Below are 55,072 nucleotides of genomic sequence, written 5' to 3'. Positions count from 1 at the left end.
TTCCTGGCTCCGATCCCCGAGAACGAACGCGGCGACCTGATGGCCGCCTATCACCGCCGCCTCGTGGCCCCCGACCGCCGCGTGCAGCTGGAAGCCGCCGCCGCCTGGAGCCAGTGGGAAGGCGACACCATCTCTCTTCGTGGTCCCGAAGCGCGCCCTCCGAAATTCAACGAAGAAGACTTCGCGATCGCCTTCGCGCGGATCGAGTGCCACTTCTTCACGAACAAGGGCTTCTTCGACCAAGACGGCTGGATCCTGAAGAACATCGACAAGATCCGCCATATCCCCGGCTGGATCGTCCAGGGCCGCTTCGACGTGGTCACCCCGCTGGACAGCGCCTGGAAACTGCACAAGGCCTGGCCCGAAGCCCGCTTCGACATCGTCTGGGACGCCGGCCACGCCTCGACCGAGCCCGGCGTGATCGACGGCCTGGTGCGGGCGACGGAAGCGGCGCTGGTCTCCTAGACCAGCGAGCCCCTAGACCAGCGAACCCTTGCCGCTGGTCACTTCGGTGTAGCGGTGCACGCGCACCGACTGCACCAGGCCAAAGCCGACCATGACCGTCAGCATGACGGTGCCGCCGTACGACAGCATCGGCATCGGCACGCCCACGACGGGGGCCAGACCCATGACCATGGCCCCGTTGATCAGCACGTAGAGCGAGAAGGTCGCCGTCACGCCGGCCGCCGACAGGCGTCCGAAGTGGCTGTGGCTGATCGAGGCGATGCGCAGGGCCATGAAGATCACCGCGCCGTACAGGAACAGCACGCCGAAACAGCCGACAAAGCCGAACTCCTCGGCCAGGGTGGCGAAGATGAAGTCGGTCTGCTTCTCGGGCAGGAAGTTCAGCTGGCTCTGCGAGCCGAGGCCGAAGCCCTTGCCCAGCAAGCCGCCCGAGCCCAGGGCGATCTTGGACTGCAGGATGTGATAGCCGTCGCCCGAAGGGTCCTTCTCGGGGTTCATGAAGGTCAGGATGCGGTTGCGCTGATAGTCGTGCAGCCCGAACATGATGAAAGGCGGGATGGCCACCGCGGCCAGGGCGCCCAGCGCGGCCATGATCCGCCAGGACAGGCCCGCCAGCACCATGATCGCGCCGCCGGTCGAGCCCAGCAGGATGGCGGTGCCCAGGTCGGGCTGCTTGGCCACCAGCAGAAACGGCACGCCGATCATCGCCGCCGGGATCAGCAGCCACCAGGACATCCGCGCTCGGTCGGCCGACAGGCCGTGGTAGAAACGCGCCAAGGCCAGCACCAGGCCGATCTTCATCACCTCGGATGGCTGGAAGCGCAGCGGCCCCACCTGCAGCCACCGTTGGGCGCCCAGCGAGATGTCGCCGACCAGATCCACGGCGACCAGCAGCAACACCCCGACCACATAGATCGGATAGGCCGCGTTGAACCACCAGCGCAGGTCGCACATGGCCAGCACGATCATGATGATGAAATAGACGCCGAACCGCAGCAGGTGCCGGTCGGCCCAGGGCTCCCACGAGGCCCCGGCGATCGAGAACAGCATCAGCCCGCCCGTCCCCGCGATCAGGGCCAGGACGAGGCAGAAGGTCCAGTCGACCTCCATGAACTTGATGATCGGGCGATCGCGTTCGCCCGGCCGGGTCAGGCCGCCGCTCAGGGTCATTGGGGGCCTCCCTGTGGAGTGGTGGGCGGAGGAGCGTCGGAAGAGGTCGGAGAGGGCGCGGGCGGCGGCGTCTCGACCGGATCCTCCGGCGCGACGCCCTCCATGACGTCCTCCGGGGCCAGCTCGGGCAGCGGCGTCGGATTTTCGATGCGGGCGCGGATCTCTGGATCCTTCAGCAGGGCCACGCGCATCACCTCGCGGGCGCGCGGGGCGCCGGCGACGGCGCCGCCCAGGCCGCCGTGCTCGATAATGACCGCCACGGCGTAGCGCGGAGCGTCATAGGGCGCGAAGGCCACGAACAGGTTGTGGTCCCGCAGCCGCCAGCTCGTGGCGTAGCCCTTGCGGTTCTTGACCCCGTCATAGCTGCGCACCTGGGCGGTGCCGGTCTTGCCGGCCATCTGCACGTCGCCCAGGCCCAGCTGGCTCTGGCGATAGGCGGTGCCGCGCACGTCGTTGGCCACCGCCGCCATGCCGCCGCGCACATATTCCAGGTGCTCCTGCGAGAACGGCAGATCGGGCACGGCCGCGCCGCTGGGCTGCTCGACGCCGCCGACCGACTTGATCAGGCGCGGGTTCAGGGCCTTCTTGCCGTTGGCCAGGCGCGAGGTCATCACCGCCAGCTGCAGGGCGTTGACCGTCAGAGCCCCCTGCCCGATCCCGTAGCTGGGCGTCTCGCCGGGAAACCAGATCTGGTTGGCGGGATTCTTCTTGAAGGCCCGCTTCTTCCAGGCCCGATCCGGGACGTTACCCTTCTTCTGGCCGGGAATGCCGATATCGAAGATCTGACCAAAGCCCATGGCCCGCGCCGCGGTGGCGATGGCGTCGGGACCGATCTTCAGCGAGGTCTGGTAGAAATAGACATCGCAGGAGTTCTTGATCGCGTCGTGCAGGTTCTGAGAGCCGTGACCCTTCGCCTCCCAGCACCGCCAGGTCCGGCCGCCATAGTACCAGCTGCCGCCGCAATGGATGCGGACCTCGGGATCGATGCCGGCGGTCAGCGCCGCCAGACCCACGGTCGGCTTGAAGGTGGACCCCGGCGGGAAGGTGCCGGTCAGCGACTTGTCAAGCAACGGCTTGCGCTCGTACTCGGCGAGGGCCTTGTACTCGGGACCGGACAGGCCGCGCACGAACTGGTTGGCGTCGAAGCTGGGGGCCGAGGCCATGGCCAACAGGTCGCCGTTGCGGATGTCCATCACGACGATCGCGCCGCTCTCGTCGCCCATCACCTCGAGGGCGCGGTTCTGGATGTCGGCGTCCAGGGTCAGGCGAACCTCGGCGCCCGGCGTGGCCGGGATGTCGCCGGCCGGGTCCAGGCGGACGACGCGGCCTCGCGCGTCCACCTCGGTCTTGGTGGCGCCGGCGCGACCACGCAGCGCCTTGTCGAAAGCCTTCTCGACGCCCTGCTTGCCGATCCGGAAGCCCGGATGGTGCAGCAGTTCCTGGTCCTGGGTGGGATCGTCCTTGGCCGCCGTCAGGTCGCGGTCGGAGACCTTGGCCACATAGCCGATCACGTGAGCGAAGGCGCCGCCGAACGGATAGACCCGCACCTCGCCCATGTCGGCGGTGACGTTGGGCAGCTCCGGCGCACGGATGTTGATGCGCGAGAACTCCTCCCACGAGAGGTCCTCCATCACCACGACCGGCGCCCTGCGCGGTGCGCGGGCCAGTTCCCGCAGCACGCGGTTGCGGCGGGCTTCGTCGATCGGGGCCAGCTTGGCCAGGTCGGTCAGGACGGCCTCGGCGTCCAGCCCCTTGTCCTTGTTGATCATCAGCCGGAAGTTTGGCCGGTTGGACGCCAGCGACACGCCGTTGCGGTCCAGGATCAAGCCGCGCGGCGGCGGCACCAGGCGGTAGTTGAACTGGTTGCCAGCCGAGAGCTTCTGGTAGCGCTGGGCCTCGACCAGCTGCAGCTGGGCCAGGCGGCCGCCCAGCGCCAAGAGGCCCAGCCCCGTGAAGCCGCCCAGCAGGAACGCGCGCCGGTGGAAGACCCCCTGACGCTCGTTGACCTCGAAGAAGAAGATGGACGGTTCGCTCATGGCCTCACCGGAACCGCACGTCGGCGTCCTCGAAGCGATCGACCAGGCGGTGGGCGAACGGGAACAGCAGCGCCGTGACCAGGAACTGCCAGAACACGGCCAGCAGGCTGGGCATGGCCAGGCTGTCCAGCATCGTGAACAGGAAGCCGCCGGTCATGGCCACGGCCGTGACGCCGGCGAACCAGGCCCACATCATCGGGCGGCTCTGGCCGGTCATGGCGTTGCGCAGGATCAGGACCATGGCGTAGGCGACCAGCAGCGACAGGCCCCACAGGCCCGTCGGTCCGCCCCAGAAGATGTCCAGGAACAGACCCAGGATCAACAGGGCGAACGGGGCCAGGATCGACGGCCGGATCATCGCCCAGGCGAAGGCCGGGACCATGGCGAACACCGGCTCGGGCAGTTGCAAGCCCCAGATGCGGATCGGCGCCGCGAACAGGATGGTCGCAACGATGCACAGCAGCATCGGCACGCCCAGCCAGCGGCCTGGGTTCAGGGCTCGGCCGCCACTCATGCTCATCACGGCGTTCCCGTCGGCGCGGCCGTGGGCGCGGGTGTCGCGGCGGCTGGCTTGGGTTGGGCGGGCTTGGGCGCGACGGGCTTGGGCGCGGTTGCCGCCGGCGGCTTCGGCTGAGCGGTCGTGGCGGCCGGAGGCGTCGTGGTCTTCGGCGGCGGCGGGGCCGACAGGATCGAGGTCCGCGGGTCCTCGGTCGTCACGGGCGGCAGGGTCCGGGCCTGCAGCTCCTTCTCGTTGGCCAGCTGGGCGAAGTCCTTGAAAAGCAGGATGCGCACGAAGTCGATCGACGACTGGTCGGAGAACAGCACCACGCGCCAGCGGCCGTCCAGGCCTTTCACGGCCGCGCCCACCGGCAGGCCGCGCGGCACCACGCCCCCGTCACCGGAGGTGACAACGCGGTCGCCCTGTTGGATCGGATCGACGCCGCGCAGATATTCCAGCTTCGGATTGGGACCGCCGTCGCCCGTCAGGATGGCGCGGGCGTTGGTGCGGTCGATCATCACCGGCGTGCGCGAGGCGATGTCGGTCAGCAGCAACACCCGGCTGACGCCGCGCGAGACGCCGACGACGCGGCCGACCAGACCGCGTTCGTTCAGAACGGGGTTGCCGACCACGATGTCCTTCTCGGAACCGGCGTCGGCCAGGCGGGTGTTGGCGAACGGGCCGCGGCTGTCGCTGACCACGCGGGCGGCGGCCATCGGGATCGGCGGATCCGTGCGCAGGCCCATCAGCGACTTGAAGCGGTCGTTCTGGTCCTGCAGGGCCAGCGCGCGGTCACGCCATTGACGCATCTCGGCCAGCTCGGTCTTCAGGCGGCGGTTTTCCCCGGCGATGAAGAAATAGCTGCGGACATAGTCCAGGCCCAGGCCCGTCCAGCGGCCCGGCGCGGCGATGGCGCCGCTGACCGGACGCGCCACGGTGTCCACCGTCTGGCGGGTGACGCCATAGGCTTGCTCCTGGAGCGTCTCGCGACGATCGGCCAGCAGGAAGGCGACGGCGATGACGGCCGCCACGATCAGGGCCACCGCCGCCGTCCAGGTAAGCGGCACTTTCAGGTCGCCGAGGGGACCTTCGCGAAAGGGCACGAACTGTATCTCCCGGCGCCCCCCGAGGCGCCACTAGAGCGATGTTAGCTTACGCCAGCGTGGATTCCAGGACGCCCTTCATCCACTTCGGGTGCTCCAGCACCTTGCCGCAGCCCAAGGCCACGCACGACAGCGGATCGTCGGCCACCGTCACCGGCAGGCCGGTGTGGTCACGGATTTCGGCGTCCAGGCCGCGCAGCAGCGCCCCGCCGCCGGTCAGCATGATGCCCTTGTCGGCGATGTCGCTGGCCAGTTCCGGCGGGGTGGCTTCCAGGGCCACCTTCACGGCTTCGACGATCTGTCCGACCGGTTCGGCCAGGGCGTCGGCGGCCTGCTTTTCCGAGATGCGGACTTCGCGCGGCACGCCCTGCATCAGGTCGCGGCCCTTGACGTCGATCGACAGCCCCTCGCCGTCGGCCGGCGCGCGGGCGGTGCCGATTTCCTTCTTGATGCGCTCGGCGGTGGTTTCGCCGATCAGCAGGTTATGGTGGCGACGCATGTAGCTGATGATCGCCTCGTCCATCTTGTCGCCGCCGACGCGAACCGAGCGCGAATAGACGATGCCCGACAGCGACAGCACGGCCACCTCGGTGGTGCCGCCGCCGATGTCGACCACCATCGAGCCGGTCGGCTCATGGATCGGCAGGCCGGCGCCGATCGCGGCGGCCATCGGCTCGTCGATCAGGCCGACGCGACGGGCCGAGGCGTTCAGGCAGCTGTCGTTGATGGCGCGGCGCTCCACGGCGGTGGCGCCCGACGGCACGCACACGATCACCTTCGGGTTCACGAAGCCCTTGCGGTTGTGAACCTTGCGGATGAAGTACTTGATCATCTCCTCGGCGACTTCGAAGTCGGCGATGACGCCGTCGCGCATCGGGCGGATGGCTTCCATGTGGCCCGGGGTGCGGCCCAGCATCTGCTTGGCCTCGATACCCACGGCGTGGACGATCTTGCGCCCTCCCACGTTACGCAGGGCCACCACCGACGGTTCATTCAAAACGATCCCCTTGCCCTTCATGTAGATGAGGGTGTTGGCCGTTCCGAGGTCGATGGCGATGTCGTTCGAGATCACGCCGAAGAGGGAAGAAAACATTGAAGGCCCTGACTGAGGGGTAGGAGGGGCGTTACGGGCGGGCAGAACAAGTGGGTAGGCCGGAGAAGCGAAGCCTTTTCCGTCCCGGAGACGGGGTCGGCGGAGAAGAAATGGCTCCTACTTCAATTCAATGCGAGGACAACATGATTCCCGCATTTGGCGGATTTACATCCGGTCCGCGCGTCAAGCCGCTCGACGGGAGCGCCGCCGCCTGGCCGCGCCGTCGCCCAAGCATCAAATGACGCGCCGACGTCGCCCGTTTGCCCTGCGAAAGCGTTGATTTCAAGGTCTATTCGCGGAGCCTTCCAAGGCTTTTGCGGTCCAGCTGGCCAAGCATCCCAAAGTGGCGAAATCTAGCCGAGCGCGGCCATGACGACGCCGACCGCCGTTATGGCTCCCGCGACCATCTGGAAGACCGTCAGACGCTCCTTGAACAGACGGCGTCCAGCGATGGCCGCGACAGGCATTTCGACCACCCCGACCGCCCTCACGGGTCCCACCGGCGACAAGGCCATGGCCGTGAACCACAGGCCAGAGGCCACCGCCCCGCAGAACCCCGCGCCCAGCGACTGCCGCCAGGCGGCCACCACCGCCTTCAGGGCGCCGGGATCGCGCCAGGCCAGATAGGCGGTCAGGCCGACTGTCTGGATGGCCTGGACGACCAGCACGGTCGTGAAGGCCGCCGCCGGGGGATGGGCCGGATCCAGGGCCAAGGCCGCCTGGCGGAAGCAGTTGGCGCACAGGGCGAAGGCCGCGCCCGAGCCCAGCCCCGCCAATACCGCGCCCTTGCGGATCTCGACCGCGCCCCGCGGCCAGGACAGCGCGGCCAAGCCCGCCGTCGCGATCAGTCCGCCGCCCCACGCCACCGGCCCGACATGATCCCGGAACACCAAGGCGCCGAACACCAGGGCGAACGGCAGGCCGCTCTGCTGCAGCGCCGTGCCCAGGGCGAAGGACGATCGATGCATCGCCGTCAACATCGCGGCCGTCGCGCAAATCTGGAACATCGCGCCGGCGACGCAGGCGATCCAGAACCTGGCGCGCGGGTGGAAGTCTAGCCCCGGCGTCAGAAGCACGGCGGTCAGGGCGAAGACGGCGGCGAACGGCAGGCCGAACAGGAACCGGACCAGGGTCGCGCCCCAGGGCCCCGCCCCGCCCATGACCGAGCGCTGGGCGGCGTTGCGCGCCACCTGGAAGATCGTGGCGACGATGGTGATGGGGATCCAGATCATTGTCGGACCTTTACGCCGCCCTTAGCCGGGCGGGCTGGTTTCGCATGGAGCCCTTATGCGCTCCGGACGCAATACAGGCGGTGTTCGTCGCCGTCGCGGCGCTCGCTGAAGAAGGCTCAACCACCATGTCGCCCCACCCGCTTCGTCAGGCCGCTCAGTTCCTGCTGGGCGTGCCGACCGATGGGATCAATCCCGCCCTGGACCGCATGCTGGACCTGGCCCAGGCCACGCCGCTGTGCTTCGTGGCCGTCGCCGGACCCGGCGCGGGCGAGGCCATGTGCCAGCTGTGGCGGCGCGGCTATCAGCGCGTCGAGGCCGCCCGTCGGGCCACCTGTGGGGCGGCCGACGAGCGCAGCGACGTGCTGCTGGTCCTGGATTGCCAGACGCTGCCCGACGCGCGCGCCATCATCGCCGCGACCTACACCATGCTGCGCCCAGGCGGCACGCTGGTGGTGGACGCCAGCGCGCTGCTGGACGAGACGCCCCGCCGCGCGCTGGCCGACAGCCTGCGTGAACTAGGCCTGGACGTGCAGCCTCAGGCGCACCTCGGCGCGGAGATCCTGGCCACGCGGCCGTTCAGCGATCGTCGCGCGGCCTAGGGCTCGCGACGCGCTTCCGGCCAAGACACTTGGAATGGGAGCTCGTGGGGAGCCCGGCCTGGCGCGAGCCCGGCCGGGTTTTCCAGTTTAGAAGCCGCTGGCGATCGCCGCTTCGGGACGGCTCTTCTCCTTGCGGGCGAAGAGGTTGTTCAGCGCGTTGACGTACGCCTTGGCCGAGGCGGTGAGCGTGTCGGTGTCGGCGGCCGCGCCGGTGGCGATGCGGCCGTCCTCTTCCAGACGCACCGAGACCTGGGCCTGGGCGTCCGTGCCTTCGGTCACCGCGTGCACCTGGAACAGGCGCAGGGCGGCCTCATGCGGCACGATCTTGTGGATGGCGTTGAAGACGGCGTCCACCGGACCGTCGCCCGTGGCCTCGGCCGTCTTGGACTGGCCGTCGACGTCCAGGGTCAGCTCGGCCGACTGGCCTTCGGTGCCGGCCACCACGCGCAGGTGCGAGACGCGGATCTTTTCCGAGCCGCGCGCCAAGGCGTCGTCGACCAGGGCGATGATGTCGTCGTCGTAGACGTGCTTCTTGCGGTCGGCCAGGTCCTTGAAACGACCGAAGGCTTCTTTCAGCGCGTTCTCGCCCAGTTCGTAGCCCAGGTCCTTCAGCTTGGCGCGGAAGGCGTGGCTGCCCGAGTGCTTGCCCATGACCAGGCTCGACGGGGCTTGCCCCACCGACTCCGGCGTCATGATCTCGTAGGTCTCGCGGTTCTTGAGCATGCCGTCCTGGTGGATGCCGCTCTCGTGCGCGAAGGCGTTCTTGCCGACGATGGCCTTGTTGTACTGCACCGGGAAGCCGGTGATGGCCGAGACGTAGCGGCTGGCGCGGGTGATGTGGGTGGTGTCGATGCCGGTCCGGTAGGGCAGACGGTCGCCGCGCACCTTCAGGGCCATGACGATCTCTTCCAGCGCGGCGTTGCCGGCGCGCTCGCCCAGACCGTTCACGGCGCACTCGACCTGACGGGCCCCGCCCTGCACGCCGGCCAGGCTGTTGGCGACGGCCAGGCCCAGGTCGTTGTGGCAGTGGGTCGAGAAGACGACGCGATCGGCGCCCTCGACGTTCTTGGTCATCCAATCAAACAGGTCGGCGTATTCCGAGGGATAGGTGTAGCCCACCGTGTCGGGCAGGTTGATCGTCGTGGCGCCGGCCTTGATGGCGGTCTCGATGGCGCGGCGCAGGAACTGGCGGTCGCTGCGGGTGGCGTCCTCGGCCGACCACTCGACGTCGTCGCGCAGATTGCGGGCGTGGGTCACCGAGCGGGCGATGATGTCGATGACGGCGTCCGGCTCCATCTGCAGCTTGTGCTTCATGTGCAGGTCGGAGGTGGCGATGACCACGTGGATGCGACCGCGCTGCGTGGGCTTCAGGGCCTCGGCGCAGCGGTCGATGTCGACCTGGTGAGCGCGGCACAGGCCAGCGATGGTCGAGTTCTTGACGATCTTGGCCACTTCGCGGACGGCCTCGAAATCGCCGTTCGAGGCGATCGGGAAGCCAGCCTCGATGATGTCGACCCCCATCTCCTCGAGGATCTTGGCCAGTTCCAGCTTCTCTTCCAGCGACATCGACGCGCCGGGCGACTGCTCGCCGTCGCGCATGGTGGTGTCGAAAATGACGACGTTGTCGCGCTTGTCAGAAGCGCTGTTCGATACGGAAGTCATGGAGATACTCGTCGAATGGGGTGTCTGCGTGCGGGCTGCGGGTCAGTGATCCCCTGTGCGCCCGGCCACGACGATGCGCGGCCCCTAGAGCGCCCAGGGGCTGGTAAGCAGAAGCGGAAGCAGCTTGCGCGCGACGGTCATGGCGCACTTTCTACACAGCGGCCCGGAATCGAGCAAGCAATTTGCGCCGGCCGCGCGATCCGCCGCAGCCGGCGCAAGTTTATTCCAGAACAGGATTAATTCGGGCGCGTAACGATCGGGAAATCCGGCGGGAAGGCGTCGAACCAACCCGCCAAGCGGCTCATCGCCGCGCGATCCCCCTCAAGCTTGACCTCCCCGGTCAGGATTTTCGGCGCGAGCGACGTCCCCCGGAACAGCGACTCCAGGAACACCGGCCGCGCCACCGTCAGCGTGGCGTCGACCGTCTCGGTTCCCGTCGCGGGTTGGGCCACGAGGACGCCGTTGCGCACCTCGACCAGGAAGCGCTCGGCCCGATCCGGGAACGCGAAGACCATCCTCAACCTGGCGTCGCCGGCCTTGTCGGCGTTGAGGCGGATCGCCAGGACGTCGAAGATCATCTGGCTGTCCAGGGCGGTGATCATGTCCAGCGGGACCATCGAGGTCGGCAGCTTACGCACCCCGCCGCGCAGCTCGTCGGCGCCGGTCAGGTAGATGTTCCGCCACAGGCTGTTCTCGGTCTGGTAGCCCAGCTGGACGTAGGCCGAGGCCAGCAACGCCTTGGCCTCCATGTCGCCGTCGTCGGCCATGACCGCGTGGTTCAGCAAGGATGCGGCCCAGGCGTAGTCGCCCGTCCCCGCCGCCGCCTTGGCCATCGCCTTGACCTTGGCCGCGCCCCCCATGGCGGCGACATAACGCCTGCCGGCGTCGGACGGCGGCGCGGGCTCCAGGTGGGCCGGATTGGCGTCGTACCAGCCCATGTACCGTTGATAGACCGCCCGGCTGTTGAAGCTCATCGAGCCGTAGTAGCCGCGGTTGAACCAGTCCTTGGCCAGGGCCGGCGGCAGCTGGATCTTCGCGGCGATCTCGTCGCCGGTCAGCCCCAAGTTCATCATCCGCACCGTCTGGTCGTGCAGATATTTGTAAGCGTCGCGGTGATCGGCCAGGAAGTCGCGCACCACCGCCCCGCCGAAGCGCGGCCAGCCGTGGCTGGTGATCATGATGTCCGAGACGTCGCCGAACAGACGAAGGGACTGGGTCAGCCCATCCGCCCAGGCCTTGCTGTCGCGCACCAACGCGCCGCGGGGAGTCAGGACATTGTGCATAGTGACATTGGCGTTCTCGGCCATGTCCAGGATGCGCAGGTCCGGGAAATAGAGGTTCATCTCGGCCGGGGCCTCGGTCGAGGGCGTGTACTGGAAGCGGACCTTCACGCCGTCCAGGGTCAGCTCCTGGCCGGTGTGGTCGACGATGACCGTCGGCGGGATCAGGGTGATCGAGCCTCTGGCGATGGCCTGGCCGATGCCGGACGTGATCTGCCCCTCCACGCCCGGCGGCAGCATGATGCCGAACTGGTACTGGGCCCGGCGGCTCATCGCGTTGCCCGCCAGGATGTTCTCGGCGGCGACCTCTTCCATGAAACCCTTGGGCGCGACGATCGCCACGCGGCCGGCCTTGACGTCGGCCTCGTCGACCACGCCGCGCACCCCGCCGAAGTGGTCGCTGTGGCTGTGGGTATAGACCACCGCCTTGACCGGCAGCTTGCCCAGCTTGTCGTTGACCAGATCCAGCGCCGCCTTGGCGGTCTCCTTCATGGTCAGCGGGTCGATGACGATCCAGCCGGTGTCGCCCCGTACGAAGGTGATGTTGGAGATGTCGAAGCCGCGCACTTGATACACGCGGTCGGACACCTGGAAGAGGCCGTGCTTGGACAAGAGCCGCGCCTGTCGCCACAGGCTGGGGTTCACCGTCGCCGGCGCCTCCGCCTTGAGAAAATCGTAGGCCGCCAGGTTCCAGGCCGGCTGGCCGTCGTCGCGCTTGATCAGCGGATCGACGCGCGAGCCCATGAAACCCTTGTCGGCGAAGTCGAAGTCCTGGCGGTCCTCGACGGGCAGGCTGGCCGCGAAGGCCTTCTGACGCTCGACGGTGATGACGCTGGCCGGATCCCCTGCCCGCGCCACGCCCGCGATCATGGCCAAGACCAAGGCGCTGGCCGCCAACATGCCCTTGCGCATCCCATCCCTCCGTTATTTGAAACTTTATAGTTTCATTCTACATAGCACCGATGAGCGAGGTCGCGAAAGTTTCCGTTCCGAGAGGTCGTCCTGGCCAGCCCAAGCCGCGCGTCGACAAGGCCGCGCGGGGTCTCGCCGTGCTGGAAGCGGCCGTCGAGGTGTTCGCCGAAAAAGGTCTGCAGGTCGCCACCATGCAGGACGTCGCCGACCGCCTGGGCGTGGCCAAGATCCTGATCTACCGGCTGTATCCCTCGCGCCAGAGCCTGATCGACGCCTTGTTCGACGACATGCTGGCCCGGATCGAGGCTGAGGCCGGGCGGCCGTGGGGCGGCTACGGCTCCAGCATTGCGCGGCTGGTGCTGATGTCCCGCGCCAATCCCAAGCTCGCCTTGCTGTTGCTACGCGACGCACGCGCCGCGCCCGAGGCTTCGGCCTGGCGCGTGGCGCTGGAAGCCCTGCTGACCCGCCTGATCGAGCCGTTCGTGGCTCCGCCGCCGACAGCGTCGGAGGCCGCCGTCGCCACGTGCCGGCACGCCGCCCGCACCTTCATGCCGTTCGTGATCGAGGCCTGGGCGGCCGGGGTCGAGGCGACCGACGGCATGGACGACGAAACCCGCGCGCGATGGTTCGGCGAGATCGTCAGGGCGTGGCGCGAGGCCACTTACGCCGCGGCGGGTCTTACCCCTCCGCCTCTTCCGCCGCCTCACGCTTCTTGAGCCAGGCGCGGCTGACCAGGCCCATGGCCAGCCAGATGACGACGGCCAGGGCGATCATGATGATGTGCTGCTTGCCGCCGCCCCGCATCGCCTGGACGATCGAATTGCCGGCGAAGGCGGTCAGGGCGATCTTGGGCACGATGCCGATGGCGGTGCCGGCCGCGAAGTGGCGCAGGCGCATCGGCGTCACGCCGGCGGCCATGTTGACGACGATGAACGGCGCCGAGGGCACCAGGCGCACGATCAGGCTGGCCATGAAGCCGTTCTTGCCGATCATCCGCATGAACTTGTTGACGCCCTCGCCCGCGAAGTCGCGCAGGATCCTCGCGCCATAGGCCCGGCCAAGCCAGAAACCGACCAGCGACGAGACCAGGGTGCCGATCCAGCTGTAGGCGAAGCCGGTCCACGGTCCGAACGCCACCACCGCCGCGGCGATCAGCACGAACTGCGGCACGCCCAGGAAGGCCATGACCGCGAAGGCCGCCACGGCCGCCGGCAGGGCCCAGGGCCCGCTGGCCGCGCCCAGCCAGTGCTCGACCGCCGCTTCGCCGTTGACGCCCAACAGCTGCGCGCCGAACAGGAAGACCACGCCCACGCCGCCGAACAGCACGAACGAGACCGCCACCGTGCGCCAGGCGCGGGCGTCCATGTTGGTGACGAAGTCGAGTATGCGGCGGATCACAGGCCCTCCTCGCGCAGGCGGCGCCCTGGGTCAAGCGGCGGGGTCAAGCGGCGCCGCCGCGAACGGCCGCGGACATCCGCCGGAGAACGAGGCGTTTTTCCGACCACAGCCCCGAAACGCGATCCGGAGACGCCATGATTCGCCCATCACGACATTTCGGTTGCGTGAGCTTCACATGACAGCGTTACTTATCCACAGGCTGCAAGGGCCGAAAACCTTGGCCTGGTAAGGAGTTTTATCGTGAAGACCCTGGCTGTGATCTCCCGCAAGGGCGGGGCCGGCAAGACGACGCTCTCGGTCAATCTGGCGATCACCGCCCATCTGGCGGGCCTTCGAACCATGCTGGCCGACATCGACCCGCAGCGCTCGGCCTCGGACTCCCTTCGCGCCCGCAACGGCGACGGCCCGGTCCTGGCCGAGATCAACGCCGGCAAGCTGTTCTCGACCCAGGTCCAGGCCCAGCACGGCAATTACGACGCCCTGGTCATCGACACCCCCGCCGCGCCCGAGGCCGACGGCCTGCAGGCGATCAATTGCGCTGACCTGTGCATCCTGGTCTGTCGCCCGACCTTCCTGGACATCGCCTCGGTGGTGCGCTCGGCCGAAGCCGTCCGCCGTTTAGGCAAGAAGGGCGTCATCGTGCTGAGCCAGGCTCCGTCGCGCCGCAACGGCGTCGAGCCGCCCTCGGTGCTGAAGGCCGCCGAGGCCTTGCGCTTCACCGGCATGCCCCTGGCCCCGATCGGCCTTCGCGCCCGCGCCGCCTTCCAGCAGTCGGTCGCCCATGGTCGTTCGGTGTGCGAGTGGGAGCCGGGTTCGGCCGCCTCCGAGGAGATCTCGCGCCTCTGGGATCTGATCGCCCCAATGCTGCTCGCGGTGGATCGGGGCCACAGCGCCCAAGCCGTCTAGACGCTCGCCCCCGAGATTTCGCAGGACGCCACGCGACCGCGCGAAACTGGCGCCAATAAACCCCCAGATTGAGTTTCTGTTTACAACTTCACTATAACAATGATCGCCGTCGGTGGTCTTGCGGCCTCTAGAAGCCGCGAGCCCGGGGGACGGAGCGAGCGAGCCGTGAAGACGATTGCGGTACTGTCGCGCAAGGGCGGATCGGGCAAGACGACACTCGCCGTGAACTTGGCCTTGATGGCTTTTCTGGCGGGTCGCAAGGTCATGCTGGCCGATATAGATCCGCAGCGGTCCGCGTCGGACGCGCTCAGGGCGCGCACAGCCCCCGGACCGAGCATATTCGAGGGCGGCGCCGGCAAGCTGTTCAACGCCAAATCGAACGCCATTCGAGAAAGCTATGACTATCTGATCATCGACACGCCCTCCGCGTGCGAGGGCGACGTCGCCCAGGCGGTGAACCTGACCGACCTGTGCCTCGTGGTCGGACGCCCCTCGTTCCTGGACCTCGCGCCGATCGTGCGCACCGCCGAGGCCGTGCGGCGACTGGGTAAGGGCGGCTTCCTGGTGCTCAACCAAATCCATACGAGCAAGCCCGACGCCTCTCCGGCGGCCTGTCCCGACATCCTCGAGGTGCTGCGCTTCTGCGGCCTCCCCTTGGCGCCGCACGGCCTGCGCTCGCGCGACGCCTTTCAAAAGGCCATGGCCCGGGGCCGCTGCGTGGCGGAGCTGGAAAGGGCCGGGTCCGCTGGCCGCGACATGGAGCAGCTCTGGGCCTTCGTCGAGGCCAATCTGGACGGCCAGCGGCCCGCGCCAATGCCCGCCGCCCTGGCGGGATAACGCCGCTCGACCACTCCCGCCTTCCGCGCCAGGTTCGCCCTGACTAGGGTCGACGCCTCAGCGATGGAGCCACAATGAAACTACTCGCCGTCTCCGGCAGCCTGCGCGCCGCCTCGTACAACACCGCCCTGCTCCACGCCGCTCGCGAACTGGCGCCGGAGGAGATGCGAATCGAGGTGTTCGCCTTAAGCGACCTGCCGTTCTTCAACCAGGACGTCGAGGATCAGGGCGATCCCGCGCCGGTCGCCGCCTGGAAGGACGCCGTGCGCGCCGCCGACGGCCTGCTGATCGCCTGTCCCGAATATAACGGCGGGCTGACGGCGGTGCTGAAGAACGCCATCGACTGGGCCTCGCGCGGCAAGCCCGCGCCGCTGGACGGCAAGATCGCCTGCGCTCTCGGAGCCAGCCCCGGGATCACCGGCACGGTCCGCGCCCAGGACGCCTTGCGCCTGAACCTCAAGCGCGCCGGCGCGGATCTCGCCCCGCTCTCCGACATCCTGGTGGGCCAGGCCCATACCAAGTTCGAGAACGGGACCCTGACCGACGAGCGCACCCGCCAGGCGATCGCGCGTCACCTGGCCAGCTTCGCGGCGGTGCTCCGCGCGCGATCCTAAGCTTGGGGGGCCTAGCCGCCCGCGAGCTTCTTCAGGTCGTAGTCCGGCCCGAAGTCGAGCACGAACACCGGCCCCAGCAGGACCGTTTGCCTGGCCGAGCCCAGGTGCAGCGAGACATTGGCCCCGCCGGCCGGGATGTCCATCGAGGCCCGGCCAGGCACGGTGTACATCTTCCACTCGGCGCCGCTGACCTTGGCCGAGCCCTGCACGGCCGCGTCATAGGGCGCGGCGGCCTGCTGGATACGGACCGCCGACAGATTGGCCTCGGCCGCGCCGCCGTCGACCGCCTCGGCCTTGGCCCAGAAGGCGACCAGGATGACGTCGTTCTTGGTGACCTTGCCGGTGATCGGCTGCTGGGCGCCCACTTCCCACGGCTTGTCGCTGGCCTTCTGGACCTCGACCCGCATGCCGCCCCCGCCGGCCACGGCCTTGTCCTTCACCGGCGCGGTCTTCTGGTTCGGGCCATAGACCTGCCAGTTGGCCGACGGCTTGTTGATCGCCTTCCGCAGGATGTCGCCATCGCCAGACTGGCCAGCGAAGCCTGACGACGCCGCGCCCATCGCCAAGGCCACGATGGCCAGGGCGACGTACAGAATCTTCGTCTTCATGGTGGTTTTCCTCCCCCTTTTTTGGCCGTTCGAGCGGCCTTGCGTTTCCTCCGAGGACGGTCCCCGTTTTCCGGAGATCCACCCTACGAATGGTAGCGGTATCTTGGAGACTGGCGGCGCGCAAGAACGCCCGTCCCCGAAAGCGTCGCCAAAATGTCTTGGAGCACGGCCTTGCCGCGTTGCACCGCGGCGAGCGGGAGCGTAAAGACCGCCGCAATCCTGAAACGGTCCTTCCACCGGACCAAGCCACCCCAGGGGAGTTCTGCAAGATGTCGCTCGAGTCCGCCGCGCTGCGGCGCATCGCACCGTCGGCCACCATCGCCATCAGCGCCAAGGCGCGCGCGCTGAAAGCCGCCGGCCGTGACATCATCGCCCTGTCGGCGGGCGAGCCGGACTTCGACACGCCGGACAACATCAAGAATGCCGCGATCGAGGCGATCAAGGCCGGCAAGACCAAGTACACCGACCCGGACGGCATGCCCGAGCTGAAGGCCGCCATCTGCGCCAAATTCAAGCGTGAGAACGGCCTGGAGTACAAGCCGAGCCAGGTCCACGTCGCCCCGGGCGGTAAGCCGGTGATCTTCAACGCCTTCGTCGCCACCCTGAACCCGGGCGACGAGGTGATCATCCCCGCGCCGTACTGGGTGTCGTATCCCGACATGACCCTGCTGGCCGGCGGCACGCCCGTCTCGGTCGAGACCACGGCCGAGAGCGGCTTCAAGATCACGCCGGAAGCCCTGGAAGCGGCGATCACGCCCAAGACCAAGTGGCTGATCATTAACAGCCCGTCCAATCCCTCGGGCGGCGCCTATACGCGCGCCGAGCTGCGGGCGATCGCGGACGTGCTGCTGCGCCACCCGCAGGTCTGGGTGCTGACCGACGACATGTACGAGCACCTGGTGTTCGACGATTTCGAGTTCACCACCATCGCCCAGGTCGAGCCCAAGCTCTACGACCGCACGCTGACGATGAACGGCGTCTCCAAGGGCTATTCGATGACCGGCTGGCGCATCGGCTACGCCGCGGGTCCCGAGGCGCTGATCAAGGCCATGGGCAAGATGATCAGCCAGACGACCTCCAACCCCTGCTCGATCTCGCAGTGGGCGGCGCTGGAGGCGCTGAACGGGACCCAGGACTTCATCAAGCCGAACGCCAAGCTGTTCCAGGAGCGCCGCGACCTGGTCGTGTCGATGCTGAACCAGGCCCAAGGCATTCATTGCCCGACGCCGGAAGGCGCGTTCTATGTCTATCCCTCGTGCGCCGGCCTGATCGGCAAGACCGCCCCCAGCGGCAAGGTCATCACGAGCGACGAGGACTTCGCCGGCGAACTGCTGGAAGCCGAGGGCGTGGCGGTCGTGCACGGCGCGGCCTTCGGCCTGTCGCCGTTCTTCCGCATCAGCTACGCCACCGCCAACGACGTCCTGGAAGACGCCTGCCAGCGCATCCAGCGCTTCTGCGCCAGCGTGAAGTAATCATTCCCCGCCACGCCGGTCCGCTCTCGGGTGGATTGGCGGGCGATTTTTACCGATCCGGCCTTGGCGCCGAAACCCGCGGCGGCATAAGCACGCTAAGGGATAGCTGTCGCGCTTGGCGGCCAACTGGAGGTCGCCGACATGGCGCGCACACCGAACTACTCCTTCGAACGCCAGGAACGCGAGCGCCAGAAAGCTCGCAAGGCCGCTGAAAAGGCCGCCGAGAAAGCCGCGGCCAAGCAGGCCGCCCAGTCGGACGAACTCCCTCCCCGGGAACAAGACGACAACTGAAAGACCGCGCGTGACTCATTCGACGATGTATAACCACGAGACCGTCTCCCTGGACGGCGAGCACTTCTCGAGCTGCGAATTTCGTGGGTGTCGGCTGATCTATGCTGGCGGCGAAGCGCCGATCTTCGACAACTGCCGTTTCGAAAACTGCGAGTGGAAGTTCGACGACGCCGCCGAGCGCACCTTGGCCTATCTGAAGCTCGTCTGGAACAACGGCGGCAAGGCTCCGGTCCAGACGTTGATCAAGGAAATCACCGGCGGTGGCCGGTGATCGCCTAGCTTTCCGAGCGGATCGGCTAGTCGTTGATCCAATCCGTCAGCCCTTCACGCACATGGACCTCCCGCAGCGCCGGACGCTGGCGGATGGCGTCCAGATAGCGCTTGAGGTTCGGCCACGCCGTCGCGGGCCTGGGCATGTCGCGCGTCCAGCGGCACAGGATCGTCGCCAGCAGGTCGACCGTCGTGAAGTGATCGCCGACCAGATAGTCGCGATCGGCCAGCCGCGCGTCCATCCGCGCCAGCCCCGCCTCGATGCGCTCGCGGGCGGCCGTCTTCACCGCCTCCCGCGCTTCCCCGCCCGCCGGTTCGTGCGGGTAGAACCAGGCGCGGAAGTTCGGCTGAAAGCTGTTGGCCAGCCACAGGGTCCAGCTCAGATACTCGGCCCGCGCGACCGTGCCCAGCGGCGGGGCGAAGCCGGCCTCCGGGTGGCGCTCTGCCAGCAAGGTCGCGATCCCGGCCATCTGGGTGACCGGCGCGCCGTCGATGATCAGGGTCGGCACCACGCCGTCCGGGTTCAGCGCCAGATAGTCCGGCGCCTTGTGCTCGCCCTTGTCGAAGTCCAGCAGGCGGACCTCGAACGGGACGTTCAGCTCCAACAGCATCCAATGGATGGCCGTGCCGGCCGTGCTGGGCGAACCATAGAGCGTGTACATGCCGGACCCTCCGCGCTGATGGGCGCGGATAGGCGGCTGCTTCTGCCCCATGGTCAAGCAAAAGGCCCCCGCTCTCGCGAACGGAGGCCTTTCGCGTTCACCAGCCGATCCGGCTCAGTGCTTTTCGCGCCACTGGGCCTTGGCGTCTTCCTTGGTCAGGGCCAGGTGGACCTTGTCGTCATCGATATATTCCACCCACGACAGTGGAATCAGGTGGTGCTTGAAGCCGCCGCCCAGGTCCAGTTTGGCCAGCTCGATCTCGCCGCCGGCGATGTGGTCCACCCGACCGACATGGCCACCGTCCGAGCCGACCACTTCCTGGTGTTCCTTGATCTGCGAGAGGTCGATCATCCGTCGTCTCCTGGGTTAAGCGAGACCATCGCGGTCCCTCGGGACATCAAACGGCCACGCCACCAGTCAAGTTTCAGCTTGCCATGCACGCATGGATTGTTCTTGATACGTTCCGAGTGATTTAGAGGACGAGGCATGAGCTTCCGCGCCCTTCTCGCCGCCGCCCTGCTGCTGGCGGCCAGCCCCGCCTTCGCCGATCCCGCGATCGGCAAGCGGGTCGACGCCGCCTTCGCCGACGACTCGGTGACCCTGACCGAGGCCGGCAAGACCGTGCTCGTCTATCGCGCCAAGCCGCTGGATCCGGCGGGCGAACCGGGGCGCTCGAACTATGTCGGCGCGCTCTACGCGCCCGACGGTACGGCCCTGACCGAGGACAAGCCTGGCGACCATCCGCACCAGCGCGGCGTCTGGTGGGCCTGGATGAAGGTCCAATCGAGCGGCAAGACGGTCGCCGATGGCTGGTACATGAAGGGCCTGACCTATTTCGTCCGCTCGAAGTCGTTCCTGGGCGACGCCGAGGGCGGCGGGACCCTGACGGTCGACGTCGACTGGATCGTCAATTCCGGGCCGGAGCTGGTCTATGTCGCCCGTGAGACCACCAAGGTCACGGTGCGGCCTCTAAGGGCCGGCGCGCGGCGGGTGGAGTTCGACACCACGATCACCTCGCGCATCGACGCCCTGGGCCTGGGCGGCAGCGAGGACGATCGCGGCTTCGGCGGCTTCTCGATCCGCCTGGTCGATCCCGAACACCTGACCTTCTCGTCGGGCGGCAAGACGATCACGCCGAACGGCGGCGCCATCACCGCCGGGGCCAATATGGGCTTTGCCTGGACCGACGCGGCTTCGCCCGCCTGGGCGGTGGGCCTGGCCTGCAAGGCGAACGGCCAGGCGGTGACGCGCTGGATGCTGTATAATGACCGCTCGATGCAGAACTGCGTCTTCCCCGGCCGCGCGCCCTTGGTCCTGAAGAAGGACGAGGCGCTGCGGCTGCGGGAGACGCTGGTCATCCGTCCGGTCGCCCAAAAGACTGGCGCGAAGAAGAAAAACCCATAGAGCCCTGAAAGATCGAGAAGAATGGCCGACATCGTCAATCTGAACCAGGCCCGCAAGGCCAAGGCCAAGGCCGACGACAAGGCCCGCGCCGCCGAGAACCGCGTCAAGTTCGGTCGCGGCAAGGTCGAGAAGACCCTGGACGCCGCCCGCGCCGACAAGCAGAGGCGCGACCTCGACGGCGCCAAGCGCGAGGACTGAGATCCCAATGGGCGTTAAATGGCTGGATTGAAAAAACGCTCGGTGAACCTGGCCGGCCACGCGACCTCGCTGGCCTTGGAGCCCGAGTTCTGGGCCGTGCTGGAACGCGCGGCGACCGCCGAAGCCTTGAGCCTCGCCGGCCTGATCCAGAGGATCGACCTGGAGCGCGGGGAGCGTCCCCTCGCCTCGGCTTGCCGGGTGTTCGCTTTGGCGCGAGCGGGCGGCTGAGGGTCCGAAACCTGGTCCTTCGACAAGCTCAGGATGAGGTTTCTACGGGCACGGCGTCAAAAGTTCTCCTCATCCCGCGGCTGTCGAAGGACGAGTGCGGCCGCTACCGCCCCTGCTCCACCGCCGGCCGCCGCTGCGTCGGGATCGGCATGGGCTGCGGGTTTGGAGCCTTGCGCAGGGCCGATGGGATGTCGCTGATGCGCTGACGCAGGTCGACCTTGTCGCCGGCCATCACGCCCAGCTTCCAGGCGCCCCAGACCGCCAGAACCAGCACCGCCACCACCAGCAGCGCGGCCCAAAAGCCGCCGCCGCCTTCGCGATGCTCGGCATGACGCCCGCCATGGGCGAGGGTCTTGGCCATGATCAGCCGCCCGGCGCCTTGGGCGCTTCAGGCAGTTTCGGCGCGTCGGGCAGCTTGGGCGCCGATGCCGAGATGTTGACGTCGACTTTCTTCTTCTGGGTGAAGCCGCCGGACATCATGAAGAAGGCGAGCACCGCGACGACCACCACAAGCCCGCCCACGATAAACGCCAAGCCACTGTTGCCACCGCCACTGCTGGTACCTTCGGCCATGAGAGTCTCCGCGCCATGTCGGCGTTGTTGCTGTTGGCGGATCAACGGTACGCGACGCCGGAGGTTCCGCTTCCTGGCCTGTAGGGACTTAAGTCCCGCGAGGTTTGTGCTACATATGTTCCCATGTATCCCGATGATGACTCGGCTGGATTCCCAGGCGACCTCCCCTCTCCGCGCATCTCCGACCTGGCCCGGCCTCAGCCGCCGGCGGGCGGTCACACGCCGCCCGCCTATCTGGACGGCCTGAACCCCGAGCAGCGCGAGGCGGTCGAGACGACCGAAGGCCCGCTTCTGGTCCTGGCCGGAGCCGGCACGGGCAAGACCCGCGTGCTGACCACCCGCCTGGCGCACATCCTAGCCAACGGCAAGGCCCGCCCGTGGGAGCTGCTGACGGTCACCTTCACCAACAAGGCCGCGCGCGAGATGCGCGAGCGGATCACCCACATCATCGGCCCGGAGGCCGAGGGTCTGCGCTGGCTGGGCACCTTTCACTCGGTGGCCGCCCAGATCCTGCGTCGCCATGCCGAGCTGGTCGGGCTGAAGTCGAACTACACGATCATCGACACCGACGATAACGAGCGGCTGCTCAAGCAGCTGATCGAGGCCGAGAACATCGACGCCAAGCGCTGGACCCCGCGGATCCTGTCGCAGATCATCGACGGCTGGAAGAACCGCGGCTGGACGCCCGATCGCGTCCCGACCAGCGAGGCCGGCGAGTTCGCCAACGGCAAGGGCATCTCGCTGTACCGCCAGTACCAGGAGCGCCTGCGCATCCTGAACGCCTGCGACTTCGGCGACCTGTTGCTGCACAATATCAGCCTGTTCACCGGCCATCCCGACGTGCTGGACGAGTTCCAGCGCCGCTTCAAATACGTGATGGTCGACGAGTATCAGGACACCAACGTCGCTCAGTATCTGTGGCTTCGCCTGCTGGCCCAAGGCCGCCAGAACGTCTGCTGCGTCGGCGACGACGACCAGTCGATCTATGGCTGGCGCGGGGCCGAGGTCGACAACATCCTGCGGTTCGAGCGCGATTTCCCGGGCGCCAAGGTGGTCAAGCTGGAGCGCAACTACCGTTCCACCGAGCACATCCTGGCGGCGGCGGCGGGCCTGATCAACACCAACAAGAGCCGGCTGGGCAAGACGCTCTGGACCGAAGTCGAGGGCGGCGAAAAGGTCAAGGTCAGCGGCGTCTGGGACGGCGAGGCCGAGAGCCGCATGGTCGCCGACGAGATCGAGCGGGCCAAGAAGGCGGGCCGCAAGTACAACCAGATGGCCATCCTGGTGCGCGCCTCGTTCCAGATGCGCGCCTTCGAAGAGCGTTTCGTGATGCTGCAGATCCCCTACAAGGTGGTCGGCGGCCCGCGCTTCTTCGAACGCGCCGAGATCCGCGACGCCCACGCCTATCTGCGCCTGATCCAGTCGCCCGACGACGATCTGGCGTTCGAGCGCATCGTCAACACGCCCAAGCGCGGCATCGGCGACACCTCGGTGCAGAAGCTGCTGCAGATCGCCCGGCTGAGCGGCGTCTCGACCGTCGAGGCCGCCCGCCAGATCATCGCCAGCGACGAACTGCCGGCCCGCACGCGGACGGCGCTGAGTAACTTCATCCGCGACCTGGACCGCTGGCGCTCGCTGATCGGCAATCTGCACCACCAGCGCCTGCTGGAAACGGTGCTGGAGGAGAGCGGCTATACCGACGCCCTGCGCCTGGACAAGGGTCCGACCAGCCAGACGCGGCTGGAGAACCTGAAGGAACTTGTCCAGTCGATGGGCGCCTTCGAGACGCTGGAAGCCTATCTGGAGCACGTGTCGCTGGTCATGGACCTGGACCGCGAGGCGACCGGCGACGCCGTCTGGATCATGACCCTGCACTCGGCCAAGGGCCTGGAGTTCCCGCTGGTCTTCCTGCCCGGCTGGGAGGAAGGCGTGTTCCCCAGCCAGCGCAGCATGGACGACAAGGGCGAGAAGGGCCTCGAGGAAGAACGTCGCCTGGCCTATGTCGGCATCACCCGGGCCCGCGAGGAGGCCCGCATCAGCTTCGTGGCCAACCGGCAGGTCTATGGCCGCTGGACCAGCCAGCTGCCGTCGCGGTTCGTGGATGAGCTGCCCCTGGCCCACGTCGATGCGGCGTCCGAGACCGGCTATTACGGCGGCGGCCCCGGCATGCAGTCGACGGCCGCCTCGCGCTGGGACGATCCCGGCACGTCCGCCTTCCAGGCCGGCAGCTATGACAGCCCCGGCTGGAAACGCGCCCAGGAACGCACCGCCGGCTTTGGCGAACGCAACGCCGCGTGGCGGGGCCCGCAAGGCGTCCGAGCCGGCTCCTCCGCCCGCTCGGCCCCGATCGAAGGCGAAGGCCGCCTGGTCGCCGTCTCGGCCCCGACCAACAGCGCCTATGCGCGCGGCGACCGCGTGTTCCACGTCAAGTTCGGCTACGGCCAGATCTCGAGCATCGAGGGCAACAAGCTGACCGTGGCCTTCGACAAGGCGGGAGAGAAGAAGGTCATCGACAGTTTCGTCGAGAAGGCTTGAGGGCGGCGCCGACCCCTCCACCGGCTCCGCCGGTCCCCCTCCCCCAACAGGGGGAGGAGAGAAGGCGCTCTCCCTCTCCGCCCCGCTTGGGGGCGGACAGACCTGCGTAAGCAGGTCAGGTTGGGGCCTGTGCTGAGTCATGTGCTCTCGGCTTCACGCGGCGACCCGCTGAAGGTGTGTGGGGAGGCGACGGAGCGGCCGGGCGAACCCGGAGACCGTGAGGTTTTGTTTTGCGTTTCGGCTCGTCGACCGCTCCGCCAGGCTGTTTTTTCCGTGAGGACGGGAGGCGTGAGCGTATTTCAGCTCGGGTCCCCAAGAGCCCCCGGACGGGCGTGGACCAACTGGATCGGCTCAATCCGTCTCCAGCTCGGCGATCCACGATAGGCGGTTTGTACGATCACCGCCCTGTCGCTCCGCTGCTCGGCCTTGATCCCGGACGATCCGTCACCCGCACGCGCTCCTAAAGAGTAAGCCGTACGACCTGACGAGCCAGCCGGGGACCGCGCAGCGACCCCGCTCAACCTACCCCCGCCGCCGTTTTGGGCCGGATCCAAACGCCCTCCCCCGCGACGGGGATGGCTATGATTGTGCGGCGGTTCTGAACGCGGATCATTCAGCGGCGTCTGAAATCGACAAGCGGTTGATTTCGCTGGGTTCGATCTCGCCAATTCCGAGGATAGAGCCGGCTTAATCCCCGCGCCCTCATGCCACAGGGCTTGAACGCGACAGACGGCTAACCATATGCTAGTCAGGAAGCAGCCAAACGCTTCAGCCCAAGACGGCTGAACCTCCAGGCGCTCCTATCGCCCGCCGTCCTCGGCGGCCCGGGCGGACATCTCCACCCTTTATGTATATCGGGTCCGGCGACACGCCCGGCCCCTGTCTGGAACTTTATGAAAACCACTGTTACCCGTGACGCCGCCGCCAAGCGCGCGCCCCGCATGATTTCGACCACCAAGACCTCGCCAGTTCGCCCCACGCAATCCGACTGGGTTTGGCCCGGCCTGACCCGCGCCCAGCTGCGCGACATCGTCATCGACCAGATCGGCTAACCCGCCGTCCCGGATCCTGTCAGCCCACGTCCTGGCAGCCCACGTCCCTTCAGCCACGTCTCCCACGCGCCGACCACCACCAGCGCCAGGGTCGACAGCACCGACAGGACCAGTGGGCTGACATGGCCCGCCACCGGGATCAAAGCCCCGAGCAGCGCAAGCCCCGTGAGCCGCGTCGCCGACCAGCGCCTGAACACCGCCAGCTTGAAGACCAGGGATCCGAACAGGAACAGCGCCGGCCCGCCGATCACGGCGGCGGCCGTCTTGAAATCGGTATGGCCCAACGGATGGTGGATCACCCACTCGTCGCCGACCGCCGCCACGATGATGCCGGCCACCGGCAGCAGGTGGCTGTAGGTATAGGCCACCCGGGCGATCGCCCCTGGGTTCTCGGACTCGGCGATGGCCTCGCTGGCCGCCTCGGCGGTGAACGAGAAATAGATCCACCACATGGCGATGCTGCCGACCAGGGCGCTGGCGAAGGCGGCGATGACCGCGGCGTTCCACGGCAGGCCGACGACGGTGGCGCCGGTGACGATGATCGACTCGCCCAGGGCGATGATCGTGAACAGCGCGCAGCGCTCGGCCAGGTGCCCGCCCTCGACCGACCAGTCGGCGGCGGTGGAGCGGCCCAGCCCCGGCGTCCAGAAGCCCATGGCCGGCGAGGCGTATTCGATGGCCATGGCCACGGCCCAGACCAGCAGCCGCGTATCGCCCTGCTGGAAGGCGCCCGCGATCCAGAAGACCGCCGACAGGCTCATCCAGGCCAGGATGCGGATGAAATTCGGCCGATGGGCCGGCTCGCGCCAGACGCCGACCAGAAAGAACAGGGTCCGCCCCACCTGGATGAACACATAGGCGGCGGCGAAGACCAGGGCGCGCTCGCCGAACGCGTCCGGGATGGCGGCCGACAGCACCAGGCCGGCGGCCATCAACACGAACAGCATGAGCCGCACCGGCGTGCGCTCGGGATCCATCCAGTTGGTGACCCAGGCCGTGAACACCCAAGCCCACCAGACGGCCAGCAGCAACAGACCGGTGTGCGCCAGGCCCAGGCCCGTCGGATGGGCGATCAGCCCATGCGACAACTGGGTGATCGCGAACACGAAGACGAGGTCGAAGAACAGCTCCACATAGGTGACGCGGGCGTGTTGGTGCTCGTGGCGTTCGCGCAGCAGCGGGCGGGTCTTGGTCATGCGGGCTCTCCTCGTCCGCCAGATTAGGACGAGTCTCGCGAACCATTTGTCCCTCTCGCGCGCTATGCCGACATGGACCAGCGGCTCGAACAGATCCTGCATAACCTGAAAGCCTTCGCCCTGACCCGCCCGGTCGCTTATGGCGCGCCAGCCTGCGCCATGATCGGGGTGCTGGCGGGCCTGGCGATGAAGACTGGGCCGCAGGACGCTGGCTACATCGCCGAAATGGAGCCGGTCCGAGGCGTCTACGAAGCCGTGGCCGAGCCCACCGTCTGGCCGGCCGGCAAGACCCCCGACTATGTGGTCGGCACCGACTTCCTGAAGATGTCTCAACCGCCGCCCGTGCAGATGGTCTCTTACGACGAGCCGGTCTATACGCCGCCGCCGGAGATGGACGTCCCGCCCTACGTCCCGGCGAGCCATGGCCCCGCGACGCCGCCCCCGAACCCGGATGGCCCGCACTGGGCTTCCCAGCACGGCGACATACTCGATGTCTCCTTGCCCGAGGATCGGCCGCGGCAGGCGATCCCGACAGTGCTGGCCGACGCCGCCGCGACCGGCATGACCACGCGCTGAAGGCTCGCTTTTTTGGCCCTTTGCCGCTAACGGAGCGGCATGACCGACTACACGCCCCAACAGATCGTCGCCCGCGGGACTCGCGTCGAAGCCGAGACCGCCGCCGACGCCATCGACAACCATCCGGGCCTGGAAGGCGCGACCTACTCGATCCTGGAAGAGGACGAGGACAAGAACGTCTGGCGCATCGACGCCTTCCCGACGACGCGGGAAGAAGACGAGAGCCTGATGGCCCTGCTGGGCGAGTACGACCTGAAGGTCGTGCGCGACACCTTGGCCGACGCCGATTGGCTGGCCATGGCGCTGTCAGGCCTGCCGCCGGTGCGCGCCGGGCGCTTCTTCGTCTACGGCATGCATGACCGCGGCCGCCTGCCGGCCAGCACCGTCAACCTGCGCATCGAGGCCGGCGCGGCCTTTGGCACCGGTCACCATGGCACCACCGTCGGCTGCCTGCAGGCCTATGACCGCCTGCTGAAGGCCCGCAAGTTCAACAAGGTTCTGGACGTCGGCGCCGGCACGGGCCTGCTGGCCATCGCCGCCGCCCGCACGGGCACGAAGCTGGCCGTCGGCACCGACATCGACAAGCCGTCCGTCCGGATCGCCAAGGAAAACGCCCAGGTCAACAAGGCCAACGCCCGCTTTGTCCACGCCTCGGGCCTGTCCAACAAGCTGGTCGCCGTGAACGCGCCCTACGACCTGGTGTTCGCCAACATCCTGGCCCGTCCGCTGATCAGCCTGGCCCAGGACATCAAGCACGCCCTGGTCCCGGGCGGCACGGTGATCCTGTCGGGCCTGCTGCGCACCCAGGAGCGGATGGTCAAGGCCGCCTACCTGTCGCGCGGCTTCAAGGTAGTGACGCGCATCCACCGCGACGCCTGGGCGACCCTCGTCCTGCAACGTCCGTAGGAACCTCCGCCATCGGGGTCACGTTTCTCCAGCCAGAACCATGGCTGGAGGAGCCGCCCCGATGACCTACACCGATCCCAATATCCCGCCGCCGGAACGCCCCGTTGAGCGTCACGTCGAGATTCGCGAACGCGGCGGCGCCGCCGGCTGGCTGATCGCCGGCATGATCGCCATCGTCGCCGTGGTCGCCGTCGGCTTCCTGATGATGCGTCCGACGACCTCGGATCCCAACCAGCTGCAGGCCGCCCAGGAGCAGGGTCGCCAAGCCGGATTGGTCGAGGGCGCCCAGGGCGCGGCCCAGAACGCCCAGATGGCCGCGGAAAACGCCGCCCGTGAAGCCCGCGCCACCGCTGACCAGGCGCGCGCGGACACCGCCGAGGCCGCCCGCAGCGCCGCCCAGTCGGCCCAGGACGCCGCTGACCGCGTCGCCTCCAGTCCCAACGATCAGGCCGCCTCGCCGGAAAATCCGCCGGCGCAGCCGCCCCAATAGGCTTGAAATAATCCACCCTTTCCAGGGCCGGGTCGGGGGATTACATCCGAGGCATGCGCCAGACCTTCGATGAATCCACCGACCCGTCCTTTGGTCCCAAGCACGTCCCGCTGATCCGCGCCGCCATGGCCGCGCAGGGTCTGGACGGCTTCCTCGTGCCACACGAGGACGAGCACCAGAACGAGTACCTGCCCGCCGCCAATGACCGCCTGGCCTGGGCCAGCGGCTTCACGGGCTCGGCGGGCGCGGGCGTGATCCTCAAGGACCGCGCCGCCGTGTTCGTCGACGGGCGTTACACGCTTCAGGTCCGCGATCAGGTCGACCAGGGCGTGTTCGAGATCCGCGACCTCGTCGAAGGCGGCGTGCCCGCCTATCTGGAGACCGCCGAAAAGGGCGCGGTGATCGGCTACGACGCCCGCCTGCACAGCCCCGCCGCCCTGGACGGGCTGAAGGCCGCCGCCGGCCGCGCCGGCGCGGTGCTGAAGCCCGTCGTCGCCAACCCGGTCGACGAGGCCTGGGGCGAGGCCCGCCCCGCCCAGCCGATGGCTCCGATCGTCCCGCACCACGTCGAATATGCCGGCGAGGAGTCGAGCTCCAAGCGGGCCCGCGTCGGGGCCTCGGTGGCCGCCTTCGGCGCCGACGCCACGGTGATCACCGCCCCGGCCTCGATCGCCTGGCTGTTCAACATTCGCGGCGGCGACGTCATCCGCTCGCCCCTGCCGCTGTCGCAAGCCATCCTGAACGCCGACGGCACGGCCCGCCTGTTCATCGAGCCGGCCAAGGTCACCGAAGCCCTGCCCGCCTGGCTGGGCAACCAGGTCTCGCTGGAGACGCCGGACAAGCTGGCCGAGGCGCTAGGCGACCTGTCGGGCAAGAGCGTCGTGGTCGACCCGACTCAGTCCTCGGCCTGGTACTTCGACATGCTGGCCGCCGCCGGCGCCAAGGTCGTGCGGGCCATGGACCCCTGCACCCTGCCCCGCGCCTGCAAGAACGACATCGAGCTGGACGGCACGCGCGAGGCCCACAAGCGCGACGGCGCGGCCCTGACCCGCTTCCTGCACTGGCTGGCCACCGAGGGTCAGATCAATCCGCCGGACGAAAAGGAAGCCGTCGCCAAGCTGGAAGGCTTCCGCGAAGCCACCGGCCGGCTGAAGGACCTCAGCTTCGACACCATCGGCGCGGCCAACGGCCACGGCGCCCTGCCCCACTATCGCCCGACCGAGCGCAGCAACGAGCGCGCCGCCATGGGCTCGCTGCTGCTGGTCGACAGCGGCGGTCAATATCTGGACGGCACCACCGACGTCACCCGCACCGTGGCGATCGGCGAGCCCTCGGCCGAGATGGTCAACCGCAACACCCTGGTGCTGAAGGGCCACCTGGCCATCGCGCGCCTGCGTTTCCCGGCCGGCACCACCGGCTCGGCCATCGACGCCCTGGCGCGGATGGCCCTGTGGGCGCACGGCCTGGACTACGACCACGGCACCGGCCACGGCGTCGGCGTCTATCTAGGCGTCCACGAGGGTCCGCAGCGGATCTCCAAGGCCCCGAACGTCATCGCCCTGCAGCCCGGCATGATCGTCTCGAACGAGCCCGGCTACTACAAGGACGGCGAATACGGCATCCGGATCGAGAACCTGGAAGTCGTGATGCCGGCCGAGGACGTGGTGGGCGGGGATCGTCCCATGCACCGTTTCGAGGCCCTGACCCTGGCCCCGATCGACCGCCGCCTGATCGACAAGACCCTGCTGACGGCCGAGGAAGTCGCCCAGTTCGACGCCTACCACGCCCGCGTGCTGGCCGAGATCGGCCCGCGCGTCGAACCGGAAATCCGCGCCTGGATGGAAGAGGTCTGCGCGCCGCTTTAGCGCGCAGGCGGACGGCCTAGCGGATCCGCGTCCACTTCTGCGTCTTGCACAGCGGCGCGACGATGCAGCCCTTCAGCTTCAGTTCGTTGTCGCTGAGCAGCTCGATCGTGCCCGAATAGGTGCCGCCGTCCTCGGGATTATAGACCTTGCCGCCCGTCCACTTGGTCGGGCCGCCGGTGAAGTCGTACAGCATCTGCAGGTTCTTCAGCGGACGGTTGCGCTGGGCCTCGTCCTTGTTCCTGGCGTCCTTGCGGGCCGGGTCGGTCTTGATGGGGTTCGAGGTCACCAGCTTTCCGCACAGGCTGTTGCCGCAGCGGGCGATCTCGACCTGGCCGCCATTGCTCGGCGTGGCCCACAGGCCGGTCACGTCGGCGGCGAAGGCCGAGCCGGCCGTGACGGTCATGGCGGCGGCGATCAGGATAGTGCGCAGCATTCGGTACTCCCAAAGAACCTTCACGCATTTCGAATGCGCGTTTGACGCCATTCGTTGCGTGATCCCCCACTCAGGACAAGGCCGAAGGCGAAAACGAGGCGGGAATTGCGGTTGCGGCGATGCGCCTCAGCCGAAGACGCGCGGCCGGCGGGCGCTGACCGCGCCTTTGGGCGGCGTGTAGCCGTCGTGATCCAGCCGGCCCCACGTCATTCCAAGCCGGCTGTGAAGCTCTCGAACATGTACTCCGCCGTTCCAGGCTGGCCGCCGCCAGCGCCACCTGACCGCAGGCATAGGCGTCCGCCGCCGCGTCGTGGTGGGCGAAGTCGACGCCCAGGTGGCCGCAGACCACATTCAGCTTGTGCGACGGCAGGTCCGGCCAGACGCCGCGCGCCACCTGCACCGTACACAGATAATCGAACCCCGGCGCCCGCACGTCGTAGTGCTCGCAGGTGCGGCGGATCACGCTGACGTCGAACGAGGCGTTGTGGGCCAGAACCAGCGCGCCCTCCAGTTCGGGCCGCAGGCGCTCCAGCACGTCGGGCCACTCCTCGGCGTCCTCGACATGCTCGGGACCGATGCCGTGGAAGGCGATGTTGAACCGCGCGAAGCGGTTGCCCGGCGGGCGGATGTAGTGATGCTCGATGCGCGCCACCTGGCCGTCCTCGATCCAGGCCAGGCCGATGGAACACGGGCTGGACCGCTGCTCGTTGGCGGTCTCGAAGTCGAGCGCGATGACCTTCATTTGGCGACCATGTCCAGCCACTCGTCCTCGGTCATCACCTGGATGCCGAGTTCGGTGGCGGTCTTAAGCTTGGAGCCCGCGCCGGGGCCGGCGACGACCAGGTTGGTCTTTTTCGACACCGACGAGGCGACCTTGGCGCCAAGGCTTTCCGCCTGCGCCTTGGCCTCGTCGCGGGTCATCTTCTCCAGCGCGCCGGTGAAGACGATGGTCTTGCCGGCCACGGCGGTGTCGGTCTTGGGCTTGGCGACCGGCTGGATGTCCAGCTCGGCGACCAGATTGGCGACCTTGGCGCGGTTGTGTTCCTCGGCGAAGAACCGGGCCAGCGACTGGGCGGCCACGGGGCCGACGCCGTCGACGGCGGCCAGGTGCAGATAGTCATCGCCGGGCGCGCCCGAGGCGGCCTCGGACAGGCCTTGCGCGAAGGCGTCCCAGGTCCCGTAGCGCTGAGCCAGCGCCGCCTTGGCGGGCTTGGTCAGCTTGGGCACGGCGTGGCCGATCTTGATTTCCAGGTCGTCGGTCTGGGGCCAGGGATCGGCGACGAGACCGCCCTTTCCCGCCTCGATCAGCAGGTCCAGCGCCTTGGGCCCGACTCCCTGGGCGGTCGACAGCTCCAGATAGGTCTCGCCCGGCAGCCCCTTGGCGGCGGCCTCGGCGGCGGCTTGCAGGTCCTCGAAGCGGTCGAAGTTGCGGGCCAGGACGGTCGAGGTCGTCTCGCCGATATCCCGCGCGCCCAGACCGTAGATCATCCGGTCCAGGCCGATCGTGCGGCGCGCGTCGATGCCCTTGATCAGGTTGGTGACCGAGGTCTCGCCATAGCCGTCGCGCTCACGCAGGGCCGCCAGCTTCTCCTCGTCCTTGGCCAGCTTGAAGATGTCGGCCGGCTCGGTGATCCAGCCCTCGTCGAAGAAGGCCTGAAGTTGCTTCTCACCTAGCCCCTCGATGTCGAAGGCGCGGCGGGAGACGAAGTGGCGCAGGTGCTCGACCCGCTGGAACGGACAGGCGAACTCGCCGGTGCAGCGTCGCACCACCGACTCCTGGCCCGAGGCCGTGACCTCGCGCGCCAGCGGGGTTTGTAGCGGGCAAGGGCAGATGTGCGGGAATTCATACGGCTCCGGCGCGGGATCGGGCCGCGCCTCCAGCGCCACCTCGACGATCTGCGGGATCACGTCGCCGGCCCGCTGGATCACCACGGTGTCGCCGATGCGCACGTCCAGACGGGCGATCTCGTCGCCATTGTGCAGGGTGGCGTTGGTCACCGAGACGCCGCCGACCGTCACGGGCTTCAGCCGCGCCACGGGCGTGATCGCGCCGGTGCGGCCGACCTGCAGGTCGATCGCTTCCAGGATGGTGCGGGCCCGCTGGGCGGGGAACTTGCGGGCGATGGCCCAGCGCGGCGAGCGCGAGACGAACCCCAGTCGGCGCTGCTGCTCCAGGTCGTCGACCTTGTAGACGACGCCGTCGATGTCGAAGCCCAAGGTCGGGCGCAGGGTTTCGAACGCGGCATAGACGTCCAGCAGGCCTTGGGCGTTCTCGACCCGCTTGGCCGGCGGAGCCGTGGTCACGAAGCCCCATTCGGAGAGCTTTTCCAGCGCCCCCCACTGGCTTTCAGCGAAAGGTTCGGAGACCAGACCCCAGGCATAGCCGAAGAAGCGCAGCGGCCGTTGGGCGCTGATCTTGGGATCGATCTGGCGCAGCGAGCCGGCGGCGAAGTTGCGGGGGTTGGCGTAGGTGCGCTGGCCGGCCTCCTCGGCGGCGGCGTTGAAGGCAGCGAAGGCGGCGAGTTCGACATAGACCTCGCCGCGCACCTCGATCACGTCAGGCCAGCCCCCCCCTTCAAGACCAGAACCCTTCAGGCGGTGCGGGATGTCGGCGATGGTGCGCAGGTTGGCGGTGACGTCCTCGCCCACCCGGCCATCGCCCCGCGTCGCGCCCTGGACCAAGACGCCCTTCTCATAGCGCAGCGAAGCCGACAGGCCGTCGATCTTGGGCTCGGCGGTGTAGGCCACCGTGTCGGTCGGCGACAGGCGCAGGAACCGCCGGATCCGCGCGTCGAACTCGGTCGCCTCGTCGTTGGAGAAGGCGTTGTCGAGGCTGAGCATCGGCACGCCGTGCTCGACCGGCGAGAACTGCTCGGCCCGCGCGGCCCCCACCCGCATGGACGGGGAATTGTCGCGCACCAGGTGCGGGAAGCGGGTCTCGATGTCGAGGTTGCGACGTTTGAGGGCGTCGTAATCGCCGTCACTGATCGTGGGCGCGTCCTGCTGGTGATAGGCCAGGTCGTGGGCGGTCAGCGCGTCGGCCAGGCGTTCCAGTTCCTCGACGGCCTGGGCTTCGGTGAGGTCGGCGATGGGGATCAGGGACACGGGCGGCGAATCCGAAAGGCGGGAAGTGCGGGCAGGTTAGCAACGTGGCGCCAACCTTGCGACCGAAGGCTGGAAGGAGCCTTCGATGTTCAAAGCCGGTACAGTTTCCGCTCGCGCGGCCGCCCTGCCTGTCCTGTCGCGGGACGGTCCGCTGGACGCCCTGCGCTTCCTGGCGGCGCTGTTCATCGTGCTTTACCACGTGGCCGAGCGCGCGCCGGTGTCGTTGTTCAGCCTGTCTCCGGCCTTCGGGCGCGGCTATCTGGCGACCGATTTCTTCCTGATGTTGTCGGGCTACGTCCTGGCTCGCACCTACGGCCCCCGCGTGCTTGGCGCTGAAGTCGATACCGTGACCTTCCTGAAACGCCGCGTGCAGCGCATCTGGCCGCCGCACCTGGTGATGCTGGCCCTGTTCGTCGCCTTCTTCGTCGGCACGTCGGCCATCGGCCTAGCCCCGCAGAACCCGCGGTGGTTCCAGTGGGATCAGCTGCTGCCGCAGATCTTCCTGGTCCAAGCCTGGTTCGTGCCCGGGACCTCCGGCTGGAACATGCCCACCTGGACCCTGTCGGCGTTGATCGTCGCCTACGCCCTGTTCCCGATGGTCTGGCGCAAGGTCGCCGCCACCCAGCGTCCGCTGCAACTGCTGGCCATGGGCGTCTGCGCCTGGGTCGCCATCGATTTTACCGCCCTGATGGTCTTCGACGTGCCCAGCTATCAGCTGCCGCTGCGGTTTGGCCTGATCCGCGGCGTGCCGCTGTTCATGATCGGCCTGCTGGTCGCTCGCCTGCCCGTCACGACCCTGGCGCGTCGCCAAGCCCTGCCGCTGGCCCTCGCCACCCTGGCCATCGTCATCGGCGTCCAGGGCCTGGGGAACTTCGACCACTTCAGCCTGGCCCTGCTGGCCTTCCTGATCTATGCGGCCGGCGCGTCCAAGCCCCGCGCATGGCGCTGGGCGGGCGCGGCCGGCAAGCTGTCGTTCTCGCTGTTCCTGACCAATTCGCTGACCGCGGCCGTGTGGTTCGGCGTGGTGCGCCTGGTCGAGAGCAAGCTCGGCCTGCCCGTCGCCGCGACCTGGGCGCTGTGGGCCATGGCCATTCCGGCGACGATCGTCGTGGCGTGGGTGTTCGAGCGGATGGTCGATGCGCCGTTGCAGGCGTGGATCAAGACGCGGCAGGCTCGGGCGAAGACGCCCACCGTCAGCGCGACGCCCGTCAGCGCCTAAGCGATCAACGCCCGCGCCGCCGCCCGCGCGGCCTCGGTGACCTCGGCCCCCGACAGCATCCGGGCGATCTCCTCCTCGCGCTGAGCGGGGGTCAACGGCTCGACCTTGGTCCGCGTGGACGTGTCGTCGCCGGACTTGGAGATTCGCCAGTGGGCGTCGCCGCGCGCGGCGACCTGGGCCGAGTGGGTCACGACCAGCACCTGGGCGTTGGCGGCCAGGCGCTTGAGGCGCAGGCCCACCGCGTCGGCCACGGCCCCCCCGACGCCCTGGTCGACCTCGTCGAAGATCATCAGAGGCTGCGGGCCGCCGCTGCGGGTGGCCAAGGCCGCCTTCAGGGCCAGCGCGAAGCGGGCCAGTTCGCCGCCCGAGGCGATGGTCTCCATAGGACCGAACGGCGCGCCGGGATTGGTCGAGATCTCGAAGGCGATGCGGTCGAGACCCGTCGGACCGGCGCGGTCCTCGGGCAAGGGCTCGACCGCGACCCGGAACTTGGCCTTCTCCAGCTTCAGCGGGGTCAGCTCGGCCTCGACGGCCTTGGCCAGGGCGTCGCCAGCGGCGCGGCGTTCGGCCGACAAGGCTTCCGTGGCGAAGAGATAGGCCTCGCGAGCCTCGGCGGCCTCGGCGTCGGCGACCTTCAGGGCGTCCTCGGAGGTCTCGATGGCTTGCAGGCGGGCGGCGAACTCGGCGCGCTTGGCCGGCAGATCCTCGACCAAGACATTGAGTTTGCGGGCCATGCCGCGCAGGGCGAACAGGCGCTCCTCGGCCTTTTCCAGGCGATCGGGCTCGAACTCGAAGCTCTCGGCGACCGCGTCGATGGCGGCGGTGGCTTCCTGCGCCTCGACGATGGCGCGGTCGACCGCCTCGCAGGCGGCCGACAGGCGGGTCATGGCCGTGCCCTCGGCCGGCGCGCCGGCCTGCAGCGCGCGGTCGCGGGCCCGTTCCAGGGCGCGATAGGCCTGGGCCAGCTTGCCCGTGAAGTTGTCGCCGCCCAAGGCGTCCTGGGCCGAGGCGATGTCGGCCATGGCCTTCTCGGCCGAGCTGAGCAGCGCCCGTTCGTCGGCCAGGCTCTGTTCCTCGCCCTCGCGGGGGTCCAGACGGTCCAGTTCGGAGAGGCGGAGGGTCAGTTCCTCGGTCTCGGCGGCGGCGCGGCCAGCCAGATCCCGCAGATCGTCGGCCTTCTGGCGGGCGGCGCGCCAGCCGCTCCACGCCGCCCCGACGGCGCCGACCGACACGCCGCCGAAGGCGTCCAGCAGGCCACGATGGGTCTTGGGATCCAGAAGGCCGACGGTCTCGTGCTGGCCATGAACCTCGAGCAGCAGAGCGCCGAGGTCCTTCAGCACCCCGACGCTGGTGGCCTGGTCGTTGACGAAAGCCCGCGAGCGGCCGTCAGGCGACAGCTGACGACGCAGGACCAGGTCCTCGTCGCGGCCGTAGTCGAGACCCTTCTCGTCGAGATAGGCGAAGGCCGGGTGGTCGGCCGTCAGGGCGAACATGGCGGTGGCCGAGGCGTGGCCGGCGGCTCCTCGGCGCACCAAGCCGGCGTCGGCGCGCGCGCCGGTGGCCAGGCCCAGGGCGTCCAGAATGATCGACTTGCCGGCCCCGGTCTCGCCGGTCAGCGCGGTCAGGCCCTCGCCGATGGCCAGGTCCAGGCTCTCGATGAGCACGACGTCACGGATGGAGAGGCCGATCAGCATGACGCGCAAGATCGCCGGGAATCAGAGTTTTTCAAAGCGCAAAGGTAGAACGAAACAGGATCATGTGACCGATCCTGTCGTCGTTACATGCCCAGGACGCCCATCAGGCCCTTCTTGGCCTTCTTTTCGCCGGGGGGCGCAAGGGTCGTGCTCTTGTCCTTCGACAGGATACGCTCCAGGGCGTTGCGCTTGGTGCCCGCCTTCAGCGGCTCGACGGCGGGACGCAGACCGTTGTCGTTGAGCAGCTTGTACGCGTCGGCGTACCAGCGATCGCCCGGAAAGTTGTAGCCCAGGATCGCGCCGTTGCGCTTGGCTTCCTCGAGCAGGCCCAGGGTCATGTAGCCCTCGACCAGGCGGAACAGGGCTTCGGGCGTGTGCGAGGTCGTCTGGTGACGTTCGAGCACGGTCTTGAAGCGGCCGATGGCGGCCAGGGTCTGGCCATTCTTCAGGTAATAACGACCGATGGCCATTTCCTTGCCGGCCAGCTGGTCGTTGACCATGTCGATCTTCAGGCGGGCGTCGGTGGCGTATTCGGTGTTCGGATAACGCTGGACGACGTCACGCAGCGAGGCCAGGGCCTGCTCGGTCGCGGCCTGGTCGCGGTTCACGTCGACGATCTGTTCGAAATAGCAGATGGCCTTCAGATAGAAGGCGTACTGGGCCGACGGGTTACCCGGGTACAGCGAGATGAAGCGGTCGGCGTCGCCGATGGCTTCGTTGTACTGGTTGCCCATGTAGTGGGCGTAGCCAGTCATTAGGATCGACCGGCGCGACCATTCTGAATAGGGGTGCTGGCGCTCGACCTCGCGGAAATAGTCGACGGCCTCGTTCCAGCTGCCGCGGTCCAGGCGATCGGCGCCCGTGGAATACAGCAGTTCGACGGGGCGCTCTTCGTAGGCGAGGGTCGGCTTCTTGGACTTGCCGGCGCAACCCGCCACCGACACGGCGGCGAGCACAGCGGCGATAGTGACGGCCGAACGTCCCGAGAAATTACGAAGCACGGAGTCTCTCACCTTCGAAGCAAACGCGCGCCCCTGCGCCGTGGAAGGCTTCTACACCACGCCGTGAAAGGCGCAAATGCGAAGGCCGAGCCTCGAGCTTGGGGACGCCCCCCTTTAAACCGCTTCGGCTAGTTCCGTCGCGAGAGCGCGAAGGCGCCAGGCGCGCGGCTGGGACAGCAACGCTCTAACCGCGGCGTTATTGAGGCCATGACCGGCCAGAACGCCTTCGAAGCGGCCCAGGATGGGCTTGCCCAGCACATAAAGGTCGCCGATGGCGTCCAGCGCCTTGTGGCGCACGAACTCGTCCGGACGGCGCAGGCCTTCCGGGTTCAGCACGCGGTCGCCGTCGATGACCACGGCGTTTTCCATCGAGCCGCCACGGGCCAGGCCGATGGCGCGCAGGGCCTCGACATCGCGAACGAAGCCGAAGGTGCGGCATTCCGAGAGCTCGGCGCGGAACGATTCTTCGTCGACGACCAGGTCAACGGCTTGGCGACCGATGGCCTTGGAGCCGAAGGCGATCTCGAAGGCCACTTCGAAACGATCCGACGGCAGCAGGCTGGCGCGCTTGTCGCCCTCCTCCACCGTGATCGGGGCCAGGATCTCGATATATTGGCGGACGGCTTCCTGCTTGCGGCGGCCGGCGCGGTCCAGGATCTGGACGAAGGGCTCGGACGAGCCGTCCATGATCGGCACTTCCGGGCCGTCCAGCTCGACGACGCAGTTGTCGATCGAGAGGGCCGCCAGGGCCGCCATCAGGTGCTCGATGGTCGAGACGCGGACGTCCTCGCCATTGCGGATCACGGTGCCCAGTTGCGTCTGACAGACCGACTCGGCGGTGACGGGGACACGATTGTCGCGGTCATGCACATCGGTCCGCACGAAGACGATCCCCGCGTCGGGAGCCGCCGGACGCACCGAGACGCGCACATGCGTCCCCGTGTGCAGGCCGATCCCCGCGAAGATCACCGGCCCCGCGACCGTGTGCTGAAAATAACCCGAAGCCGACACTAGAGACCCTTATCGTTGGACGGACAGCTCTACGGCCGTCCTTTCGCCCCGTCTTAGCATCTAGGCCCGATGCTGCGTCGCGGCAAAGCAAAGTCTGTTTCGGATTGTTACGCGCTAACCGACGGATTTAATTACAGTTTTGTCACAGGAAAGCATGCGTCGAAACAGACCGCCGGTCGGCGATCCGTGCTCGGGAATCTCTTGCCTCGCTCCGCGAACGCGTTAGGCGAAAGTGTTCTCGGTTTCGCCGCCAAACGCGCTCGAACTCTATAAATCTAGGGCCTGCCAACCTGGTTCGCGGGCGAACCAGCAGGCCCTAGCGAGTGGGCGAAAGCAGGACTAGGCTCCGCCGCCAGATGGGATAACCGTTTCCGGGAATTTCGGTTTCATGATCAAGACCTTGCGTTTCGCCGCCTCGGCCGCTGTCCTTGCCGCCGCCCTGTCCGGCGCGGCCTATGCGCAGGCGCCGCAAAAGCCTCATGTGTTCACCGCCAAGGCCATGGCCAGCCTGGATCGACTCAGCGATCCGCGCGTCTCGCCCGACGGCCGTTTCGTGCTCTATTCGGTGCGGACGATGGACTATCCGGCCAACAAGGCCTCGATGTCCCTGTGGGTCGCCGACCTGAAAACCAAGATGGCCCCGCGCCGGCTGAAGATCTCGGACGGCGGGGCCTCCAGCGGCCGCTGGAGCGCCGACGGCAAGGCGATCTATTTCTCGTCCAGCCGCGCGGGCGGGACCGAGCAGGTGTTCCGCACCGACGTCAGCGGCGAGACCGCGACCCAGGTGACCTCGGCGCCGTTCGACGTGCTGGCCTACAAGGTCGCGCCAAACGACAAGACCATCGTCGTCGGCCAGGCGGTGTTTCCCGACTGCCCCGACTTCTCGTGCACCGAGGCGCGCCTGGCGGCCAAGACGGCGACCAAGGCCACGGGCGTCGTCTACGACAAGCTGTTCGTCCGCCACTGGGACACCTGGAACGACGGGACCAAGAACCACCTCTTCGCCTACAGCCTGGACGCCAGCGGCCTGGCCACGGGCCAGCCGGTCGACCTGATGAAGGGTTTCGACGGCGACACGCCGACCAAGCCCTATGGCGGCGACGAGGACTTCACGATCAGCTTCGACAGCAAGAGCGTGATCTTCTCGGCCAAGGTGGCGGTCAAGGACGAGCCCTGGACCACCAACTACGACATGTGGGGCGCGCCGCTGGATGGCTCGGGCAAGCCGGTCAACTACACCGCCGACAACAAGGCCTGGGACACGCCCGGCGTCGCCTCGCCGGACGGCAAGCTGATCGCCTATCGCGCCATGAAGCGTCCCGGCTTCGAGGCCGACCGCTTCGCGATCATGATCTATGACGAAACGACCAAGCAGCTACGTGAACTGGCCCCGACCTGGGATCGGTCGGCCGATTCGATCGCCTGGAGTCGCGACGGCAAGACGATCTACGCCACCGCGCTGGACGTCGGCCAAGGCAAGCTGTTCGCCATCGACGTCAAGACCGGCAAGGTCACCGCCCTGACCGGCGATGGCCACGTCACCGCCTTCGACGTCGGCCCGAACGGCGTCGTCTACGCCTCCGACTCGCTGAAGAGCCCGTCGGAGCTGTTCATGCTCGCGCCCAAGGGGCCGCCGATCCGCGTGGCCAGCGTCAGCGACGAGGCGCTGAAGGACGTGGCCTGGGGCGAGCCCGAACAGTTCGACTTCAAGGGCTGGAACGACGAGACCGTGCATGGCTTCGTGCTGAAGCCCGCCAACTTCGATCCGGCCAAGAAGTATCCGGTGGCCTTCCTGATCCACGGCGGCCCGCAGGGTTCGTTCAGCAACAGCTGGTCGTACCGCTGGAATCCGCAGGTCTACGCCAATGCCGGCTATGCCGTGGTGATGGTCGATTTCCATGGCTCGACCGGCTACGGCCAGGCCTTCACCGACGCGATCAGCCAGCACTGGGGCGACCGCCCGTTGGAAGACCTGCAGAAGGGCTGGGCCTTCGCGACCCAGAAGTATTCGTTCCTGGACGCCGACCGCGCCTGCGCCCTGGGCGCCTCGTACGGCGGCTACATGGTCAACTGGATCGCCGGCAACTGGAGCCAGCCCTGGAAGTGCCTGGTGACCCACGACGGTGTCTTCGACACCCGCGCCATGGGTTACGCCACCGAGGAGCTGTGGTTCACCGAATGGGAGAACGGCGGCACGCCTTGGTCGCCGAACACGACCTACGACAAGTACAACCCGGTCGATCACGTGGCCCAGTGGACCAAGCCGCAACTGATCGTCCAGGGCCAGCTGGACTACCGCATCCCGGTCGAACAGGGCCTGGGCGCCTTCACCGCCCTGCAGCGTAAGGGCGTGCCCAGCAAGTTCCTGTATTTCCCGAACGAGAACCACTGGGTGCTGAAGGCCCAGAACTCGGTCCAGTGGCACAAGGAAGTGCTGGACTGGCTGGACCAGTGGACGGGGAACACGCGGCCGGGGAAGTGACCGCGGTAGGCGGTCATCCCGGCCTTCGAGCCGGGATCCAGACATAAATCCCGTCTCCCTGGCGAAAGCCGGGGAGACGGATGATGGGTTTGTGTCAGAGTTTTCCGGTGGCGACGGCCACCGTCAGCCGGGCCTTCTTTTCCAGCTCTCCCATCTCGCGCCCGGCCATATAGGCCCGCGCCAGGGCCGCGGGGGCCACGGCTGGGAAGGCCGCCACCGGCAGCCCCCTCACCTCTCCGCGCGCCGCTTTAAGCTGGTCTTCGACCCGCCGTTTCATATCCGCCCGCGTCCAGTCCGCCGGCAGCCGGTCACGCCCCGCCTGCTTCAACCGCCACAGCCCAGAAAGCCCCCAGGCCCGCGCCGCGCCCTTGACGGCGTGCGGGTCGGCGCTCGGGTCCAGCCGGCGCGCGGCCAAGACCGCCAGCGCGCCGGCCGTGCCGTCGACATAGGCCAGCACCGCCGCCTCGTCCCTCAGGGGACCTTCGTCCAGGTCGGTGAAACGGGCTTCCGACAGCGCCGCCAGGGCGTTGGGATCGAACTTCGCGGCGGCCAGGGCCTCGACGTTGGGATGCTTGCGCGGGGCCTTGCCGGCCGCGATCTCTTCCATGGCCTCGCGCCACCAGGTCAGGCGTATCTCGCCCATCAAGGCGTTGGTGACGCCGCCGGCCACCCGGGCCAGCTCGTAGTTCATGGCGTAGAGCGCGATCACGTCGGCTCGCGCGGCCGCGTCGCCGATGAACCGGCTGGCCAGCCAGCGGTCGGGATCGACGCGGCGGACAAGATCGTCGAGGGTTTCGGTATCGGCCATGAGCTCAAACAGAAAAGGCCCGCCGGCGGATTCGCGGCGGGCCCTCCCCTTACAGCATTTTCAGGCGGTGTTTAGCCGAACAGCGTCTGGTTCATCGCCATCGTCGCCAGCATCGGAATGCTGAGCAGGGTGTTGGCGCGCGAGAACAGCATCGCCGTCTTGGCCGCCTTGGCCTTGGCGTCGGCGTCGGCCTCGACCATGCCAAGGGCGATCTTCTGGTTCGGCCAGATGAAGACCCAGACATTCAGGAACATCACCGTGGCCAGCCACATGCCGGTGCCGATGAAGGTGAAGCCCATGTCGACGCCGGGCGTGTAGCCGCCGGCCAGGCCCAGGGTCGCCGCTTCCAACAGGTAGCCCCGGCTGAAGGCCAGGATCACGCCCATCACCCAGGTGAACAGCGCCGCCCAGCGGAACCAGAACAGGGCCTCGGGCGCGATGTACTTGCTGACCGCCGGTTTCAGCTCGACCGGGATCTGCGGCATCACCCGGATCTGCACGAAGTTGAAATAGTACAGCAGCCCGATCCACAGGATGCCGAACCAGACGTGCAGCAGCCGGAAGATGGCCTGGAAGTAGCTGCTGTCATGGCCGTGCGGGCTGTGCCCGTAGCCAATGATGATCACCAGGGCCAGCACCACGCTGACGATGATCGTGTTGCGGAAGTTCGAAAGTAGTCCGGACATCGTTTCCCCCCCAGTCCTTGCGAAAGCTTGGCGAGACCATAGGACCGTTCAACAGAGTCGGCAAAGTCGGTCGCTAGGAAGTCCTTAAGGTCGTCGCCATAACCTGTAGTTGAGCCATAGTGAGATCCGCCATGCAGGTATCGGCCGCCCCTCAAATCCTTTCCCCGCCGACCGCGAGCGGTGGCGTCGTCGCCGAGGTCATGCGTCAGGCCGCGATCCTGGCCGACGACTCCGGCGCATCGGAGGACCAGAAGATCGACGCCTATATCGCGATCTCCACGGCCATCGTCACCTCGGCCAGCGGTAGGAGCGGCTGGTTCCAGCAAAGCAGCCAGGCCGATCGCGACGCCCTGAACGCGACCTGGAACAATTCGGCCGTCTCCAAGCAGATCCGGCAGGCGGCGGACGCGTTCAACGCCAGAGGCATGAACGCCTCGCGTGAAGGCAATGTGATGGCCGATCAGATCGCGCACCTGAACAAGATGTCGGCCACCCAGCAGAAGATGATCTTCGCGGGAACCGCCAGCCTGGATCAGACCCCGACGATCGAAGGCTGGAAGGCCTTCCTGCAGGAGAACGCCGACGGCCGCGATCAGCAGCTGGCCGCGGAGAAGGCCGAGAAGACCGCCAAGGACGAGACCGTGCGGCTCTCACTGTCAGACGACGCCAAGGCCGCCCTGGACGCCCTGACTGACGAGAACCGGATCGGTGGCGTCGCCGAGGCTGCCCTCGGCATGCTGCGCAAGGCTGCGGAAGAGCGCGCGGAGGCCAAGGCGGAAAAGGATCGCACCCAGGCGCCGGGCGCGATCGTCGACGAGACGGCCTAGACCGCGATCAGCGCCGCCGCCAGACGACGGCCTTCGCTGGCCAGCACGTTGTAGGTCCGCGCGGCGGCCTCGGTGCTCATGAACTCCAGGCCCAGGCCCGCGTCCTTCAGGGCGTCGCGGATGTGACGCGGCGGCAGCGCGTTGTTGAGACCCGTGCCCAGCAGCACGAACTCGACGGCCCCGCCGGCGGCGAACACCTCGGCGAACGACTCGGGAGTCAGCTCGGCGAGGGACGTCGCGGCCCAGTCGCGCGGCTGATCCTCGATGATCAGCAACGAGCCGGGCCGCCAGTCGCCGGCGACCCGGAAGCCGCCGCCGCCCCAGGCGTCGATGGACGGCGGTTGACGCATCAGGGACGCGAGGCCGCGCCGAACTTGATCGGCGTGGCGTCTTCGTCGCCGCGCTTGACGCCCCAGATCAGGATCATCGGCAGGGCGATGTAGATCGACGAGTAGGTGCCGATGATGATGCCGAAGATCATGGTCGTGACCAGCGGGAACAGCACCGGACCGCCGAACGCCATCGTGCCGCCCAGGGCCAGCAGGGCCGTGGTGCCGGTGATGATCGTCCGCGACAGACGCTCGTTTTCCGACAGGTCGATGATGTCGCGCAGCGGCGTGGTCTTGTACTTGCGCAGGTTCTCTTTCAGGCGGTCGAAGGTGATGACCTTCTCGTTCATCGAGTAACCGATGACCGTCAGCAGGGCCGCGATCTCGGTCATCGAGAACTCGATGTGCACCACCGACAGCAGGCCCAGGGTCAGCACGATGTCGTGGATCACGGCCACGACCGCGCCGGTGCCGTAAGACAGGCCGAAGCGGAACCAGATGTAACCCAGGGTCAGCAGCAGGGCGACGGCGAGGGCCTTGAAGCCCGACATCAGCAGTTCGCCCGAGACCTTGGCGCCGACCTGAGAGCGGCTGGTCACCTTCAGGTCGGGGAAACGCTTGACCAGCTCGGCCTCGACATGGGCCGAGGCGGCGCTGGCGCTCTGCCCCTTCTCGGGCAGGAACTTGATCATCGCCGAGTTGGGCTGGCTGGTGAACGGCTGGACCTGGGCGTCATGGACGCCGATCTGGTCCATCGCCGTCCGCAGCTCGGACTGCGACACGACCTGGGCCCGGACGATTTCCAGCGCGTTGCCGCCCTTGAAGTCGATGCCCAGGTTCAGGCCTTGCAGGAACAGCGAGGCGATCGAGCCGACGATCAGGACCGCCGAGAAGATGGCCGCGACGGGCGCCCAGCGCACGAACTGATAGTGGGTCGAGCGCGGGATGTAGCGAATGAGGGGCCAACGCATGGTCGGATCTCCTATGCGATCGGCAGCTTCTTCGGCTTGGTGGCCTTGAACCACCAGCCGATGAGCACTTGCGTGATGAAGATGGCGGTGAACAGCGACGTGAACACGCCGATCACCAGGGTCCAGGCGAAGCCCTTCACCGGGCCAGAGCCGAAGCCGAACATGATCATGCCCGAGATCAGGCTGGTGATGTTGGCGTCCAGGATCGAGGTCAGGGCCAGCCGGTAGCCGTGGTCGGCCGCGGCCATGGGCGTGCGCCCGGCATTGGCCTCGTCGCGCATGCGCTCATAGATAAGCACGTTGGCGTCGACGGCGACGGCCAGGGTCAGGATCAGGCCGGCGATGCCCGGGAAGGTCAGCGTCGCCTGGGTCATCGACATGATGCCGATGATCATCAGAACGTTGACCACCAGGGCGATGGCCGCGAAGCCGCCGAACAGGCCATAGGCCAGGACGACGAACACGAACATCGACACAGCGCCGATCGCCAGCGAGATCGAGCCGGCCTTGACGGCGTCGGCGCCCAGCTCGGCGCTGACGGTGCGCTGGTCTTCGATGTTCAGCGGCGCCGGCAGCGCGCCCGACCGCAGCAGCAGCGACAGCTCGTTGGCGCTCTCGACCGTGAAGTTACCGGTGATGATGCCGCTGCCGCCGGTGATGGCGCCGTTGATGGTCGGCGCCGAGATCACCTTCTTGTCGAGGACGATGGCGAAGCGTTTGCCGACGTTGCGGGCGGTGGCGTCGCCGAACTTGCGGGCGCCCACGCCGTTGAAGGCGAACTGGACAACCGGGTGGCCCGACTGCGGGTCGAAGCCCTGCGAGGCGTTGGTCAGCTCCTCACCCGAGACCAGGGCGCGCTTCTTGAGCACATAGTACGGGGCGTAGGCGTCTTCGCTCTGCAGCAGTTCCGAGCCCGGCGGGATGCGGCCGGCCTGGACGTCTTCGGGGGTGACCGTGTCGTCGACCATCTGGAAGGTCAGCTTGGCGGTCTTGCCGATGACGTTGCGCAGCTTCTCCGGATCGCTCTCGCCCGGGGCCTGGATCATGATCCGGTTGTCGCCCTGGCGGTTGATCGAGGGCTCCTTGGTGCCCAGGCTATCGATCCGGCGACGGATGGTCTCGATCGACTGCTCGACGGCCTTGGCGGCGTCGGCGCGGATCGCTTCCGGCACGTAGCGGATCTCGATGCGCTGATCGGGCTTGCTGGCGATCGCCACGTCGCGACCGCCGATCACGCCGGCCATTGGCGCGCCGATGTTCTTGCGCAGGACGCTCAGAGCGTCGTTGTAGCGCGCGGCGTCGCCGATGCGGACGCTGACCACTTCACCCTGCTGGGCCAGTTCGCCGAACGGGATCTGCTCGGCGCGCAGCTGGGTGCGCACGTCCTCGACCATGTTCGACAGCCGCTCGCGACGCAGCGCCTCGGTGTCGACCTCGTACAGCAGGTACGAACCGCCTTGCAGGTCGAGGCCGAGGTTCAGCTTCTGGTGCGGCAGCCAAGCGGGCATGGCGTCCAACGTCTTCTGCGGGATGACGTTGGGCAGGGAGAACAGGATGCCGAAGATCACCGACAGCGTTACGGCGATGATCTTCCAGCGGGAAAGGGTCAGCATGGATCGTGACTTTTCAGGCGGCGCTACGAACGCCTCGAGACAGGGTGTTCTTAAAGCGCCTTAGTTCTTGGCGTCGTTGGCCGGGGCCGGATCGCCCTTGGCGCGGACCTCGGTGATCATGCCCTTGACGACCTTCACGGTCACGCCCTGGGCGATCTCGACGCCGACTTCCTTGTCTTCGACGCGGACGATCTTGCCCAGCACGCCCGACGACAGGACGACGCTGTCGTTGCGCTTCAGGTTGGCCAGCATGTTCTGGTGTTCCTTGGCGCGCTTCTGCTGCGGGCGGATCAGCATGAAGTAGAACAGCACGACCATCAGGAGGATGGGCGCCAGTTGGATGATTTGAGCGTTCAGGCCGGACATGAGGACTCCAAGAAATTCGCTGAGGCGCGCCGCCTTTAGATAGGGTCGCGCCAAGTCGGCGGAAGCTATGCGTTCGCCTCCCCTTTTGCAATGCAAGCGCACCCGGTATGCACCGTGACTATGACTGACGCGAACTCGTCCTCCCTCGGCCCCCTGCTCACCCGCATCGCCGACGCCCTGGAGCGCCTGGCCCCGCCGCCGCCGCCCACGCCCGATTTCGAGGCCGCGCGCCTGTTCCGGCACGAGCCGGGCGCCGGGGCTTTCGTACCCGCGCCCGACTACCCGCTGTCGCTGGACAGCCTGGTCGGCATCGATCGGCAGAAGACCCGCTTCGTCGAGAATCTACGCCGCTTCGCCGTTGGCGTGCCTAGCAACCACACCCTGCTGTGGGGCGTGCGCGGCACGGGCAAGAGCTCGGTGACCAAGGCCGCCTTCGTCGCCCTGGCCGACGAATTCCCCACCTTGAAGCTGATCGAGGTCGATCGCGACGAGGTCACCGCCCTGCCGCCGCTGTTTGATCTGCTGCGCGCCCGGCCCGAGCGCTTCGTGGTGCTTTGCGACGACCTCTCGTTCGAGGACGGCGCGGCGGCGGCCAAGGCCCTGAAGTCGGCGCTGGAGGGCGGCGTCTCGGGTCCGCCCGAGAACGTGCTGTTCGTCGCCACCTCGAACCGCCGCCACCTGATGCCGCGCGACCACGTCGAGCGCCAGGGCGCCATCGCCGCCGCCGAGAACGCGGAAGAGGAGATGAGCGTCTCCGATCGCTTCGGCCTGTGGATCGGCTTCCCGCCCATGGACCAGGACACCTATCTGGCGGCCATCCGCGGTTATGCCGAGCGCTTTGGCCTGCACGCCGACGATCTGGACCGCCGCGCCCTGCAGTGGTCGACTCAGCGCGGGGCCCGCTCTGGTCGCGTGGCCTGGCAGTTCATCCGCGACCTGGCGGGCGAGCTGGGCGTCAAGCTGCCGGCCTAGCGCCTGGCGCGCTCGCCTGGAGATTGCCGTCCAGCGGCGTCGGCGCGATAATGGCCCAACGTTCGCTGGAGGCGCCCATGGGCAAGCCTTGGTTTCGTACGAAGCGATACGGCTATGGCGCGGGTCTGCCGTGCAGTTGGGAAGGCTGGGCGGTGCTGCTCGGCTTCGCCGGCGTCATGATCACCCTCTCAAGCCTGGCGCCGCACCTGGCGACCAGCCACCCTCGCCTCTTCACCGGCTTCCATGTCGGGCTGATCCTCGGCGTCGTCTTCATTGCCTGGCGCAAGAGCGACAAGCCCTGGGGCTGGCGCTGGGGTGGCGAATAGCGAAACGGCCCGCCTCTTTCGAAGCGGGCCGCTTGTTGCTCAGCGCGGAAGCACTAGGCCCGGATCGACCGGCTTGGCCTTGTCCTTGACCGTGGGCGCATAGCGCATTTCGAAGTGCAGCTTGGGCTCGTTGGTGCCGCCGGTGGCGCCGACCGCGCCCAGCTGTTCGCCCTGGCGCACCGACTGGCGCATCTTGACGTTGATGCTGGAGAGGTGGGCGTAGGCCGTGACCCAGCCGTCGGCGTGCTTGACCAGCACAAGGTTGCCGTACATCGGGACCTGGTTGCCGGCATAGGCCACTTCGCCGTCGGCGGCCGACAGCACCGGCGTGCCCTGCGGCGAGCGGATGTCCACGCCGTCGTTGCGCTGCCCCGTGCTCTTGGGACCGAAGCCGGAAATGATGTCGCCGCGCACCGGCCAGGCGAACCGGCCCTTGCCCGAGGCGATGATCTCGGCCTCGGTCGGGGGGACGCTGCTCTCGATGATCGGACGCGCGGTCGAGGTCGGCGGGGTCACCGGCTGGGCGGCGACCGGGGCGCTCGGACGCGGATAGCTGTTGCCGCTGGGCGTATACGGGACCGGAGCGGACGGGGTCGGCGCCGGCGTCTCGACCTTGGCGTAGGTGTTGGTCGGCTCGGACGGGGCCGGACGGCTGACCGTGGTCGTGGTCTTGATCGGACCCTTGTCCCTGTAGCCGTCGGGCAGGACCAGCTTCTGGCCCTTCTTGACCGAAGCGCTGGTCCTCAGGTCGTTCTCGGCCGCCAGGTCCCTGACGCTGACGTTGAAGCGCTTGGCCACGGCGGTCAGGGTGTCGCCGCTTTGGGCGACATAGGCCTTGGACGTGGTCGCCGGCCCCTTGATCTTGGCGCCCAGCCTCAGCGGCTTGTCGGTGTCCAGGTCGTTGGCGTCGGCCAACTCCTTGATGCTCATGTCGAACTTGCGGGCGATCGCGGTCAGGGTGTCGCCCGACTTGACCGTGTGGACCTGGCGCGGGCCGGCCACCGAAACGACGGCGCCGGTGACGCTGAGCGTGGTGGTGCTGACGGTGGTGGTCGCCGGGGCTTCCGCGGGTGGCTGATAGGTCGGGCGCGATGGGGCGGGGGTCGAGGGGGTCGGACGCGTGGCCGCGGGCTCGTCGCCGGCCAGGGTCGTCGACGAGCCGGGCGTGCCCGGGATCACCGTGGTGGTCTTGGTCGGGCCCTTGTCCTTGTAGCCGTCCGGCAGGATCAGCTTCTGCCCCTTCTTGATCGTCGCGCCGGAAGTCAGGTCGTTCTCTTCCGCCAGATCGGTGGCGGAGATGCTGAAGCGCTTGGCGATGGCGAACATCGTGTCGCCGGTCTGGACCACGTAGGCCTTCTGGTCGTCCTTGGCCGGCCCCTTGATCTTCTGGCCCAGCTTCAGGCGATACGGCGCCTTGAGGTCGTTAAGCTCGACCAGCTCCGCGCGCGTCGAGCCCATGCCGCGAGCGATGGCGTCCAGGGCGTCGCCGGACTCAACGACGCGCACCTGGGGCTTGCCCGGAACACTGACGACCGGACCGGTGACGGTGGTGGTGACCACGGTCCTGGGCGGAACCGGACGGAACACGGGCCGCGGGGCCGGCTGCGGCGCGGGCGGCAGTTCGGAGCGGCTCACCGGCGGCGCCAGCGGCTGGCTCTGGATCGGTTGAGGCGCCGGCAAGGTCTCCGCCGCGTCACGTTCGGTCGGGGTGTTCTGGACGGGCGCGTCGGCCTGCGGCTGGGCCGGGGCCTGGCTGATCGGGAAATTGGGCGTCGGACGCGTCGTGGCGGGCGCTGGAGCCTGGCCCTCACGCGCCGCGTACTGCGGCGCATCGGTCGCGCAAGCGGAGAGCGTTCCAGCCGTCAGGGCGATCACCGCCGCTTGCGTCCACAACTGCCTCATGACGTCTCCTTTCCCGCCGGAGCCACCAAAGGGCTCCGCCAGGGTGAATCAACCTTTAACACCGAAGGACGCGTAAGGCCGCGCCCTCCAACTCACTGATCCTTGGCGACGCCGGCCAGCAAAGGCACGAAGCGCACGTCGCACAGGATCTCTACCCGGAAGCCCCCCTTGCCATCGCCGGCGTAGCGGCGAAGGCTCTGCACAGGCCCCTTCCCGACCGGCGCGACCAGCACGCCGTTGGGCTTCAGCTGCGAAAGCAGCCGCTTAGGATCATCTTCGGCCGCGGCCGTGACCATAATACGGTCGAATGGCGCCTGTTCGGCCCAACCTTCACCACCGTCGCCGAACTTGGTGATGACATTGGTCAAGCCCAGGGTGTTGAAGCGGCTCTCGGCCTCCTTCATCAGGGTCCGATAGCGCTCGATCGTGTAGACCAGACGCGAGACCTTGCTGAGGATGGTGGTCTGGTAGCCCGAGCCGGTGCCGATCTCCAGCACCCGGCAGCGCGGCTCGATCGTCAGGGCCTGGGTCATCAAGCCGACGATGTAGGGCTGGCTGATGGTCTGGCCGCAGGCGATCGGCAGCGCCGAATCCTCCCACGACCGGTCCTTGAACAGGTCCGGCGTGAACAGGTCGCGCGGCGTCGTCTCGATGGCCTTCAGCACCAGGGGATCGGTCACCCCCTGGTCGCGCAGGGCCTGCATCAGGCGCGGCAGGTCGGCCTTGGCGTTCTCGGCGGCCTTGGTCGTCCGTCCGCTCATTCGCCCACCTTCAGCTTAGGCGGAGCGCCGCCTAGCACACCTTTCAACGCGTGAACGCTTTCATGGTGCGTCAGGTCGATGTGCAGCGGCGTGACCGAGATCCTGCCCGAATAGACCGCCTTCAGGTCGGTGCCCTCGGCCGGCTCGGAGGCCTTGGCCGAGAAGCCCATCCAGTAGTAGTCGCGGCCGCGCAAGTCAGTGCGCTTTTCCATGTTGCGCAGCAGGCCATCGCGGAAGCCCTGGCGGGTCACCTCGACCGCCGTGACCTGTTCCGGAGGCAAGGCCGGGAAGTTGACGTTCATGACGACGTCGGCGGGCCAGCCCACTTCCAGCAGGCGCTGAACGATGCCGGGACCGAAGTGCTCGGCCGTCTCCCAGTGGGCGACGACCTCGTCGTGGAAGAAGTTCATGGTCTGGGACAGGGCGATCGAGCGGATCCCGTGCGCCATGCCCTCGATCGCGCCGGCCACCGTGCCCGACAGGGTGACGTCCTCGGCCAGGTTCTGGCCGCGGTTGACGCCCGACAGCACCAGATCCGGCGCGGGGCCGTCGATCAGCTGCTGCACGGCCATCATCACGCAGTCGGTCGGCGTGCCCTCGACGGCGAAGCGGCGCTCGTCCAGCTTCCGCACGCGGATCGGGTCCGACAGGGTCAGGGCCCGGCTGGCGCCCGACTGCTCGTATTCCGGCGCGCAGATCCAGACGTCGTCGGTCAGGGCGCGGGCGATCTTCTCCAGGCTGGCGAGGCCCGGCGCGTTGATGCCGTCGTCGTTGGTGAGGAGGATCCTCACGCAGCGCCTCCGATGTGGGTGACGCCGCCCATATAGGGCCGCAGCGCGGCCGGGATGTGGATGCGGCCGGCCTCGTCCTGGTAGTTCTCAAGCACGGCGACAAGGGTGCGGCCCACGGCCAGGCCCGAGCCGTTCAGGGTGTGCACGAAGTGGCCGCCCTTCTCGCCGGTCTTGCGGTAGCGGGCGTCCATGCGGCGGGCCTGGAAGTCACCGCAGTTCGAGCACGAGCTGATCTCGCGGTACATGTTCTGCGACGGCAGCCAGACTTCCAGGTCGTAGGTCTTCTTGGCGCCAAAGCCCATGTCGCCGGTGCACAGCAGCATGGTGCGGAACGGCAGCTCCAGCTTCTTCAGCACGGCCTCGGCGCACTCGACCATGCGCTGATGCTCGGCTTCCGACTGATCCGGCGTGGTGATCGAGACCAGCTCGACCTTGTAGAACTGGTGCTGGCGGATCATGCCGCGCGTGTCGCGACCGGCCGACCCGGCCTCGGCGCGGAACGACGGCGTCAGGGCCGTCAGGCGCATCGGCAGCTCTTCCTCGGCCACCAGCTGCTCGCGGACGATGTTGGTCAGCGAGACCTCGGCGGTGGGGATCAGCCAGCGGTCGTCTGTGGTGTGGAACAGGTCGTCGGCGAACTTCGGCAGCTGACCGGTGCCGAACAGAGCCTCGTCGCGCACCAGCAGGGGCGGGCTGATCTCGGTGTAGCCGTGCTCGACCGTCTGCAGGTCCAGCATGAACTGGCCGATGGCGCGCTCCAGGCGGGCGATCTCTTTCTTGAGCACCACGAAGCGGGCGCCGCTCATGCGGGCGGCGGCCTCGAAATCCATGCCGCCCAGGGCCGCGCCCAGATCGACGTGATCCTTGGGCGCATTCAGCTTGCCGGCCGGCAGGGCCTTGGCGTCGCCCCAGGCGCGCTGCTCGACGTTACCGCTCTCATCCTCGCCGACGGGAACTTCCGCGGCCGGGACGTTGGGCAAGGACGCCAGCAGGTCCTTGAGCTTGCCGCCGACCAGGGCCTCTTCTTCGGCGGCGGTCGCCATGACGCCTTTCAACGCCTCGACCTCGGCCATCAGGCGCGAGGCCTCGGCCTCGTCCTTCTTGGCCTTGGCCATGCCGATCAGCTTCGAGCTCTCGTTGCGCTTGGCCTGGGCTTCCTGAAGGGCGGTCTGGGCCGCGCGCAGCTGGGCGTCCAGCTTGACCGCCTCGGCGGCCGCGCCCGACCGGCCCTTGCCCGACCAATGCAGGTCGAACGCTTCGGGATTGTCGCGGATGGCCTTGATGTCGTGCATCGAACGATAGCTCGAAAGAGTAGGAGAAACGCCCTCTCTAAGGCGCGTCGGCGGGGGCGCCAAGCGTTCCGGACGGCCTTACCGGCTCTCAACGGCTTCGTGATCCCGCGCGCCGACGGCGAAACCTGGGCGTCATTGCGCGAAACCCCAAAAATGGGACACGTGCGACCGCATGACGCAGGGAGAAAAGCCGTTCATTTCGAATTTTCGCGCCGATCCGCACGAACGATCCAACTGTTAACGGAAATTAGCCGCGCTTCCACACCCAGGCTTAATGCCGATCCCGGAAAAGCCGCGCCAACTTCAGTACGCGTCCTTTTCCGGCCCTCCCCGGCCTCCCGATCATTCATTCAGGACCAAGTCACACCATGAAGACGCTCGCCGCTTTCGCCGCCCTCGCCATCGCCGCCGCCGTCGCCGCTCCGGCCGGCGCCAAGACCGCCACTTCGGAAGTCCGCGTCTCGATCGCCGGCAAGAACTCGGTCCAGATCGAAAACGAGATCAAGGCCGCCGCCGCCGCCGTCTGCGCCGACACCACGAAGGTGAACGCCCAGGACTGCATCGAAGGCGCCACCAGCAGCGCTCACCGCCAACTGGCCTCGCTGCTGCGCGCCCGTGACGCCGGCAAGGCCTTCACCAACGAAACCGTCTCGGTCGTCCGCATCTCGCTGAAGGGCAAGACCCGCGACCAGATCGACTCGGAAATCCGCGCCGCGGCCGCCACGGTGTGCAAGGCCCAGCCGAACTTCAGCATCGTCACCTACCAGACCTGCGTGACCGACACGGTCCGCGCCGCCAAGGCTCAGCTGCAGGCCCGCATGGGCGCCGCCGCCTAAGCTTTCACTCGCTTATCTGAGTGGAAACGGAGGGCTCCGCGGCTTGGTCGCGGGGCCCTTTTTCCATTTATCTGAGCCCCTCCCCTTGATGGGGAGGGGTTGGGGTGGGGTGACAACGGCGGTGGACGCCTCGCGCTGAGGCCAGCTCAGCAGTCACCCCCATCCCTACCCTTCCCCCATCAAGGGGGAAGGAGAAGAGTGCTTAGACCGCCACGATGTCCGTGCCGGCTTCCTCGTCCTCTTCCCGCTTGCGGCGGCGTTCGATCAGCCACACGCACCAGATCGAGATCTCGTACAGCAGGCACAGCGGCACGGCCAAGGTGATCTGGCTGATCGGATCCGGCGGCGTGACGATGGCGGCCACCACGAAGACCGCGACGATGGCGTACCGGCGGCCGGTGCGCAGCATCTTGGAGTCGATCAGCCCCGCCAGACCGCCCAGCGACAGCACCACCGGCAGCTGGAAGCTGAGGCCGAAGGCCAGCAGGAGGGTCGTGACCAGGGTCAGATATTCCGACACTCGCGTCTGCAGCACCACCTTCACGCCGTCGCCGACGATCTGCTGGCTCAGCGAGAACCACAGCACGAACGGCAGCATCACGTAGTAGACCAGCGACGCGCCCAGCAGGAACAGCACCGGCGAGGCGATCAGGAACGGCAGGAACGCGTTGCGTTCCTTCTTGTACAGACCCGGCGCGACGAAGCGGTAGAGCTGCCAGGCGATGATCGGGAACGCGATGATGATCGCCCCGAACGCCGCGAGCTTGATGTTGGTGAAGAACTGCTCCAGCGGCGCGGTGGCCTGCAGGGTGATATCGGCCAGCGCGGCGGCCGGGACCTTCTTCACGCCGATCAGCGCCAGGATCAGGTCGAACGAACCATGGTGGCCGCCGGCGTCCTGCACGGCCTTCAAGCCCTCGGCCACCGTGAACGGGCGGACCAGGAACAAGAAGAGCGGCTTCACGAAGGCGAAGCAGATCCCGAACGCCACGGCGATGGCGCCGACGCAGATGATCAGGCGGGTGCGCAGTTCGACCAGATGGTCGAGGAGCGGCGCGCGCGAGGACTCGATCTCGTCCTCGGTGTCATATCCGATGGTTTTATCGTTCACGAGACGATGTCCGAAGCGGTCGAGCCGCCCGCCTTGGCGGCGCGCTTACGCGGCGCGCGGGCGGCCTTGGGGGCTTCGACGGTAATGTCCTTCTTGGACGCGGCGGCCTTCTTGCGCGGCGCCTTGGCCGGCTCGACCACGGCGGGCTCGGCAACCGCGACGGCTTTCTTGCGCGGCGCTCGTTTGGGCTTCTCGACGATCTCCACGCTCGTTTGCGCGGGCGGTAGGATCGAGTTGTCGACAGTCAGGGCCGGATTGTGGATTTCGCCAGCGGCGTAGGGGCTGACCTGGGTCGCGCCGCTGGACAACGACGCATCGATGTCGGCGAACACCTGGTCAACACCAGCGTCGCTGGCCGCGTCCGCTGCGCCCTGCACCGGATTGGTGAACTGGCCCGAACGCAT

56 protein-coding genes and 1 pseudogene (2 of these 57 running past the window's edge) are annotated in these 55,072 nt (G+C 67.7%); 24 read left to right on the top strand and 33 right to left on the bottom strand.

Annotated elements, in window-relative coordinates:
* A protein-coding gene (pip, locus tag ACW173_RS15950; protein WP_492080986.1) for a prolyl aminopeptidase crosses the window boundary here: on the top strand, positions 1-465 show its final stretch. The gene continues 525 nt to the left of window position 1, outside the view; only the last 465 of its 990 coding nucleotides appear in the window; its start codon lies off the left edge, out of view; its stop codon occupies positions 463-465.
* A 12-nt stretch (positions 466-477) separates the two neighbouring features.
* Here pip and rodA read toward each other — a convergent pair whose 3' ends face one another.
* The 6 genes from rodA to ACW173_RS15920 form a co-directional block, all read right to left on the bottom strand.
* Positions 478-1,635 (bottom strand): rod shape-determining protein RodA, encoded by a 1,158-nt coding sequence (gene rodA, locus ACW173_RS15945; RefSeq protein WP_492080984.1) that lies wholly within the window; start codon positions 1,633-1,635, stop codon positions 478-480.
* Complete coding sequence (gene mrdA, locus ACW173_RS15940) at positions 1,632-3,671, bottom strand: penicillin-binding protein 2 (RefSeq protein ID WP_492080983.1); 2,040 nt, start codon at positions 3,669-3,671, stop codon at positions 1,632-1,634. Before mrdA ends, rodA begins: the two co-directional genes overlap by 4 nt.
* Positions 3,672-3,675: 4 nt before the next feature.
* A complete protein-coding gene (locus tag ACW173_RS15935) occupies positions 3,676-4,191 on the bottom strand; it encodes a hypothetical protein (protein WP_492080982.1) in 516 nt (171 codons plus the stop codon).
* Positions 4,191-5,273: a rod shape-determining protein MreC gene (mreC, locus tag ACW173_RS15930; protein ID WP_492080981.1), complete on the bottom strand. Its 1,083-nt coding sequence runs from the start codon at positions 5,271-5,273 to the stop codon at positions 4,191-4,193. The genes ACW173_RS15935 and mreC overlap by 1 nt, the downstream gene beginning before the upstream one ends.
* A gap of 49 nt (positions 5,274-5,322) precedes the next feature.
* A complete protein-coding gene (locus ACW173_RS15925) occupies positions 5,323-6,366 on the bottom strand; it encodes a rod shape-determining protein (protein ID WP_004623009.1) in 1,044 nt (347 codons plus the stop codon).
* Positions 6,367-6,719: 353 nt separating this feature from the next.
* On the bottom strand, positions 6,720-7,598 hold the full coding sequence (locus ACW173_RS15920; protein ID WP_492080980.1) for a DMT family transporter: 879 nt from the start codon (positions 7,596-7,598) through the stop codon (positions 6,720-6,722).
* Between the two features lie 125 nt (positions 7,599-7,723).
* Between ACW173_RS15920 and ACW173_RS15915 the strand changes: the two genes are divergently transcribed.
* Positions 7,724-8,197 (top strand): hypothetical protein, encoded by a 474-nt coding sequence (locus ACW173_RS15915; protein WP_492080979.1) that lies wholly within the window; start codon positions 7,724-7,726, stop codon positions 8,195-8,197.
* Positions 8,198-8,284: 87 nt separating this feature from the next.
* Here ACW173_RS15915 and ACW173_RS15910 read toward each other — a convergent pair whose 3' ends face one another.
* Complete coding sequence (locus tag ACW173_RS15910; protein WP_492080978.1) at positions 8,285-9,859, bottom strand: 2-isopropylmalate synthase; 1,575 nt, start codon at positions 9,857-9,859, stop codon at positions 8,285-8,287.
* Positions 9,860-10,095: 236 nt separating this feature from the next.
* The gene (locus ACW173_RS15905) at positions 10,096-12,051 is read right to left on the bottom strand and encodes an alkyl/aryl-sulfatase (protein WP_492080977.1); all 1,956 of its coding nucleotides are present in this window, start codon (positions 12,049-12,051) and stop codon (positions 10,096-10,098) included.
* Between the two features lie 50 nt (positions 12,052-12,101).
* On the opposite strand from ACW173_RS15905, the gene ACW173_RS15900 reads away from it, so the two are divergent.
* Positions 12,102-12,767: a TetR/AcrR family transcriptional regulator gene (locus ACW173_RS15900; protein ID WP_492080976.1), complete on the top strand. Its 666-nt coding sequence runs from the start codon at positions 12,102-12,104 to the stop codon at positions 12,765-12,767.
* Here the strand turns inward: ACW173_RS15900 and ACW173_RS15895 are convergent.
* Positions 12,730-13,449: a TVP38/TMEM64 family protein gene (locus ACW173_RS15895; RefSeq protein ID WP_492080974.1), complete on the bottom strand. Its 720-nt coding sequence runs from the start codon at positions 13,447-13,449 to the stop codon at positions 12,730-12,732. The two genes, ACW173_RS15900 and ACW173_RS15895, sit on opposite strands and share 38 nt — an antisense overlap.
* Positions 13,450-13,689: 240 nt before the next feature.
* Here ACW173_RS15895 and ACW173_RS15890 point away from each other — a divergent pair, with 240 nt between their 5' ends.
* The 3 genes from ACW173_RS15890 to ACW173_RS15880 all read left to right on the top strand — a co-directional run bounded on the left by ACW173_RS15890 (position 13,690) and on the right by ACW173_RS15880 (position 15,806).
* The gene (locus tag ACW173_RS15890) at positions 13,690-14,355 is read left to right on the top strand and encodes an AAA family ATPase (RefSeq protein ID WP_492080973.1); all 666 of its coding nucleotides are present in this window, start codon (positions 13,690-13,692) and stop codon (positions 14,353-14,355) included.
* Positions 14,356-14,520: 165 nt separating this feature from the next.
* Positions 14,521-15,192, top strand: coding sequence for an AAA family ATPase (locus ACW173_RS15885; RefSeq protein ID WP_492080972.1), 672 nt, complete (start codon positions 14,521-14,523; stop codon positions 15,190-15,192).
* A 74-nt stretch (positions 15,193-15,266) separates the two neighbouring features.
* On the top strand, positions 15,267-15,806 hold the full coding sequence (locus ACW173_RS15880) for an NADPH-dependent FMN reductase (RefSeq protein WP_492080971.1): 540 nt from the start codon (positions 15,267-15,269) through the stop codon (positions 15,804-15,806).
* An 11-nt stretch (positions 15,807-15,817) separates the two neighbouring features.
* Here ACW173_RS15880 and ACW173_RS15875 read toward each other — a convergent pair whose 3' ends face one another.
* A complete protein-coding gene (locus ACW173_RS15875) occupies positions 15,818-16,414 on the bottom strand; it encodes a carbohydrate binding domain-containing protein (protein WP_492080970.1) in 597 nt (198 codons plus the stop codon).
* A 269-nt stretch (positions 16,415-16,683) separates the two neighbouring features.
* On the opposite strand from ACW173_RS15875, the gene ACW173_RS15870 reads away from it, so the two are divergent.
* The 3 genes from ACW173_RS15870 (at position 16,684) to ACW173_RS15860 (ending at position 18,448) form a co-directional block, all read left to right on the top strand.
* Positions 16,684-17,886 (top strand): pyridoxal phosphate-dependent aminotransferase, encoded by a 1,203-nt coding sequence (locus ACW173_RS15870; protein WP_492080969.1) that lies wholly within the window; start codon positions 16,684-16,686, stop codon positions 17,884-17,886.
* Between the two features lie 141 nt (positions 17,887-18,027).
* Positions 18,028-18,177, top strand: coding sequence for a hypothetical protein (locus tag ACW173_RS15865; RefSeq protein ID WP_164468815.1), 150 nt, complete (start codon positions 18,028-18,030; stop codon positions 18,175-18,177).
* Positions 18,178-18,187: 10 nt separating this feature from the next.
* The gene (locus tag ACW173_RS15860; RefSeq protein WP_492080968.1) at positions 18,188-18,448 is read left to right on the top strand and encodes a hypothetical protein; all 261 of its coding nucleotides are present in this window, start codon (positions 18,188-18,190) and stop codon (positions 18,446-18,448) included.
* Between the two features lie 25 nt (positions 18,449-18,473).
* Here ACW173_RS15860 and ACW173_RS15855 read toward each other — a convergent pair whose 3' ends face one another.
* Together ACW173_RS15855 and ACW173_RS15850 are read right to left on the bottom strand one after the other, a co-directional pair.
* Complete coding sequence (locus ACW173_RS15855; RefSeq protein ID WP_492080967.1) at positions 18,474-19,109, bottom strand: glutathione S-transferase family protein; 636 nt, start codon at positions 19,107-19,109, stop codon at positions 18,474-18,476.
* 114 nt (positions 19,110-19,223) lie between these two features.
* Positions 19,224-19,460, bottom strand: a complete 237-nt coding sequence (locus ACW173_RS15850) for a DUF2171 domain-containing protein (protein WP_492080966.1) — start codon at positions 19,458-19,460, stop codon at positions 19,224-19,226.
* A gap of 135 nt (positions 19,461-19,595) precedes the next feature.
* On the opposite strand from ACW173_RS15850, the gene ACW173_RS15845 reads away from it, so the two are divergent.
* Genes ACW173_RS15845 through ACW173_RS15835 form a run of 3 tightly spaced genes read left to right on the top strand, consistent with a single transcriptional unit; the run spans position 19,596 to position 20,939 of the window.
* Positions 19,596-20,513: a DUF6807 family protein gene (locus tag ACW173_RS15845; RefSeq protein ID WP_492080965.1), complete on the top strand. Its 918-nt coding sequence runs from the start codon at positions 19,596-19,598 to the stop codon at positions 20,511-20,513.
* Between the two features lie 21 nt (positions 20,514-20,534).
* Positions 20,535-20,711, top strand: a complete 177-nt coding sequence (locus tag ACW173_RS15840; protein WP_492080964.1) for a DUF4169 family protein — start codon at positions 20,535-20,537, stop codon at positions 20,709-20,711.
* A gap of 18 nt (positions 20,712-20,729) precedes the next feature.
* On the top strand, positions 20,730-20,939 hold the full coding sequence (locus tag ACW173_RS15835) for a ribbon-helix-helix domain-containing protein (RefSeq protein ID WP_492080963.1): 210 nt from the start codon (positions 20,730-20,732) through the stop codon (positions 20,937-20,939).
* 103 nt (positions 20,940-21,042) lie between these two features.
* Here the strand turns inward: ACW173_RS15835 and ACW173_RS15830 are convergent, their stop codons facing one another.
* Both ACW173_RS15830 and ACW173_RS15825 read right to left on the bottom strand, forming a co-directional pair.
* Positions 21,043-21,300, bottom strand: a complete 258-nt coding sequence (locus ACW173_RS15830; RefSeq protein WP_492080962.1) for a hypothetical protein — start codon at positions 21,298-21,300, stop codon at positions 21,043-21,045.
* Between the two features lie 2 nt (positions 21,301-21,302).
* On the bottom strand, positions 21,303-21,512 hold the full coding sequence (locus ACW173_RS15825) for a hypothetical protein (protein WP_492080961.1): 210 nt from the start codon (positions 21,510-21,512) through the stop codon (positions 21,303-21,305).
* Between the two features lie 123 nt (positions 21,513-21,635).
* Between ACW173_RS15825 and ACW173_RS15820 the strand changes: the two genes are divergently transcribed.
* Positions 21,636-24,047 carry a UvrD-helicase domain-containing protein gene (locus ACW173_RS15820; RefSeq protein WP_492080960.1) on the top strand — a complete coding sequence of 804 codons (2,412 nt, stop codon included), beginning with the start codon at positions 21,636-21,638 and terminating at the stop codon, positions 24,045-24,047.
* An 893-nt stretch (positions 24,048-24,940) separates the two neighbouring features.
* Positions 24,941-25,099: a hypothetical protein gene (locus ACW173_RS15815; protein WP_492080959.1), complete on the top strand. Its 159-nt coding sequence runs from the start codon at positions 24,941-24,943 to the stop codon at positions 25,097-25,099.
* Here ACW173_RS15815 and ACW173_RS15810 read toward each other — a convergent pair.
* Positions 25,096-26,295 (bottom strand): low temperature requirement protein A, encoded by a 1,200-nt coding sequence (locus ACW173_RS15810; protein ID WP_492080958.1) that lies wholly within the window; start codon positions 26,293-26,295, stop codon positions 25,096-25,098. The two genes, ACW173_RS15815 and ACW173_RS15810, sit on opposite strands and share 4 nt — an antisense overlap.
* A gap of 72 nt (positions 26,296-26,367) precedes the next feature.
* Between ACW173_RS15810 and ACW173_RS15805 the strand changes: the two genes are divergently transcribed.
* From ACW173_RS15805 to ACW173_RS15790, 4 genes are all read left to right on the top strand, one after another.
* A complete protein-coding gene (locus ACW173_RS15805; RefSeq protein WP_492080957.1) occupies positions 26,368-26,871 on the top strand; it encodes a hypothetical protein in 504 nt (167 codons plus the stop codon).
* A gap of 39 nt (positions 26,872-26,910) precedes the next feature.
* On the top strand, positions 26,911-27,777 hold the full coding sequence (locus tag ACW173_RS15800; RefSeq protein WP_492080956.1) for a 50S ribosomal protein L11 methyltransferase: 867 nt from the start codon (positions 26,911-26,913) through the stop codon (positions 27,775-27,777).
* A 61-nt stretch (positions 27,778-27,838) separates the two neighbouring features.
* The gene (locus tag ACW173_RS15795) at positions 27,839-28,267 is read left to right on the top strand and encodes a hypothetical protein (protein WP_492080955.1); all 429 of its coding nucleotides are present in this window, start codon (positions 27,839-27,841) and stop codon (positions 28,265-28,267) included.
* 53 nt (positions 28,268-28,320) lie between these two features.
* Positions 28,321-30,132 carry an aminopeptidase P family protein gene (locus tag ACW173_RS15790; RefSeq protein ID WP_492080954.1) on the top strand — a complete coding sequence of 604 codons (1,812 nt, stop codon included), beginning with the start codon at positions 28,321-28,323 and terminating at the stop codon, positions 30,130-30,132.
* 16 nt (positions 30,133-30,148) lie between these two features.
* On the opposite strand, the gene ACW173_RS15785 is transcribed toward ACW173_RS15790, so the two are convergent.
* The 3 genes and pseudogenes from ACW173_RS15785 to ligA form a co-directional block, all read right to left on the bottom strand.
* On the bottom strand, positions 30,149-30,565 hold the full coding sequence (locus tag ACW173_RS15785) for a DUF2147 domain-containing protein (protein WP_492080953.1): 417 nt from the start codon (positions 30,563-30,565) through the stop codon (positions 30,149-30,151).
* A 126-nt stretch (positions 30,566-30,691) separates the two neighbouring features.
* Positions 30,692-31,328, bottom strand: a pseudogene (locus tag ACW173_RS15780) (3'-5' exonuclease).
* Positions 31,304-33,670 carry an NAD-dependent DNA ligase LigA gene (gene ligA / locus ACW173_RS15775; RefSeq protein ID WP_492080952.1) on the bottom strand — a complete coding sequence of 789 codons (2,367 nt, stop codon included), beginning with the start codon at positions 33,668-33,670 and terminating at the stop codon, positions 31,304-31,306. Before ligA ends, ACW173_RS15780 begins: the two are co-directional and overlap by 25 nt.
* A gap of 85 nt (positions 33,671-33,755) precedes the next feature.
* Between ligA and ACW173_RS15770 the strand changes: the two genes are divergently transcribed.
* Positions 33,756-34,889, top strand: coding sequence for an acyltransferase family protein (locus ACW173_RS15770; protein WP_492080951.1), 1,134 nt, complete (start codon positions 33,756-33,758; stop codon positions 34,887-34,889).
* On the opposite strand, the gene recN is transcribed toward ACW173_RS15770, so the two are convergent.
* From recN to lpxC, 3 genes are all read right to left on the bottom strand, one after another.
* Complete coding sequence (gene recN, locus ACW173_RS15765) at positions 34,886-36,583, bottom strand: DNA repair protein RecN (RefSeq protein WP_492080950.1); 1,698 nt, start codon at positions 36,581-36,583, stop codon at positions 34,886-34,888. The two genes, ACW173_RS15770 and recN, sit on opposite strands and share 4 nt — an antisense overlap.
* 83 nt (positions 36,584-36,666) lie before the next feature.
* On the bottom strand, positions 36,667-37,596 hold the full coding sequence (locus tag ACW173_RS15760; RefSeq protein WP_492080949.1) for an outer membrane protein assembly factor BamD: 930 nt from the start codon (positions 37,594-37,596) through the stop codon (positions 36,667-36,669).
* A 102-nt stretch (positions 37,597-37,698) separates the two neighbouring features.
* Complete coding sequence (lpxC, locus tag ACW173_RS15755) at positions 37,699-38,595, bottom strand: UDP-3-O-acyl-N-acetylglucosamine deacetylase (RefSeq protein WP_492080948.1); 897 nt, start codon at positions 38,593-38,595, stop codon at positions 37,699-37,701.
* A 388-nt stretch (positions 38,596-38,983) separates the two neighbouring features.
* Between lpxC and ACW173_RS15750 the strand changes: the two genes are divergently transcribed.
* Complete coding sequence (locus ACW173_RS15750; RefSeq protein ID WP_492080947.1) at positions 38,984-41,077, top strand: S9 family peptidase; 2,094 nt, start codon at positions 38,984-38,986, stop codon at positions 41,075-41,077.
* A 94-nt stretch (positions 41,078-41,171) separates the two neighbouring features.
* On the opposite strand, the gene ACW173_RS15745 is transcribed toward ACW173_RS15750, so the two are convergent.
* Positions 41,172-41,885, bottom strand: a complete 714-nt coding sequence (locus ACW173_RS15745) for a squalene/phytoene synthase family protein (protein ID WP_492080946.1) — start codon at positions 41,883-41,885, stop codon at positions 41,172-41,174.
* 71 nt (positions 41,886-41,956) lie between these two features.
* Entirely contained in the window at positions 41,957-42,571 is a 615-nt protein-coding gene (locus tag ACW173_RS15740) for a urate hydroxylase PuuD (RefSeq protein WP_492080945.1), read from the bottom strand.
* 131 nt (positions 42,572-42,702) lie between these two features.
* On the opposite strand from ACW173_RS15740, the gene ACW173_RS15735 reads away from it, so the two are divergent.
* Complete coding sequence (locus ACW173_RS15735; protein WP_492080944.1) at positions 42,703-43,398, top strand: hypothetical protein; 696 nt, start codon at positions 42,703-42,705, stop codon at positions 43,396-43,398.
* On the opposite strand, the gene ACW173_RS15730 is transcribed toward ACW173_RS15735, so the two are convergent.
* From ACW173_RS15730 to yajC, 4 genes are read right to left on the bottom strand one after another with little or no spacing between them, the layout of a single operon-like run.
* Entirely contained in the window at positions 43,395-43,748 is a 354-nt protein-coding gene (locus tag ACW173_RS15730) for an Mth938-like domain-containing protein (RefSeq protein WP_492080943.1), read from the bottom strand. The genes ACW173_RS15735 and ACW173_RS15730 overlap by 4 nt on opposite strands.
* Positions 43,748-44,698 carry a protein translocase subunit SecF gene (gene secF / locus ACW173_RS15725; protein WP_492080942.1) on the bottom strand — a complete coding sequence of 317 codons (951 nt, stop codon included), beginning with the start codon at positions 44,696-44,698 and terminating at the stop codon, positions 43,748-43,750. Before secF ends, ACW173_RS15730 begins: the two co-directional genes overlap by 1 nt.
* 11 nt (positions 44,699-44,709) lie before the next feature.
* Positions 44,710-46,311 carry a protein translocase subunit SecD gene (gene secD / locus ACW173_RS15720; protein WP_492080941.1) on the bottom strand — a complete coding sequence of 534 codons (1,602 nt, stop codon included), beginning with the start codon at positions 46,309-46,311 and terminating at the stop codon, positions 44,710-44,712.
* A 60-nt stretch (positions 46,312-46,371) separates the two neighbouring features.
* Positions 46,372-46,677: a preprotein translocase subunit YajC gene (yajC, locus tag ACW173_RS15715; protein WP_492080939.1), complete on the bottom strand. Its 306-nt coding sequence runs from the start codon at positions 46,675-46,677 to the stop codon at positions 46,372-46,374.
* A 120-nt stretch (positions 46,678-46,797) separates the two neighbouring features.
* Between yajC and ACW173_RS15710 the strand changes: the two genes are divergently transcribed.
* Together ACW173_RS15710 and ACW173_RS15705 are read left to right on the top strand one after the other, a co-directional pair.
* Positions 46,798-47,649, top strand: coding sequence for an ATP-binding protein (locus tag ACW173_RS15710; RefSeq protein WP_492080938.1), 852 nt, complete (start codon positions 46,798-46,800; stop codon positions 47,647-47,649).
* 77 nt (positions 47,650-47,726) lie between these two features.
* Positions 47,727-47,975 carry a hypothetical protein gene (locus tag ACW173_RS15705; RefSeq protein WP_492080937.1) on the top strand — a complete coding sequence of 83 codons (249 nt, stop codon included), beginning with the start codon at positions 47,727-47,729 and terminating at the stop codon, positions 47,973-47,975.
* A gap of 39 nt (positions 47,976-48,014) precedes the next feature.
* Here ACW173_RS15705 and dipM read toward each other — a convergent pair whose 3' ends face one another.
* From dipM to serS, 4 genes are all read right to left on the bottom strand, one after another.
* The gene (gene dipM / locus ACW173_RS15700; RefSeq protein WP_492080936.1) at positions 48,015-49,877 is read right to left on the bottom strand and encodes a cell division endopeptidase DipM; all 1,863 of its coding nucleotides are present in this window, start codon (positions 49,875-49,877) and stop codon (positions 48,015-48,017) included.
* Between the two features lie 92 nt (positions 49,878-49,969).
* Complete coding sequence (locus tag ACW173_RS15695) at positions 49,970-50,638, bottom strand: protein-L-isoaspartate(D-aspartate) O-methyltransferase (protein WP_492080935.1); 669 nt, start codon at positions 50,636-50,638, stop codon at positions 49,970-49,972.
* The gene (surE, locus tag ACW173_RS15690) at positions 50,635-51,429 is read right to left on the bottom strand and encodes a 5'/3'-nucleotidase SurE (RefSeq protein ID WP_492080934.1); all 795 of its coding nucleotides are present in this window, start codon (positions 51,427-51,429) and stop codon (positions 50,635-50,637) included. The genes ACW173_RS15695 and surE overlap by 4 nt, the downstream gene beginning before the upstream one ends.
* Positions 51,426-52,721 (bottom strand): serine--tRNA ligase, encoded by a 1,296-nt coding sequence (gene serS / locus ACW173_RS15685; RefSeq protein ID WP_492080933.1) that lies wholly within the window; start codon positions 52,719-52,721, stop codon positions 51,426-51,428. Before serS ends, surE begins: the two co-directional genes overlap by 4 nt.
* Before the next feature lie 368 nt (positions 52,722-53,089).
* Between serS and ACW173_RS15680 the strand changes: the two genes are divergently transcribed.
* A complete protein-coding gene (locus ACW173_RS15680; protein WP_492080932.1) occupies positions 53,090-53,557 on the top strand; it encodes a hypothetical protein in 468 nt (155 codons plus the stop codon).
* 202 nt (positions 53,558-53,759) lie between these two features.
* On the opposite strand, the gene tatC is transcribed toward ACW173_RS15680, so the two are convergent.
* Positions 53,760-54,668, bottom strand: coding sequence for a twin-arginine translocase subunit TatC (tatC, locus tag ACW173_RS15675; protein ID WP_492080931.1), 909 nt, complete (start codon positions 54,666-54,668; stop codon positions 53,760-53,762).
* Positions 54,665-55,072, bottom strand: the 3' portion of a protein-coding gene (gene tatB, locus ACW173_RS15670; protein ID WP_492080930.1) for a Sec-independent protein translocase protein TatB. The gene runs 207 nt beyond the window's last position; the window shows 408 of its 615 coding nt (coding positions 208-615); its start codon lies beyond the right edge, outside the window; the stop codon is at positions 54,665-54,667. Before tatB ends, tatC begins: the two co-directional genes overlap by 4 nt.

The sequence above is a fragment of the Caulobacter sp. ALps2 genome (assembly GCF_058681635.1).
This window is presented reverse-complemented; position numbering and strand designations above follow the sequence as displayed.

Bases quoted from the DNA above. Each gene is read 5' to 3' on its own strand.
- rodA (WP_492080984.1), bottom strand. From the start codon at position 1,635: ATGACCCTGAGCGGCGGCCTGACCCGGCCGGGCGAACGCGATCGCCCG.
- mrdA (WP_492080983.1), bottom strand. From the start codon at position 3,671: ATGAGCGAACCGTCCATCTTCTTCTTCGAGGTCAACGAGCGTCAGGGG.
- ACW173_RS15935 (WP_492080982.1), bottom strand. From the start codon at position 4,191: ATGAGCATGAGTGGCGGCCGAGCCCTGAACCCAGGCCGCTGGCTGGGC.
- ACW173_RS15925 (WP_004623009.1), bottom strand. From the start codon at position 6,366: ATGTTTTCTTCCCTCTTCGGCGTGATCTCGAACGACATCGCCATCGAC.
- ACW173_RS15920 (WP_492080980.1), bottom strand. From the start codon at position 7,598: ATGATCTGGATCCCCATCACCATCGTCGCCACGATCTTCCAGGTGGCG.
- ACW173_RS15915 (WP_492080979.1), top strand. From the start codon at position 7,724: ATGTCGCCCCACCCGCTTCGTCAGGCCGCTCAGTTCCTGCTGGGCGTG.
- ACW173_RS15910 (WP_492080978.1), bottom strand. From the start codon at position 9,859: ATGACTTCCGTATCGAACAGCGCTTCTGACAAGCGCGACAACGTCGTC.
- ACW173_RS15905 (WP_492080977.1), bottom strand. From the start codon at position 12,051: ATGCGCAAGGGCATGTTGGCGGCCAGCGCCTTGGTCTTGGCCATGATC.
- ACW173_RS15900 (WP_492080976.1), top strand. From the start codon at position 12,102: ATGAGCGAGGTCGCGAAAGTTTCCGTTCCGAGAGGTCGTCCTGGCCAG.
- ACW173_RS15880 (WP_492080971.1), top strand. From the start codon at position 15,267: ATGAAACTACTCGCCGTCTCCGGCAGCCTGCGCGCCGCCTCGTACAAC.
- ACW173_RS15875 (WP_492080970.1), bottom strand. From the start codon at position 16,414: ATGAAGACGAAGATTCTGTACGTCGCCCTGGCCATCGTGGCCTTGGCG.
- ACW173_RS15870 (WP_492080969.1), top strand. From the start codon at position 16,684: ATGTCGCTCGAGTCCGCCGCGCTGCGGCGCATCGCACCGTCGGCCACC.
- ACW173_RS15865 (WP_164468815.1), top strand. From the start codon at position 18,028: ATGGCGCGCACACCGAACTACTCCTTCGAACGCCAGGAACGCGAGCGC.
- ACW173_RS15855 (WP_492080967.1), bottom strand. From the start codon at position 19,109: ATGTACACGCTCTATGGTTCGCCCAGCACGGCCGGCACGGCCATCCAT.
- ACW173_RS15850 (WP_492080966.1), bottom strand. From the start codon at position 19,460: ATGATCGACCTCTCGCAGATCAAGGAACACCAGGAAGTGGTCGGCTCG.
- ACW173_RS15845 (WP_492080965.1), top strand. From the start codon at position 19,596: ATGAGCTTCCGCGCCCTTCTCGCCGCCGCCCTGCTGCTGGCGGCCAGC.
- ACW173_RS15840 (WP_492080964.1), top strand. From the start codon at position 20,535: ATGGCCGACATCGTCAATCTGAACCAGGCCCGCAAGGCCAAGGCCAAG.
- ACW173_RS15835 (WP_492080963.1), top strand. From the start codon at position 20,730: ATGGCTGGATTGAAAAAACGCTCGGTGAACCTGGCCGGCCACGCGACC.
- ACW173_RS15830 (WP_492080962.1), bottom strand. From the start codon at position 21,300: ATGGCCAAGACCCTCGCCCATGGCGGGCGTCATGCCGAGCATCGCGAA.
- ACW173_RS15825 (WP_492080961.1), bottom strand. From the start codon at position 21,512: ATGGCCGAAGGTACCAGCAGTGGCGGTGGCAACAGTGGCTTGGCGTTT.
- ACW173_RS15820 (WP_492080960.1), top strand. From the start codon at position 21,636: ATGTATCCCGATGATGACTCGGCTGGATTCCCAGGCGACCTCCCCTCT.
- ACW173_RS15815 (WP_492080959.1), top strand. From the start codon at position 24,941: ATGAAAACCACTGTTACCCGTGACGCCGCCGCCAAGCGCGCGCCCCGC.
- ACW173_RS15810 (WP_492080958.1), bottom strand. From the start codon at position 26,295: ATGACCAAGACCCGCCCGCTGCTGCGCGAACGCCACGAGCACCAACAC.
- ACW173_RS15805 (WP_492080957.1), top strand. From the start codon at position 26,368: ATGGACCAGCGGCTCGAACAGATCCTGCATAACCTGAAAGCCTTCGCC.
- ACW173_RS15800 (WP_492080956.1), top strand. From the start codon at position 26,911: ATGACCGACTACACGCCCCAACAGATCGTCGCCCGCGGGACTCGCGTC.
- ACW173_RS15795 (WP_492080955.1), top strand. From the start codon at position 27,839: ATGACCTACACCGATCCCAATATCCCGCCGCCGGAACGCCCCGTTGAG.
- ACW173_RS15790 (WP_492080954.1), top strand. From the start codon at position 28,321: ATGCGCCAGACCTTCGATGAATCCACCGACCCGTCCTTTGGTCCCAAG.
- ACW173_RS15785 (WP_492080953.1), bottom strand. From the start codon at position 30,565: ATGCTGCGCACTATCCTGATCGCCGCCGCCATGACCGTCACGGCCGGC.
- ACW173_RS15770 (WP_492080951.1), top strand. From the start codon at position 33,756: ATGTTCAAAGCCGGTACAGTTTCCGCTCGCGCGGCCGCCCTGCCTGTC.
- recN (WP_492080950.1), bottom strand. From the start codon at position 36,583: ATGCTGATCGGCCTCTCCATCCGTGACGTCGTGCTCATCGAGAGCCTG.
- ACW173_RS15750 (WP_492080947.1), top strand. From the start codon at position 38,984: ATGATCAAGACCTTGCGTTTCGCCGCCTCGGCCGCTGTCCTTGCCGCC.
- ACW173_RS15745 (WP_492080946.1), bottom strand. From the start codon at position 41,885: ATGGCCGATACCGAAACCCTCGACGATCTTGTCCGCCGCGTCGATCCC.
- ACW173_RS15740 (WP_492080945.1), bottom strand. From the start codon at position 42,571: ATGTCCGGACTACTTTCGAACTTCCGCAACACGATCATCGTCAGCGTG.
- ACW173_RS15735 (WP_492080944.1), top strand. From the start codon at position 42,703: ATGCAGGTATCGGCCGCCCCTCAAATCCTTTCCCCGCCGACCGCGAGC.
- ACW173_RS15730 (WP_492080943.1), bottom strand. From the start codon at position 43,748: ATGCGTCAACCGCCGTCCATCGACGCCTGGGGCGGCGGCGGCTTCCGG.
- secF (WP_492080942.1), bottom strand. From the start codon at position 44,698: ATGCGTTGGCCCCTCATTCGCTACATCCCGCGCTCGACCCACTATCAG.
- secD (WP_492080941.1), bottom strand. From the start codon at position 46,311: ATGCTGACCCTTTCCCGCTGGAAGATCATCGCCGTAACGCTGTCGGTG.
- yajC (WP_492080939.1), bottom strand. From the start codon at position 46,677: ATGTCCGGCCTGAACGCTCAAATCATCCAACTGGCGCCCATCCTCCTG.
- ACW173_RS15710 (WP_492080938.1), top strand. From the start codon at position 46,798: ATGACTGACGCGAACTCGTCCTCCCTCGGCCCCCTGCTCACCCGCATC.
- ACW173_RS15705 (WP_492080937.1), top strand. From the start codon at position 47,727: ATGGGCAAGCCTTGGTTTCGTACGAAGCGATACGGCTATGGCGCGGGT.
- dipM (WP_492080936.1), bottom strand. From the start codon at position 49,877: ATGAGGCAGTTGTGGACGCAAGCGGCGGTGATCGCCCTGACGGCTGGA.
- ACW173_RS15695 (WP_492080935.1), bottom strand. From the start codon at position 50,638: ATGAGCGGACGGACGACCAAGGCCGCCGAGAACGCCAAGGCCGACCTG.
- serS (WP_492080933.1), bottom strand. From the start codon at position 52,721: ATGCACGACATCAAGGCCATCCGCGACAATCCCGAAGCGTTCGACCTG.
- ACW173_RS15680 (WP_492080932.1), top strand. From the start codon at position 53,090: ATGAAGACGCTCGCCGCTTTCGCCGCCCTCGCCATCGCCGCCGCCGTC.